The following is a 55,397-nucleotide window of genomic DNA, read 5'->3' as shown; positions in this document are numbered from 1 at the left end:
GTCCTGCAATGCCTGGATTGCCCTCGACTCCCTTCAGCGTCACGCCGGAGCCGAGCCGCTCCGGCAACATCCGGCCCGAGCGCAGATACTTGCCGACGACGTCCCACACCGGCGCGCCTTGCTGGCCGTTGACCGAAGCCCAGCCCGCGACCTTGTAGCGATGTCTGGCGCTGAGCACCTTGCCGCTGCCAAGCCTCAGCTCCGAGATGCGGCTGCCGATCGCGGCTGTCGGCGTGCAGGTGTAGCTGAGCCCGCCGACGCGCACCATGTCGCCGCCCTGCTGGTAATAGGGATCGGCGTTGAAGAGATTGTCGCAGACGTCTTCCAGCACGTCCTTGATCTGGGCTCCCGTCATTTCCTGCACATAGGTCTCGGGATAGGTGATCGCGGTTTCCGCGAGCAGATCCTCCATGGTCAGCGCCTGGCCGGGCAGCGCGGTGACGCCCCAGCGGAAGCCCGGCGACAGCGCGATCTCGGCGTCGAGCTCGGCACGCAGCGCCGTGCAGATCAATTCGTCGACGGGTCCGGAGAAATTGTCGCGGCGGTAGAGCAGGCGATCCGGCGTTGCGATCTTCTCCGACCAGTCGCTCACATGCGGCGCGCGCAGCCGGCCGATCAGCTCGGCCATGGCAGGGTCGGGCTTCAGCAGCTCGGAATAGACCGGCAGCAGATGATAGTGGATGTCGCTGACCTTGCCCTTGTCGAGTGCAAGATCGAGCACGGCCAGGAATTTCCCGTTGGAGCCGGCATTGGTGACGAGCGTCGTGCCGCCCGCATTCTTCACGGCAATCGGCTGCGGCACGGCATCATGGGTGTGGCCGCCGAGGATGACGTCGATGCCGGTGACCCGGCTTGCGAGCTTGAGGTCGACATCCATGCCGTTGTGCGACAGCAGGACGACGGCATCGACCTTGTCGGCGCCACGCAAGGCGTCGACATGCTTCTGCAATTCCTCCTCGCGGATGCCGAAGCTCCAGTCCGGTGTGAACCGTTTGGGATGTGCGATCGGAACGTAAGGGAAAGCCTGGCCGACGATCGCGATGCGATGCCCGCCGAGCTCCTTGATCATCGAGGGCTTGAACACGCGGCCCGTGGCCTTGTCGAAGGCGGGGGCGTCGTTGAACGCGGCTTCCTCGGTCAGGAACACGTTCTGCGCCAGGAATTCGCCCTTGAAGCGCTCGAGATTGTCGCGCAGCGCCTGCTCGCCATAGGTGAATTCCCAATGCCCGGTCATCGCCTCGATGCCGAGCAGATTGGCGACTTCGACCATGTCGCGGCCCTGCATCACGTTGGCAAGCCCGGTGCCCTGCCAGAGATCGCCGCCGTCGACGAGCAGCGAACGCTTCTCGCCGACATCGCTACGCAAGCGATCGATCAGCGTCTTCAGGTGGGCGAAGCCGCCGAGCTTGCCGAAGCGGCCTGCGGACTTCTCGAACTCTAAGCAGGTGAAGGCATAGGCATCGGCGCTGTCGGGCCGGATGCCGAACCGCTCCAGAAAGGCGCGGCCGACCAGATGTGGCGGCCGCCCCGCCATCTCGCCGATGCCGATATTGACGCTGGGCTCGCGGAAATAGACCGGATTGAGCTGCGCATGCGTGTCGGTGATGTGCAGGATCCGCGCATCGCCGAACCGCTCGAGGTCGTAGATGCTGGCGGCCTCAGTGCCGCGGGCCAGCCGCGGCAGGCCGAGCGTTGCTGCGGCAAGGCCCGCACTTTTCAGGAAATCGCGGCGGCGGATCGCCATCCAAAAATTCTCTGCGCCTCTCGTGATCGTCGGACTGTTCCACTCAGGAGCAGTCTAGCGGATTTCCATCGCCTTCCAGGCTTCTTTTTCGGACGTGGCCTGGAAGATCGACGCCTTCGCCAGCGCCTCGGCCTCCTTGGCTGCGGCAACCGCACGGTCGAAATCGCCGCCTTCGCCAGCCCTCTTCGCTGCTGTCAGCGCAGATACGGTCACGGTCCACTGATTGCGCATGCCGGCCGCCTCCTTGGAGGCGGCTTCGGCGGCGGCATACGCCGCCTTGTAGTCCGCCTCGTTTGCCGCGCGCGCGGATGGCGCAAGGCTCGAGACAAGCAGCATGGCGAGAGCAAGTGACCGCTTCATGGCCGTGCTCCCGGGCCCGAGATCGGCAGGCCGTTGGCGACGTAGGACAGGAAATATTCGACGTCGCGATATTCATCCGACTGCGGCTCCAGCGGAACCGCGCGGGTCTGGCTGTTGCAGGTGACGAAGCGGCGGCTGGTGGTGCCCATGCCGCTCCATTCGGAGCGGTAGATCGGCATCGCGTTGAGGATGCCGAGCGCCGGCGCCAGGGTCTCGGCGCGGATGCGCTCACCCGGGCTCTGCACATGGCAGCTCGCGCAGGAGAAATTCATCTGGCCGCGCCGCGTGTAGAAATAGCGCTTGCCGTTCTCGTACGCCGCCAGCGCACGGGGATCGTCGGGAATCTTGATGTCCATCGGCTTGCCGCGCGAGGTATAGGCCATGTAGGCGGTGAGCGAAGCCATCTCGTCCTTGACGTAGGAATAGGGCGCTTCGCCGTTGGCCTCGCGGCAGCGGTTGAGTGCGAGCTCGAGCGTGACGACCTTGCCTTCCTTCTCGTCGAAATAGGGATAGTTCTGGCGGATGCCGATGCCGCCGTTCGGGAAGCAGTCGGCGTAGCTCTTGCCGTTCTTGAACGGGGTCGAGAACATCTCCTTGCCGGCATCGAGCGCGAACTCGTAAGGCGGGAATTCCTCCTTCTCCCGCCACTGCCGCTTCATGTCCTCGTTCATGGAATAAGGACCGTTGACGAAATCCTCGTGCTTCACGTTCGGAAACTTCTGGAAGAAGAAGCTCTGGAACGCCTTGGCATCGGCGACGGGATCGACCTTGTCCGCTGCGACGACGCGCGTTGCGGCGAAAGCAAGCGCCGCGAGTGCGACGAAGGCTGAGCCGAGCAGAATCGCGGCGCGCTGTTTCATCACGCGATCTTCGCGGTGGTCGTATCCGACGCACCCTTGTTGTCGGTCCAGGAGATCTTGAGCTCGTCGCCCTTCCTGGCGCCCTTGAAGCTGAACTTGACGTAGGGGTCCTTGGAGACCGCAGTGCCCCAATTGGCGACGAAGACGTCCTTGCCGTTACATTCGAACTTCAGCTCCTGAATGAAGTGCGCCGGAATCGGCTCGCCCTTGGAATCCTTGACCAGGCCGGTGTCCATGGGGTGCTGGATCAGCGTCTGCACCTCGGTGATGTCGCCGTTGGTGGTGGCGCGTACGCGAATGCTGGATGCCATCTCAAACTCTTTTCGCTTAGCCGCCGCAGCCGCCGACGGTGACCTTGACCTCTTTGGTCGCGCTGTAGAGCTTGCCGTCGGCTTCCACGATCGCGGTCAGTTTGGTGGTCTTGGCCATCTTCAGCCGGTTGGCGACGGCGGGGATCGTGCCGTCGGGGATCTTGTAGCTTGCTGCGAGCGCGTTCGGGTTCTCGGCCACGAAGAACGAGATCGAGGTCACCTTGTCGAGCGACGTCGTCACCGAGATCGGCACCACGCCGCCGTTCTCGGCGATCTCCGGCGCGTCGAGCTTGATCTTGTCGGACGGCTCCGCGGTCCTGCCATAGAGTGCCTTGATCGCGTCCGCCTCGTTCTTCTGCTTGAACGCCTCTTCCGGATATTTGTCGTTGGCTGCGGCGCGCGCCGGAGCGGCGCCGAACGGCAGATTGCCGAGGCCGAGCAGCGCGACACTGGCTGCGCCCTGAAGGATCAGGCGCCGTGTCGGATGAAGGCCGGTGGTCGCGGTCATCTCAAGTCTCCTGGGCAGCCGGCCGTTACAGGGTCTGCAGGAAATCAACGATCGCGTTGATCTCCTGTTCGGTCAAAATCCTGTTCCGGCCGAACGGCGGCATCATGGTCTGCGGGTTGCGCTTGGTCTCGTCGAAGATGATCGCGACCAGCTCGTTGCGATCGGGGTATTTGGCCTTGAGGTCCTTCAGTTCCGGACCGATCGTTCCGGGCAGGTCGCCGCCTTCGATGACGTGGCAGGTCAGGCAATTGCCCTTGCCGCGGTCGAAGGCGAGCTTCCGGCCCTCGGTCACGGTGGACTGCGCTCCCGCCGGGGCCACAGCCGCGCCAGCGAGGAGGCCCAGCGCAACCAATAGGGCGGGCTTGCAAGGAAAGACGGTCAAGGCATCGTCCGGAGCGGTATGTCGGTGATCTCGTTTGCGGAATTGTTCAAAAGCACAAAGGGCATCGCCTGACAATCAAGACTATGCACGCAGCAAAATGGCGTTAATATCCTCCGCATTGCAACTGATGAGATCATTCGTTCATCAGATGGGCTGGGACTAGCAAATTATTCTCGGGGCGTTTTGGCCCTTAGCCGTATTTCCTGTTTCACATTTTTGGGGACGTCACTTGGCTGAATATGTCGTCGAGTTTGGCAGGGATGGCGGACGGGTCGAGCCGGATGGCCGGCTAGATGCGCCGGCCTTCCATCGCAATCACGAACCGATTTGGGCGGCGCTGGAAAAGCATCTCGCCGGTTGCACCGGCAGCGTGGTGGAACTCGGCAGTGGAACCGGCCAGCACGTGGTTCATTTCGCCCGCTACACACCCGAGCTGATCTGGTGGCCGAGCGACCTCAACCAGCGCCATCTCAAGAGCATCGAAGCCTGGCGCGTGCATGCGGGCCTGCCGAACATCCGTTCGCCCCTGCGGATCGATCTCACCGATCCCGACTGGTGCCCGGAGATGAAGACCGGGCAGGGGCCGACGAGTCTTGCCGCCGTGTTCTGCGCCAACGTCATTCACATCGCGCCCTGGGCCGTGGCCGAAGGCCTGTTCGCCGGCGCCTGCCGCTATTTGCGTCCCGACGGCAAGCTGTTCCTCTACGGCCCCTTCAAGCGCGACGGCAAGCACACTGCGCTCAGCAATGCGGTGTTCGACACCTCCTTGCGCGAAGGCAATCCCGAATGGGGCGTGCGCGACATCGGCGACGTCGAGAGTCTCGCGCGTGGCGCAGGCCTTCGCCTCGTCGATACCACCGAGATGCCCGCGAACAATCTCGCGCTGGTGTTTGCGAGGAGCTAGGAGGTCGTCATGCCCGGGCTTGTCCCGGGCATCCACGTTCTTCGGGTACCACGGCAAGGCGTGGATGGCCGGGTCAAGCCCGGCCATGACGATGTGGAGACGTCAGCGCATCCAACTCTAGCCTTCATCCTTCCACCCAATCCTCTCCTTCAGAAACCTGAAGCCGAGCACTTCGAAGCCGGCGCGCTCCTTGTTGTCCTTGCCGTAGCCGTGGCCGCCGGCGGCCGGCTCGTAGAACCAGGCCTCGTACCCCATCGCCTGGAGCTTTGCGGCCATCTTGCGGGCATGGCCGGGATGAACGCGGTCGTCGCGCCGCGTTGTCGCGATCAGGATCGGCGGATAGGCCTGGCCGGCCTTCACGTTGTGATAGGCCGAGTAGGTCTTCAGCCACTCCCACTCGTCGGGCTTGTCGGGATCGCCATATTCCGCGATCCAGCTCGCGCCCGCGAGCAGCTTCGTGTAGCGGCGCATGTCGATCAGCGGGATGGTGCAGAACAGCGCGCCGAAGCGTTCGGGGTAGCGCACCAGCATGTTGGTGATGAGGATGCCGCCGTTCGATCCGCCCTGCGCCGCGATGCGCTTCGGCTGCGTCACGCCGCGCCGCACGAGATCGGCAGCCACCGCCGCGAAATCGTCATGCGACAGTTTCTTGCCGGCAAGCCGTCCGGCATCGTGCCAGCGCGTGCCGAACTCGCCGCCGCCGCGCAAGTTTGCCTGCACCGTCGTGCCGCCGCGCTCCAGCCATAGCTTGCCGAGCGAGGCGTTGTAGTACGGCTTCACCGAATGTCCGAAGCCGCCATAGGCGCTCATATAGACCGGCGCATCGCCGGTCTCCCCGGCGGGCCCGGTCTGCACATAGGGAATACGCTCGCCGTCGATCGAGATCGCCTCGTGCTGGGTCACCACGAGACCTTCGGCGGTGAATGTCCTCGGCGCCTGCTTCAGCACGGTCGGGCTGGCAACGCCGCGCGCGATCAACAGCAGCGACGGCGGCGTGAGCGGGTCCTGCACATTGGCGAGCAGGTCGCCATTGCTTTCGGAGGGATGGCGATCGAGCGGCCAGACGTCGACGACGCCGATCTGCGGCAGGCCGCCAAGCGTCTCGCGGCTCCAGTCCGTCGCGGATGGCGTGCAGATCTCGAAGCGCGGCTTGAGCTCGTCGAGGATCGAGAGGACCAGCTTTCCGGCCGCCCAGAACAAACCCTGCAGCGCGCGCCGCGGTGCCGGCTCGAACAGCACCGCGAAATCGCGGCTGCCGGCAAGGAACGCCGAGAGCGAGATGCCGAGCACGGTATCGGTGGCATAGGTCCGGCCCTGGACCGTCCAGTCCTTGCGCAGCTTCATCGCGAACCAGTCGCCATGCGCCTGCATCCAGATCCCGGTCGGCAAATCGAGCTTCGTCGTCGTGCCCGCCGCATCGCGCAGCCAGATCGCGTGATTGAAGAAGTCGATCTGGTCGACGATCCAGACCCGCGGCGCCGCACCGGTGTGGTCGGCGCTGCCATAGATCATCATATGATCGGCCGCGGTCTCGATGATCATCTGCGCCTGATCGACAGGCTGGCCTCGCCGCCACAGGCGAACGGTTCGCGCATAGCCCGAGCTCGTCGCCATGCCCTCGCCATAGGCGCTCGACAGCAGCAGCGTGTCGGCATCGAGCCAGTCGACGCTGCCTTTTGCTTCCGGCAGCGTGAAGCCGTCCGCCACGAAGCCCTTCGTGGCGAGGTCGAACTCGCGAAGCGTGACGGCGTCGCTGCCGCCGCGCGACAGGCTCAGGATCGCACGCGAGCTTCCCGGCATCGTGGCGATCCCGCCGAGCAGCCAGTCCTCGCCTTCGCTCGCCGCGAGCTGGTCGATATCCAGCATGGTCTCCCACGCCGGATCGGCTTTGCGAAATTCCGCCAGCGTCGTGCGCCGCCACAGGCCGCGCGGGTTGCCGGCATCCTTCCAGAGGTTGTGGAGATCGTTGCCGCGCCGGCTGACGTAGGGAATGTTGTCCGGCCGGTCGTAGATCGCCGCGAGGATATCGCGGTCGCGCACGAAAGCCGCTCCGCCGAACGCGGCGAGCGTCAGGCTGTTCTGCCGCTCCACGAAATCGAGCGCCTGCGTGCCCTCGATCTCTTCCAGCCACAGCCAGGGATCGTCGTCGGGAGCGCTGAGCGTGGGCCTGTCGTCGACGGACATGAACGAAACTCCAAAAACTAGCGGCGGATAGGATTTGATCGAGCGCAAGCCGTCAAGGGCGCGGCCCGCTATCATCTGTCCGATTGCGTCAGAGGCATGGCCTGCGCCCGTTTGCGCCGGTTGCCCGCCTTCCCATGCCCCTCCATAGTGCCGCGAATCAAACGAGCCCTCGTGAGCCCTTGGGGCGGAAATGCCGATGCTGGACGTGACTGCAGCCAATGAGATCGCCGACGACGCCCGCGTGCGTGCCAATGTGGTGCGCCTTGCCGCTGCGCAGGCGCTCACCGGCGCCAACTCCGCGGTGATCTTCGCCACCGGCGCGATCGTCGGCGCCACGCTCGCGCCCGACATGTCGTTCGCGACCGTGCCGATCTCGATGTATGTGGTGGGCCTCGCTGCCGGTACGCTGCCGACCGGGGCGATCTCGCGCCGCTTCGGTCGCCGCGTGGCTTTCGTCATCGGCACGGGCCTCGGCACGCTCACCGGCCTGCTCGGCTCGGTCGCGATCCTGCAAGGCTCGTTCGCACTGTTCTGTGTCGCGACCTTCCTGGGCGGTCTCTACGGCGCCGTGGCGCAGTCCTATCGCTTCGCCGCCGCCGACGGCGCCAGCGCGGACTATCGCCCGAAGGCAGTGTCCTGGGTGATGGCGGGCGGCGTGTTCGCCGGCGTGCTCGGTCCACAGCTCGTGCAATGGACCATGGACGTCTGGCAGCCCTATCTGTTCGCCTTCAGCTTTCTGGTGCAGGCCGCGGTGGCGCTGGTCGCCATGGGCATCGTCGCCGGCGTCGACATGCCGAAGCCCGCGCCGGCCGATCTGCACGGCGGCCGGCCGCTGCTCACCATCGTGACCCAGCCGCGTTTCATCGCGGCGGCGCTGTGCGGCGCGATCTCATATCCCATGATGAATCTGGTGATGACCTCGGCACCGCTCGCCATGCAGATGTGCGGCCTCAGCGTGTCCGATTCCAATTTCGGCCTGCAATGGCACATCGTCGCGATGTACGGACCGAGCTTCTTCACGGGCACGCTGATCGCCCGCTTCGGTGCGCCGAAGATCGTGGCCGCCGGCCTGCTGCTGGAAGCCGGCGCCGCCGGTATTGGCCTCTCCGGCCTCACCGCCATGCATTTCTGGGCCACGCTGGTCGTGCTCGGGGTGGGCTGGAATTTCTCCTTCATCGGTGCCTCCGCGCTGGTGCTGGAGACGCACCGTCCGCAGGAGCGCAACAAGGTGCAGGCGTTCAACGATTTCCTGGTGTTCGGCATGATGGCGATCGGCTCGTTCTCCTCGGGCCAGTTGCTCGCCAATTACGGCTGGTCGGCGGTGAACCTGGTGGTGTTCCCGCCGGTGGTGCTGGGCCTTGTCGTGCTCTCGCTGGTGTCCTGGGCTCGCCGCCGCAGGGCGCGGCTGGATGCGGCCATGGGTGAGTTTCCTGACGGCGTGTGAATTGGCGGGAGGCTGTCAGCAGCGTTGATGCTTCGATCGCCGTCGAAGTGATTTTCTGGTGAGGGTTAGTTAGATGTCGTCATGGCCGGGCTTGTCCCGGCTGCTTCGGCCGCGCAGGCGGGACAGGCCCGAGCTGACGGAGTAGGCGGCAATGCTTGATAATCCCCAACAGCCCACGATCGACGAATCCACACTTCGCTACGAAGGCTGGCGCATCGTCGCGGTCTGCTTCCTGCTTGCCACCTTCGGCTGGGGTCTCGGCTTCTACGGCCAGAGTGTCTATGTCGCCGAGCTCCAGCGCGCGCGGGGCTGGCCGACCACGCTGATCTCCGCGGGGACGACGTTCTTCTATCTGTTTGGCGCGCTGCTCGTCGTCTTCGTCGGCGAAGCCGTGCGGAGATACGGCCCGCGCCTCTGCCTGATTGCGGGCACGCTGGCGATGGCGGCCGCCGCGGTCGCGATCGGCACGGTGCGCGAGCCCTGGCAGCTATATCTCGCCGATGCCGTGCTCGCCTTTGGCTGGGCCGGCACCAGTCTCGCCATGATCACCAACACGATCAGCTTGTGGTTCGACCGCAAGCGCGGCATGGCGATCAGCCTGGCGCTGAACGGCGCAAGCTTCGGCGGCATCGCCGGCGTGCCGCTGCTGGTGATGCTGATCGGCCAGATCGGCTTTGCCGGCGCGATGTATGCCGCTGCCGGCGCCATGCTGGTGCTGCTGCTGCCGGTGATCCTGCTTCTCGTCGGCCGCCCGCCCGACCTTCACGGCCGGCACGCAGCGGCGAAGGCCAAACCGCAATCCTCGACGCAGATCCGCGCATGGGCGCTGCGTGACGTCGGCTTCCTCACGGTGACGACCGCCTTCGCCCTGGTGCTGTTCGCCCAGGTCGGCTTCATCGTGCACCTGATCTCGTTCCTCGATCCCGTAATCGGTCGCGAGCGCGCGGCGGTCGCCGTCGCTGTGTTGACGGCGATGGCGGTGGTCGGCCGCGTGCTGTTCTCGATGGTGATCGACCGCCTCGATCAGCGCCTTGCGTCCGCGCTGTCGTTCCTCAGCCAGGCGGCCGCGCTTCTCGTCGTCATCAATCTGCACGATGACTATGTGCTGATCGCAGCCTGCGCGGTGTTCGGCTTCTCGGTCGGCAACCTCATCACCTTGCCGTCGCTGATCGTGCAGCAGGAATTCGATTCCGCCGCGTTCGGCGTGCTGATCAGCCTCAACACCGCGATCAACCAGGTGACCTACGCGTTCGGCCCGGGCGTCGTCGGCTTCCTGCGCGATTGGTCCGGCGGCTATGTGCTGCCGTTCTATCTCTGCATCGCGCTGGAGGTGGTGGCGGCGGCGCTGATCATGGTGCGGGGAAGGTCCCACAAAACTGCGTAGAGACGCGGCGGCGCCTCAACATGCTCCGTCATTGCGAGGAGCTCTTGCGACGAAGCAAATCCAGACTGTCTCCGCGGAAAGATTCTGGATTGCCTCGCTGCGCTCGCAATGACGTGGGGAGAGCGGGGCTTATCCCTCCCGCTGTTTCAGCAACGCCTCCACATCCAGCCGCTTGGTGAACATCGCCAGCTTCCCGTCCGGCCCGAACGGCCATTGCTCCCTCGGCTTGTCCCAGTACAGCTCAACGCCGTTCTGGTCGGGATCGCGCAAATACAGCGCCTCGCTGACGCCGTGATCGCTGGCGCCATCCAGCGTAATGCCGGCCGTGAGCACGCGGTGCAGCGCATCCGCCAGCGCGGGGCGCGTTGGATAGAGGATCGCGGTGTGAAACAGCCCGGTCGCATCAGGCGGCGGCGGCGAGCCGCCCTTGCTCTCCCAGGTGTTGAGCCCGATATGGTGGTGGTAGCCGCCGGCCGAGATGAAGGCCGCGCCCGAGCCCATGCGCTGCATCAGCTCGAAGCCGAGCACGCCGCAATAGAAGCCGAGCGCGCGATCGAGATCGGCGACCTTGAGATGGACGTGGCCGATCCTGGTGCCGGCGGCGACGGCGGGGCTTTGCGACATGGGAATGCTCCGTTGCTGAGCTCCACATAGGGCGGGGCTCGGGACAGCGCTATTGCTCATCTCGAAACCCATCGTTTCCCGATAAGAAGCTAGGCCAGCTCCGACACCTCGCCTTCCGGCAGGCCGAACTCGAACGTGTTGAGCGTCATCGACACCAGCGTGTAATAGCCGCAGAGCCCGATCACCTCCACGACGCCGCGTTCGCCGAGCAGTTTTACCGCGTCATCATAGAGCCCCTTCTCGACGCCGTGGCCTTCATGCAGCGACTTCGCGACGTCGTAGATCATCCTGCCCTTGGGATCGTCGAAGTCGGGCGTGCGGCGGTCGCGGATCGCGTCGATGATCTCGGGCTTCATGCCGCCCGCAAGTGCCAGGCGCTTATGCGCGTACCATTCGTAGTGCGCGGTCCAGTGCCGCGCCGTCACCAGGATCGCGATCTCCGAGAGCTTTGCCGGGAAGATCGTGTCGAAACGCAAGACCTCGCCGAGCCGCGTCGCGTGACGCGCCATCTCCGGACTGTTGAGCCAGGCCATCATCGGCGCCGGCGGCTTGCCGCGCTTGCCGGCAATCGATTCGTCGTAGGTCTGGCGCTGAATCTCGTTCATTTCGCCAGGCGAAAGAAGCTTCAGGCGCATTGTTGTTTCCTCTTTGTTTTCAAGGCTCGCCGCAGAGCGACTATAGCCGAATGCGAGTTGCGGAAGTGGTTGAATTCCGCGGGGGCTTGGCCCAGAGTCGTGCCCAACAAGTCGATTTTGATTGATGGAAACGACCATGAGCGATTCTGAGACAGCTGATCTCGAAACATTCCGCAACGAGACGCGCGCCTGGCTGGAAGCCAATTGCCCGCCGGAGATGCGCAAGCCCGCGACGTCGGATGCCGACGTGTTCTGGGGCGGGCGTAACGCAAAGTTCTCGTCCGAGCCGCAGCGTATCTGGTTCGAGCGGATGCGCGACAAGGGTTGGACCGTACCGGACTGGCCGAAGGAATATGGCGGCGGCGGCCTCAGCGCGGCCGAGCACAAGGTGCTGCGCGCCGAGATGGCGCGGATCGGCGCGCGGCCGCCGCTGTCGAGCTTCGGCATCTGGATGCTCGGGCCGGCGCTTTTGAAGTACGGCAACGACGCCCAGAAGAAGGAGCATTTGCCGAAGATCGCGGCGGGCGAGATCCGCTGGTGTCAGGGCTATTCCGAGCCGAATGCCGGCTCCGATCTCGCCTCGCTCCAGACCCGCGCCGAGAGCGACGGCGACGACTTCATCATCAACGGCCAGAAGATCTGGACGTCCTATGCCAATTACGCCGACTGGATCTTCTGCCTGGTGCGCACTGATCCCACTGCTAAGAAGCATGACGGCATCAGCTTCATCCTGTTCGACATGACCTCGAAGGGCGTCTCGACCAAGCCGATCCTTTTGATCTCCGGTTATTCGCCGTTCTGCGAGACCTTCTTCGACAATGTCCGCGTGCCGAAGTCGCACGTGGTCGGCACCATCAACCGTGGCTGGGACGTCGCAAAATATCTGCTCCAGCACGAGCGCGCGATGATCTCAGGGATGGGCGAGCGCGGCGTCGGCCGGCCCCTCGGCCAGATCGCGGCCGACTCCGTCGGCACCGATGGGCAAGGCAGGCTGGACGATGCCATGCTGCGCGGCCAGATCGCGCGCTTCGACGTCGATGAAGCTGCGCTCGCGGCCTGCGCCGAGCGCGCGGTCGATCTCGCCAAGGCCGGGCAGGCGCATCCGGCGTTCTCGTCGGCGATGAAATATTACGGCACCGAGCTCAACAAGCGCCGTCACGAAATCCTGATGTCGGCCGGCGGCGTCGATGCGCTGGAATGGGAGAGCGAGCGCTCCAGGCAGGGCGCGCGCCCGCGCGCCTGGCTGCGCACCAAGGCCAACTCGATCGAGGGCGGCACGTCCGAGGTCATGCTCGGCATCGTCGCCAAGCGCATCCTGGATCTGCCGGGGGCGTGAGGCACACTCTCACCACGCGTCATTCCGGGGCGCCGCGATAGCGGCGAGCCCGGAATCCATAATCGCCAGTCGGGAGTATGGATTCCGGGCCTGCGCCTGCAGCGCATCCCGGAATGACGAACCAAGATAGATTTCGAATCGGAAACACACACATGGCCCTCGTCCTCACCGAAGAACAATCGATGCTCCGCGACAGCGCCCGCGGGCTGATCAGCGACAAGGCGCCAGTGTCGCACCTGCGTCGCTTGCGCGACAGCAAGGACCCCACCGGCTTCTCCAAGGAGCTTTGGCATTCCTTTGCCGAGATGGGTTTTGCCGGCCTTCTGGTGCCGGAAGAGTTCGGCGGCAGCGGCCTCGGCCATGTCGAAGCCGGCGTCGTCATGGAGGAGATCGGCCGCACCCTGATGCCGTCGCCCTTCCTCGCCACCAGCGTGGTCGCAGCCTCGGCGCTGAATCGCGGCGGCAATTCCGCGCAGAAGTCGGAATATCTGTCGAAGATCGCGAGCGGCTCGCTGCTCGCAACGCTCGCAATCGACGAGGGCGCCAAGCACCGTCCGCTCCACACCAGCTTGCAGGCCGTGCGTGCCGGCAACGGCTTCAAGCTCAGCGGTGCCAAGGCGCTGGTGGTCGATGGTCACGTCGCCGATCTCCTGATCGTCGCGGCGCGCACCGCGGGCTCTGCCGGCGAACGCGAGGGGCTGACGCTGTTCCTGGTGAACGCTGCGGCGAAGGGCGTGGCGATCGAGCGCACCATCATGGTCGACGCGCACAATGCAGCGCGGATCGAATTTGCCAACGTCGAGGTCAACGCCGACAGCGTGCTCGGCGAGGTCGATCAGGCGGCCGGACTGCTCGATGGCGTGCTCGATATCGGCCGCGGCGCGGTCGCGGCCGAAATGGTCGGCCTCAGCGATGAGGTGTTTGGCCGCACCGTCGAATACCTGAAGAGCAGAAAGCAGTTCGGCAAGCTGATCGGCGAATTCCAGGCGCTGCAGCACCGCGCTGCCGAGCTCTATGTCGACATCGAGATCACCCGCGCCGCGGTGATGAAGGCGCTGCAGGCCCTGGATGCCGACGGCGCCAAAGCGGCCTCAGCCGTCGCAGTCGCCAAGGCCCGCGCCGGCACCACCGCCACGCGCGCGGTGCAGGAAGGCGTGCAGATGCATGGCGGCATGGGCATGACCGACCAGTTCGACATCGGCTTCTTCATGAAGCGCGCGCGGGTATGCGAGGAATTGTTCGGCGATGCGAACTATCACACCGAACAGCTGGCGAGGGCGCGGGGGTATTGAGGTCCATCCCCTCAGGGTGAGGAGAGAAAGCGTGGCGCGTAGCCCGGATGAGCGCAGCGACATCCGGGAATGCCGCGGGCGCCACCCCGCATATCGCTTCGCTCATGCGGGCTACGGGATCGAGCGAGTCGAAACCGCTTGCCCCAGACTGAAGGAGCGCGCTCCTCAGGATGAGGGGAGAAAACGTTACCTATCAGCCGGCATGGCCGGGCTCGTCCCGGCCATCCACGTTCTTGACCTACCTCAAAACCGTGGATGCCCGGGACAAGCCCGGGCATGACGATTGAGAGCGTGGCGCGAGCCTTGGCTCAAGCTCGCAATGACGGAGGTTAAACCGCCTACCGCATCGGTGGTGCGTACTGCACGCCTCCGGCATTCCACAGCTGGTTCATGCCGCGCGGGATCTTCAGCTTGGACTTCTCGCCGATGTTTCGGTCGTACATCTCGCCGTAATTGCCGACGTGGCGGATGATGCGCGCGGCCCAGTCCTTGGTGAGGCCGAGCTGCTCGCCGTAGCGGCCCTCGGTGCCGACGAGGCGCATCACTTCCGGCTTCTTCGACTTCAAGGCCTCGTCGATGTTCTCCGAGGTCACACCCAGCTCCTCGGCGTTGATCATGGCATACAGCGTCCACTTCACGATCATCATCCAGTCGTCGTCGCGCTGGCGCACGACGGGGGCGAGCGGCTCCTTGGAGATCATGTCCGGCAGGATCATGTGGTCACCGGGTTTCGAGAGGTTCAGCCGCAGCGCATAAAGCTGGGAGACGTCGGCCGAGAGCGTGTCGCACTTGCCGGTGTCGTAGGCCTTCACGACGTCGTCGAGCTTGTCGAACTTCACCTCTTCATACTTCATGTTGTTGACGCGGAAGTAATCGGCGACGTTGAGTGTGGTCGTGGTTCCGCTCTGCACGCAGACCTTGCTACCGGTCAGGTCCAGCGAGGTCTCCTTGTTGCGCGTGCGCGGCACCATGAAGCCGACGCCGTCGTAATAGGCCACGGCCGGGAAGTAGAGGTCGTAGTCGAGCTCGCGCGCCATGCTCCAGGTCGTGTTGCGCGAGAGGATGTCGACCTTGCGGCTCTGCAGCTCCTTGAAACGCTCATTGGCGTCGAGCGGAACGAATTTCGCCTTGCCCGGATCGTTGAAGATCGCTGCGGCGACCGCGCGGCAGAAATCGACGTCGAAGCCGGTCCAGTTGCCCTTGTCGTCGGGGATCGAGAAGCCCGGCAGGCCCCTGTTGACGCCGCACAGCACTTCGCCGCGGCGAACCGTGCGCTTCAAGGTGCGGGTGTCGTAGAATTCATAGATGATGGCCAGGACGGCGACCAGCACGGCGATGGCGAGCCCGATCAGCAGGCCGCCACGAAAAGTGCGCATCATGTTGCTCTCTCGAAAGTATCGGGAAAAGGAATTTGGAGGAGGGTTTGAGCATGATCCTGAGGATCATGCTCAAACCATAGCCCTTAGAGTTCAGGCTTCTGCCGAATGACGACCTTGGTCCCGACCGGGACGCGCTCGTAGAGATCGGCGACGTCGTTGTTGACGAGACGGAAGCAGCCGGAGGACACCTTGGTACCGATCGTGTCAGGACGGTTGGTGCCGTGGATGCGGTAGACCGTAGTCCCCAGATACATGGCGCGGGCGCCCAACGGATTGCCGGGGCCGCCGGCCATGAAGCGTGGCAGATAGGGCTGGCGCTGGATCATCTCCGGCGGCGGCGTCCAGTCCGGCCACTCCTTCTTGTTGGTGATGGTCACCAGCCCCTGCCACTGGAAACCGTCGCGGCCGACGCCGATGCCATAGCGGATCGCGCGCCCGCCGGGCTGCACCAGATAGAGGTGCCGTTCTGCGGTCGAGACGATGATCGTTCCCGGCGGCTCGGTGGTGCGGAAGTAGACCACCTGCTTCTGCCATTCCGGATCGAGCTGGTAGCCGTCATCGGCGATCAGGCCCGGCTCGTCCCCGCGGTCCGGCTGCTGGGCGAAGGCTTGCGGCGTGAACAGAATCAGGCCGATCGCAGCCACAAACATCCCGGTCAGGCGACGAAAATCCGTCATGTAAAGCTCTCCCCGCTGCCACAGCGCAAATCAATCAGGAACCATCAAACCTGAGGGGCAAGTTCATGGCAAGTTGATGGCGTGCCGCCCTGATATGTCACGAGAATGCTTTGGTTTTTTGACGGGGCCGGAGCAATGCCACGAACAGGGGATGGCGCGAAAAGCAGTGATTTGTCGTGGCTGGGCTCGATGCACTCCCTCGCTCGCTCGCGGGATCGAATTCAAAGGTGCCGTCATGCCCCGGGCTTGTCCCGGGCATCCACGTTTTTGGTGCCAAGTGCAGAGACGTGGATGGCCGGGACAGGCCCGGCCATGACGATGTGGAGGCCTCGAGGTCCCGATCGCCTGCACCGATATCAGATCTTGCTATTCTCCGCCGCAATCCCGAGCCGTCGGACGATCTCGGTGGCCACGGCGCGCGCCTCGGCTCGCGACCCGATGCGGGGGCTGCGAAACCGTCGCCCCGAGTGCAGCCGGATCACGACGATGCAGTGCTCGTCCTCGGACCGGCCGCGGCGCTCGACGGTGATCGTCTTCACGTCGCGCCCCTCGATATGGTCCGCGCGCAGGCTGCCATCGCCCCACAGGCGCTCGACGCGAATGTCCGACGGCCGGATGATCCAGAAGGCGCCCGTCAGAAGGTTGGCGTATCTGTGCACCGCGAATGCAGCGATCGCGCCGATCGGGAGCAGCATGAGGTCGACCGGGCCGGGCGGCAGGCCGCGCCAGAGCTTGTAGGCGTAGGGAACAGCGCACAATGCGACGGCGATCAACGCCACGATCCGGATGTCCCTTGCTGGAAACGGCTCGAGAGGATCGCCGAGACGCATCTCGGGATTGCTGGCATCGAGCGGATTGACCGGGGTCTCGACGTCGGGAACGCCGAACTGCATGGCGATCCGGGCCACCGTGTCACGGACATGGGTGACGTCGGAAATCGGCGGGGATGTCAGGCGCTCTCCGGAGGCCAGCGTGAAGGCCAGCTGGAACCGGGCTTTCACCCTCTTGCTGCCGGGAACCTGCAATCCGCTGATGTCGTCTTTCGGGACGACCCGCGTGCGGAGCTTTCCGAACGGACGCTGTTGCCCGATCAGGATCTCGTTCGACGTGATGATCCACACCACCGCTGGCGCCATCATGATGCCGACCACGAACCCCGCCCCCACGAGGAGCGCGACCAACGAGATGATGATTTCCAGGGTGTCGTGCGTGAACAGGCCGGGCGTGAAGCACAGCGCAACCGCGGCCGCAAAACCGGACATGACCAGCCGCTGCGCGATCGAGGCGCCTTCACGGAGGCGAATGTCGGTGCTGGTGGTCGCGTCGTCCATTGCGGGCGGCTGATTGCGTCGCCTGCGAAACTCCACGGACGGCTCCGTGGAGTCAAGCAACAAGGACGACAATTGGTACCCTGCCGCGCGATCGCCGCGCGGCATCAGCTGTCGACGTTCAGCAGCCTTGCCACCGTGCGGTCGATCTGTTCATAGCTGCCCTCGCCGGCGTGCTGGAACACGATTTTGCCGGTCTGGTCGATGATGTATTGCGCCGGCCAATATTGGTTGCGATAGGCGTTCCAGGTCTTGGAATCGTTGTCCTGCGCCACCGGATAGGTGATGCCGTGGCGCTTCAGTGCGGCCTGCACGTTGGCGACCGACCGCTCGAACGGGAATTCCGGCGTGTGCACGCCGACCACGACGAGGCCCCTGTCCTTGTACTTGGCGTAGAGGCTGGTGACGTGCGGCAGCGTGTTGACGCAGTTGACGCAGCCATAGGTCCAGAAGTCGACCAGCACGACCTTGCCGCGGAGGTCGGCGATGTTGAGCGGTTTTGAGTTGAACCAGTTGTTGATGCCGATGAAGTCGGGCGCGGTCTCGTGGGTCGCGGCAGCGACGCGGACGGGGCTTGCGCGGGAGACCTCGTCGCAGATGCCGGGGATGACCGCGCCGGTGACGGAGAAGCCGATCAGTGCGGCGGAAACGGCGATCAGTCTGAGAGTCATGGAAGCGTCCTCCGGGTGAAGTCTTCGACGATTAGAGGCCGATCTGGCCGGTGGGATAGAAGCCGGTGAGCCACGCCACGATCAGCGTGTCGTATTGGAAATACGCCGCGACCGCGAAGCCGATCACGACGACGCCAAAGCCCTGCTGCAGCCGCGGCGAGATGCGTGCGAGGCTGCGCACGCGCGTGGTTGCGGCCTGTCCGCCATAGGCGATCGCCAGCATCGGGATCGCCGCGCCGATGGCGTAGGCGACCAGCAGCGTGCCGGCCCAGGCAAGGTTCTTCGAGGTCGCGACCAGCGTCAGGATCGAGCCGAGCACGGGGCCCGCGCAGGGCGTCCAGACCAGGCCCAGCGTGGTGCCGAGCACGAGCCCGCCGAGCGCACCGTCGCGCTGCGCGCCGCTCGAGCTGCCGAGATCCAGCCAGCCATTGAGTCGTGCCGACAGCCACTCGAACGGCGCCGGCCACAGCATCAACAGGCCGAATCCGAGCAGCAGGATCGATGCGGCTTCGCGCAGCACGTTCGGGTCGAAATCGAGCGCCTGCGTGATCGCGCCGAGCAGCAGCGCGACTGCGGAGAACGAGACGACGAAGCCGAGCGCGATCATCGCCGGCCGCAGATGCCCCGCGCGCCCGATCGAGGCGCCGAGCAGGATCGGCAACATCGGCAGCGTGCAGGGTGCGGCGATGGTGAGGATGCCGGCAAGGAGAGCGAAGAGAAGTTCGAGCATGGCGCACTCGTGGAGGAGGTCACGAGGGCAGTTCGCGAGCAGGCGGGATGTCGTTACGCGGCGTCACGCCTTCGTGACGGGGCGGATTTCTGCAGAGGTCGTCATGCCCGGGCTTGTTCCCGGGCATCCACGTCTTTGGGCCGCGAGGAAGGCGTGGATGGCCGGGACAAGCCCGGCCATGACGATGCGGAGGCATGAGAGCACCCCAAATACAAAACGACCCGGAGGGGGGCATCCCGTCCGGGTCGCTGGAGGTCTTGGGAGGTTTAACGAAACCGTATGTGAGACTTTTAGGGAGGAAGTTTTTCCGCCCGATGTTGTGCTTCGTTTCAATTGTTTCGTCGCCGGTAACACTTCTGTGTCCGGGGACAGGGCCTGAACTGCGGTCCTATCCCATTGAATTGATTGGATTTAGGCGGCGAAACGATCGACGCCGGCGCCCTTAAGCAAATCGGCCAGCTGCTTGCGGGCATAGAACATCCGCGTCTTCACCGTGCTCTGGGGGATGCCGATGATCTGCCCGACCTCCTCCACCGACTTCTCGTGATAGTAGACGAGGTTGATGATCTCCCGATGCGCCGGCGACAGCTTCTGCACGCAGGCGCGCAGGATGGCGCTGGTGTCGCTGCGGTCGAGCGAGGTCTCCGGCGTGTCGGCACCATCAGGAATCTGGCGCACGTCCTCCTGGTCGATGTCCTCGAAGCGGCGCTGGCGCATCGCGGTCAGCGCCTTGAAGCGGGCGATCGAGAGCAGCCAGGTCGAGACCTGCGAGCGGCCCTGGAATTGGCCGGCGGTCCGCCACACGTCCAGGAACACCTGGCTGACGAGGTCTTCGGCCGCGGTGGCGTCGCGCACGATGCGCAGGATGAAGCGGTAAACCCGCACATTGTGCCGGCAATAAAGGATGTGCATGGACGTCCGGTTGCCGTCGGCAATGCTTTCGAGAAGCATGTCGTCCGAGGTCGCCTGAGCGGCAATGATGCTCTGGCTGGCTTGGGCGTTGAAGGCGATGACGTTCTGCATGGACTTGGCTCCCCGTAGCGCCGCAACCGAGCGGCGTTTCCTTGAGCCGAAGTGTTAATGAGCCAACGTTTCGGGACGTCTGCACGAAAAGAGGAAAATGGTTTCGTGCGACGCCATATTGTTTCGTCGCAACGGCAGCGACGAAACATTTGGGGCAAAAAGGCGTGGAATTTCAATGCACGGAAAATACGGGGGGTAGGAATTTGGGGCTGAGCGGAGGTGCCGGAACGTATTTCGGGCTGTTGCGTTCGTCCCCCCCTCGCCGTGATTCCGGGGTCGCCCTTCGGGCGCCCCGGAATGACGGCACGCCCCTAAGCCTTTTCGCCCGACGGAGAAAACAGATAGCCGCCGCCGCGGATGGTGCGGATCACGGCAGGCTTTGCCGGGTCGGGCTCGATCTTGCGGCGGATGCGCATGATGCGGAGATCGACGGCGCGATCGAAGGCCTCGGCGTCGCGCGCATTGGCCAATTCCAGCAGGCGCTCGCGCGACAGCACGCGCTTCGGATTCGCCGCGAACACCTTCAAGAGCCCGAACTCGGAGGCGGTCAGCGGATGCTCGTTGCCCTCGTCGTCGCGCAAGGCCTGGGCTTCGAGATCGAGCCATTTGGTGCCGAAGCGCACCAGCTGGTCCTTGTCGGATTTCGCCGCCGAAGCATCCGGTGCCGCTGCCTTGGCCGGCACGCTCCGCCGCAGCACCGAGCGGATGCGCGCCATCAGCTCGCGCAGCTCGCAGGGCTTAGCCACGTAATCGTCGGCGCCGAGCTCGAGTCCGACGACGCGATCGATCGGGCTCGCGGTCGCCGTGAGCATGATCACCGGAACGTTGATGCGGCTCTTGAGGTCGCGAATGATCGAGAGCCCGTCTTCCTCGGGCATGTTGAGATCGAGCACGACGAGATCGGGCATGCTGCCCTGGATCGCGGCGCGCAAGCTCTTGCCGCCGTCGCACAGCGTCACGGTGAAGCCGTGCATCTTGAGGTAGTCGCCGACCATCTCCCGGGCCGGGGCCTCGTCGTCGACGATCATGATGTGCTGGCTTTGGGTCATGGTCTCTACATCACGGCATTTCAGTCACGGGGAGGGTGATGGTGAAGGTCGATCCCTTGCCGGGGCCGTCGCTGTCGGCGGTTACCTCGCCGCCATGCATGTCGATGATACGCTTGACGATGGAGAGCCCAAGCCCCGTCGAGCTCTCGCCGGCAGTCGGTTTTGCCGACAGCCGCTGGAACCGCCCGAACAGGCGGCCGAGATCCTCCGGCGACAGGCCGGCGCCCTCGTCGCTGACACGGACGGTGGTGTCGCTGCCCTCATGGCTGACGGCCACGTCGATCCTGCCGCCGATCGGAGAGTATTTGATGGCGTTGCTGATGAGATTGTCGATCGCCTCGCGGATGCGGTCGGTGTCGCACATGGTGACGATGTTGGGCGGCGCGGCGACGCTGATCGTCTGCTGCTTGTTGACGGCGAGCGGCTGGTTGGCTTCGGCAACTTCCTTGGCCAGCGCGGCGATGTCGACCGGCTCGCGGCGGATGGTGATGTCGAAGGCATCGGCCATCGCATCCGAGATCAGGTGATCGACCATCGTGGTCAGGCGCTTGGTGGCGTCGCGGATGTGGTCGACCTGGGCGACCACGCCGCTTTCCGAGGCGCCGGTCGAGATCAGCTCCTTCAGCATCTCGGTGCGGCCGAGGATGACGCCGAGCGGATTCTTCAGGTCGTGCGCGACGGTGCCCAGGATCTCGTTCTTGAAGCCGTTGGCGCGCTGCAGCCGCAGCCATTGTGCCGAGAGCCGGCGGTTGGCCTGCATCAGCGCGCGGGTGCGCTGGGCGACGCGGTCTTCGAGCTGGGTGTTGGCGTCCTGGAGCTGCTGGTAGAGGATCACGTTGTCGAAGGCGATCGAGAGCCGGCTGGAGAATATCTCGACCAGCGAACGGTCGGTCTCCGACAGCTCGCGCTCGGCCTGGAGCAGCACCACGACCTCGCGGCCGCTTCCGGTGCGCAAATAGATCACGCTGCGGTGGTCGGCGAATTCGTTCTTGCGGCGCTGGAACGCGGCCTCCACCATCTCGCGCAGTTCGGGGTCGAGCGCCTTCGACGAGGTGGTGCCGATGAAGCGGCTGTAGCAGCCGCTGCCGGCGAGCACCGAGAGCTCGGGGTCGATGCCGCCATTGTCGCGCAGGACCAGGATGCCGGCGCAATCGACGTTGAGCAGCGAGGCGAGCTGGGTCAGCACGCCCTCGGCGAGCCGCTGCATCGACTTGAAGTCGTACAGCGTCGAGGCCGCGTCGATGATGATCTCCAGCCCGCGCCGCGTCTGCACCATGCGCTCGAGCTGCTGATAGGAGCGCAGCGCCGCGGTCAGGGAGGTGAACAGCTTGTCGGCGGTGAGCTCGGTCTTGGCCTTGTAGTCGTTGATGTCGTACTGCACGATCACGCGCCGCTCCGGCGCCTGGCCGGGCTGGCCGGTGCGCAGGATGATGCGCACGGTCTCGTTCTTGACCTCGTTGCGAATGAACTCGACCAGGTCGAGGCCGGCGACGTCGGTCTCCATGATGACATCGAGCAGCACGGCGGCGATGTCGCCGTGCTCGGCCATTAGCTTGCGGCCTTCCGCTGCGGAATAGGCCGAGAGGATCTCCAGGCTCTGGCCGTTGAGGCTGTAGTCGGACAGCGCGAAACGGGTGCCGTCATGCACGGCCGGATCGTCGTCGATGACGGCGATCTTCCATTTCCGGGCGTTGCTATCCTCCGACGCGGTACCGGTATCGTCGATCAGGTGGAGGACATCGTCCTGTTCGGCCATTGAGAAGATCCGTCACTGTCTGTGCTTTGCGCGCCGCCCTTGGCGACCCGGGGTATGATAATGCGAAAAGTGGTGCCTTGTCCCAGCTTGGATTCCAGCACCATGCGGCCGCCGAGCTGCTGGGTGACGAGGTTATAGACGATATGGAGGCCAAGTCCCGTACCGCCTTCATTGCGCCGGGTGGTAAAGAAAGGGTCAAAGGCCTGGCGCTGCACGTCGGGGGTCATGCCGGCCCCGTCATCGGCGAAGCTGATCTCGATGTCGTCGGTCCCGCGCGGCCGCGCCGAGATCGCGATCGTGCCGGCGCGCCCGTCGGCGAAGGCGTGGTTGGCGGCGTTGAGGAACAGGTTGGTCAGGATCTGGCCGTAGGAGCCGGGATAGCCGTCGAGCAGCAGCCCCTCGGGCACGTCGACCTGAAGCGTGATCGGCGAGCGCTTCAGCACCGGGCGCAGGCTGGCGATGATCTGGTCGGTGGCTTCGCTGAGCGAGAATTGCCGCCGCTCGGCATGCGAGCGGTCGACCGCAACCTGCTTGAACGACTGGATGAGCTCGCCGGCGCGCTGGAGGTTGGCGACGAGCTGCTGCGAGGCGTCGCGCGAGGACTGCACGAATTCCTCCAGCTGCGAGCGGCGCAAGCCGCCCTCGCCCTTGAGCTGGGCCTCGAAGATCTCGCTGCGCCGGGCCAGGCTCGACGCCACCGTCAGGCTGATGCCGATCGGATTGTTGACCTCGTGCGCGACGCCGGCGACCAGGCCGCCGAGGGCTGCCAGCCGTTCGGCATCGATCAAATTCTGCTGCGCGGCATTGAGCTCGAGCAGCGCACTCTCGGCTTTCTCCTTGGACGCGCGCAGCTCGTCCTCGGTCTTGCGCTTGGCGATCGCGTTCTCGCGGAACACTTCCACCGCGCGCGCCATGGCGCCGACCTCGTCGCGTGCCTTGGTGCCCTGCACCTCGCGGTCGAGGTCGCCGAGCGTGATCGCGCGCATCGCCGCCATGATCTGCTGCAGAGGCAGGCGGATCGACAGCGCGATCAGCACGCCGGCGGTGAGGATGATGCCGAGGAAGATGACCGCGATCGACAGCACCCGGCGGGAAATGTCGGCCAGCGTGCGGTCGAAGGTCTCCTGCGCCTTCTGCTCGCGCTGGCGCATCTTGGTCGAGAGGTCGTCGATGGCGCCGATCGCCTCGGCCTGGCTGGCGTCGATGGTGTTGCGGAGCAGCTCGGTGCGGCTCGCAAGCTGCTCGGAGAGCTTGGCAAAGCCCTCCCGCAGCGCCATGGTGCGGGCCGCAAGCCGCCGCAAGGCCATCTTCTGGAGATCGTTGTCGGCGAGATCGATCATGACCGGGATGGTCTTCTCGATCGTCTCGGTGCTGCGACGCGCGTCGTCGGCGGCGCCCGATGACTGCGACAGGTAGTAGGAATTGGCCGCCACCAGCATCGCGGTGAAGGCCTCGCGGGACTTGCCGAGCGAGGGCCAGATCAGCGCGTCGCGATGGCCGGTGGCGCCCTCGATGATGGAATAGAGGCCGGCCATGTCCCTGGCCGGGCCTTGCACCTGCTCCTCATAGGTCTTGGCGATCGTCGCCTGCACGCTGCGCAGCTCGCCGAAACCGTTGAGAAAGCGATCGGTGGTGCGCTCCAGCTCCTCGACCGAGCCCGACAGCATCGGGTCCTTGGCGGCGCGGTTGGTCAACGTGCCCAGCACCGCCTCGCGCAGCAGGAGGATCTCGGCGAACAGGTCCGGGCTCGGTTGGTTGATATAGCGGTGGATCAGGTTGTGGAGGCGCCCGGTCTCGCTTTCGAGCAGCGCCAGGATCCGGTCGGACTCGCGTACCTGGCGCACGTCGCCCCAGGCCGTGCCCAGCACCTGCGCGCCGTTCCAGATCATCGCCACCAGCACCACGACCACGGCGGAGTTCAGCGCGGCGATCGACAGGATGCGCCAGCGGATCGGCACCGCCCGCAGCACGCCGACCAGTCGCGCGCGCAGTTGCCCGATCGGGCCGGGCGGCCTGTCCACGTGCTCGCGATGTCCAAGCGCAGCCAACAGGCCTCACTCCACCTTGCGAATGCGTTCGATCAGCGCGGCCGCCGCGGGATCGCGTCCGGCCCTGGCGTGGATTGCAGCCACCGCTTCCTCGAACGGCTTGCGGTCGATGTCCTTGATGATGGTCACGCCCGCGTCCTGCGCCTTGCGCTGCGACTGTTCCTCGAGGTCGCGCCACTTCTCGCGCATGAACCGGCTGGAGCGCTGCGCGGCCTCCTTGAAGATGATCCGGTCGTCCGGCGACAGGCTCTGCCAGGCCTTCAGCGAAATCACCAGCACCTCCGGGCTCATCGTGTGCTCGGTGAGCGTGTAATGGCCGGCATGCTTGTAATGGTCCGTCGTCACGAAGGATGGCCAATTGTTCTCGGCACCGTCGATCAGGTGATTGGCAAGCCCGGTGAGCACCTGCCCGTAGGGCAATTCGACCGGTTCGGCGCCGAGCGCGCGCATCATCTGACTCATCAACTCCGACTGCTGCACCCGGATCCGCAATCCCTGCAGATCCGCGACGCTTCGGACCGGGCGGACGCCATTGTAGATCGACCGCGCGCCCGAATCGTAGAAGCAGAGCCCGACGAAGCCGTAGGGCTCGAAACTGTTCAGGATCTCGCTGCCGATCGGCCCGTCCAGCACCTTCTGCATGTGCTCGATGGACCGGAACAGGAACGGCATCGCGAGCACGTTCATCGCCGGGACGAAATTGCCGATCAGCGCTACGTTGGTCCGGTTGAGGTCGATCGCGCCGGCCCGGGTCTGCTCGATGGTCTCCTTTTCCTCGCCGAGTTGACGGGAGTGGAACACCTTGATCTCGTGCCGGCCACTGGAGCGCTCGGCGATCAGGACGCCCATGTAGCGCAGCGCCTGGACGGTGGGGTAATCCTCGGCCTGGGTGTCTGCGGCGCGAAACTCGCGTGCAACGGCGCCCGTCGTCCAGACGGCAAGCAGAAGCGCGACGAAGATCACCCCGGTCCGCGAGAGTTCGGCACGGCTCAGCACTGGCACACTCAACCCCTGTGGTGGAGTCTATGGCGGAAGGAAAAGGTTCAATGCAATCTAGAGCGTTTCCAAGCGAAGTAGATACCGGTTCGGGTAAAGAAAACGCGTCAAATTGAGAATTTAGAGCCCCGTTCCGATCGGAATGGGGCTCTGGCGGATGATCGAGGGGAGGCCATCCCGGCTGGGTCCGCGGGGCGATTGTGCGGCGCGGCTGCCGCTCATTCCCGATTGAAACCGCCAGTGCCGCGCCTTAAGCAGGGCAGCCGCCTTCCGCCGTGCGGCAAGGGAAGAGCCATCGTGATGCCAGCACTGCGCCTTTTGCAGCTCGTCGCCGCCTTTGCGGCTCTCTCATTGGCCGCTCCTGCCCATGCCGCCACCGACATTGCGTGGTGGCACGCCATGTCCGGCGAGCTCGGGCGGCAACTGCAAAAGCTCGCCTCCGACTTCAATGCCTCGCAGTCCGACTACCGGATCGTGCCTGTTTACAAGGGCAATTACACCGAGACGGTGACGGCGGCGATTTTCGCCTTCCGTTCGCGCAGCCAGCCCGCGATCGTCCAGGTCAACGAGGTCGCCACCGCTACCATGACCGCGGCCAAGGGCGCGATCTATCCGGTGTTCAGCCTGATGCGGGACCAGGGCGAGCCGTTCTCGCTGGGCGATTACCTGCCCGCGGTCTCCGGCTACTACACCGATGCGTCCGGCAATCTGTTGTCCTTCCCGTTCAATTCCTCGACCCCGATCCTCTATTACAACAAGACCATGTTCCGCGAGGCGGGCCTCGATCCGGAGGCGCCGCCGAAGACCTGGCCGGAATTGGGGGCGGCCGCGAAGCGCCTGCGCGACCGTGGTGCGGCCTGCGGCTTCACCACGTCCTGGCCGTCCTGGATCCATGTCGAGAATTTCTCCGCCTTCCACAATTTGTCCCTGGCGACGCGGGCGAACGGCTTTGCCGGGCTCGATGCCGAATTGACCATCAACAATCCGCTTCTCGTCAAGCACGTCGCCCAACTTGCAGAGTGGCAGAAGACCAGGCTGTTCGACTACAGCGGCCGCGGGCAATCAGCCGAGCCGCGCTTCCAGAAAGGCGAATGCGGCATCTTCATCGGCTCCTCGGCGACGCGCGCCGACATCAAGGCGAATTCGAAATTCGAGATCGGCTACGGCATGATGCCGTACTGGCCCGATGTGAAGGACGCACCGCAGAACTCGATCATTGGCGGCGCCACGCTCTGGGTGCTGCGTGACCGTCCCCGCGGGGAATACAAGGGCGTCGCGCGATTCTTCGCCTACCTGTCGCAACCTGCCGTGCAGGCTGCCTGGCACCAGAACACCGGCTATCTGCCTGTGACCCGCGCCGCCTTCGAGCTGACGCGGTCGCAAGGTTTCTACGAGCGCAATCCGGGCTCGGCGATCTCGTTCGAGGAGATCACGCTGCATCCGCCGACGGAGAACTCCAAGGGTATCCGGCTCGGCTCCTTCATCCTGATCCGCGGCGCCATCGAGGACGAGCTGGAGCACGCCTTTGCCGGCCAGAAGAGCGCGCAAGCCGCACTCGATTCCGCCGTCGAGCGCGGCAACAAGCTGCTGCGCCAGTTCGAGCGCGCAAGTCCAGAACGGTAGAAACGGGATAGAAGCTTGGTGTTGGCTGGAGCGCGAGACCTTTCCATAGCGTCATGGCCGGGCTTGTCCCGGCCATCCACGCCTTTCCACGGGGCACGAAGAACGTGGATGCCCGGGACAAGCCCGGGCATGACGAGCACAAACCTGCTGTGCGCGCGATGTCGATGAGACTCCCTCACCTCACCGATGCGGAAAGCTTTCGCGCCTTTCGCTCCGCGTCCTCGCAATGGGTTCCCGTCGCGCTCGACATCGCGCGCGGCCATGGCCTCGATGTCGGCTCGCCGCATGTGTTTCCGACCGGGACCAATCTCGTGATCGGGCTCGGCGACAGGCTGATCCTCAAGATCTTCCCGCCGCTGCTCCGCGCCCAATTCGTCTCCGAGCGCGCCTCGTTGATGCAGCTTGCCGGCCGCTTGCATGTGCCGATCCCCGGGATCGTTGCAGAAGGTGAGTGCGACGGCTGGCCCTATCTCGTCATCACGCGCCTTGCCGGCACGCTGGGCTCGGAGGTCTGGCCGTCCTTGCCGGAAGACCAGAAGGAGCGCGTGCTGCGTCAGATCGGCGAGACCATCGCCGCCGTGCAGCGCGTCCCTCTTGGAGAGCTCGCGCAGATCGAGCCGCGCTGGGACGCGTTCATGCGCGCCCAGATGCAGGGCTGCAAGGCGCGGCATACGCGTCTCGGCCTTGCGCCGAAATTCCTCGCCGGGCTCGACGATCTCCTCCGCGATGCCGCTCGGCTGATTCCGATGGACGCGCCGCCGGTGATCCTGATCGGCGAATACATACCGGAGAACTTTTTGCTTGCCTGCGATGACGGCCAATGGTCGCTCAAAGGCCTGTTCGACTTCGGCGACGTGCTCGCGGGATGGCGCGATTACGATTTGCTCGGCCCCAGCGCCTTCATGGCGGCGGGACGGCCGGGCAGGGTGAGGAGCCTGCTCGAAGGCTTTGGCTATACGAAGCTCGATTTCGCGCTCAAGCGTCGCCTGATGGCGCTCATGCTGCTGCACCGCGCCAGCGACCTCAACAGCCACATCTGCATCGAAGGCTGGCAGGAGAGGGCGGCGGACCTCGTGGAACTTCAGGAATTGATCTGGCCAGGGTGAGTACGCCACGCCCCTCCGTCATGCCGGGGCGCCGCGGAGCGGCGAGCCCGGAATCCATTGTCCCGCGCGTTGTTCTGCCGCTCGATGGATTCCGGACTCGATGCTACGCATCGCCCCGGAATGACGGCCGGTGGTGCCGCTGCAGCGGGGCCCCAGGATTTTGCCCGCCGCCTCCTGAATGGGCTGACTTCTTTTGTAGCCTAATTTTTAATCAATCGTCTCTCTTTGTATGCAATAGGGAGCGTGGCCGTTCTTCACGCGATTCAGTGCAAAGGAGAAAAACCATTTTGCAACAGTAGTTTAAGGCGGAGCTAACGCCCCCTTAACCCTTGGCACGAACCTTGCGAATCCGGTTCCAACCAAAACGTTGTGTTGGAGCAATTTCATGAAGCGCCGCGATTTCCTCAAATCCGTTTCCGGGTTGGCCGCGGGAGCGGCGCTTCCGGCCATGCCATCGGTAGTCTCCTCCGCCAAGGCCGATGCCCGCTCCGAGACGCTGCTGATCGTCTCGGAGGGCGGCCCGAACAATCTCGACATCCACGGCGTCGGCACCAACGTGCCCGGCTATGAGGTGTCCTGGAATTGCTACGACCGCCTGATCAGCCACGAGATGAAGAGCGGTCCCGGCGGCGTGCCCTATTACGACCGCGACAAGTTCAAGGGCGAACTCGCCGAGGACTTCAAGATCGACGACATGTCGGTCACCTTCAAGCTGAAGAAGAACGCCAAGTTCCACGACGGCGCGCCGGTCACCGCCAAGGACGTGAAGTGGTCGCTCGACCGCGCCGTCAGCGTCGGCGGCTTCCCGACCTTCCAGATGAGCGCGGGCTCGCTGACCAAGCCGGAGCAGTTCGTCGTGATCGACGACCACACCGTGCGCGTCGACTTCCTGAAGAAGGACAAGCTCACGATCCCGGATCTTGCCGTCATCGTGCCCTGCATCGTCAATTCCGAGCTGGTGAAGAAGAACGCCAGCGAGAAGGATCCCTGGGGTCTCGAATTCACCAAGCAGCAAACCGCGGGCTCCGGCGCCTACAAGGTGACGAAATGGACCGCCGGCACGGAAGTGGTGATGGAGCGCAACGACGCCTGGGTCGGCGGTCCCCTGCCGAAGATCAAGCGCGTGATCTGGCGCATGGTGCCGCAGGCCGGCAACCGCCGCGCGCTGCTCGAGCGTGGCGACGCCGACATCTCCTATGAGCTGCCGTTCAAGGACTTCCAGGAGATGAAAGCGAGCGGCAAGCTCAACGTCGTGTCGCTGCCGTTCTCCAACGGCATCCAATATATCGGCATGAACGTCACCAAGCCGCCGTTCGACAATCCGAAGGTGCGGCAGGCGATCGCCTATGCGATGCCATATCAGAAGATCATGGACGCCGTGCTGTTCGGCCTCGGCAACCCCATGTTCGGCGCGCCCAAGGATAAGCCGACCGAAGTCGCCTGGCCGCAGCCGCACAAGTTCAACACCGACATGGAGAAGGCGAAGGCGCTTCTGGCGGAAGCCGGCTACGCCAACGGCTTCGAGACCACGATCTCGTTCGATCTCAATTTTGCGGGCGTCAACGAGCCGCTCTGCATCCTGGTGCAGGAGAGCCTCGCCCAGCTCGGCATCAAGACCACCATCAACAAGGTACCCGGCGCCAACTGGCGCACCGAATTGAACAAGAAGGAGATGCCGCTCTTCACCAACGTGTTCTCGGGCTGGCTCGATTACCCCGAATACTTCTTCTACTGGTGCTATCACGGCAACAATTCCGTCTTCAACACCATGAGCTACAAGTCGGCGGAGATGGACAAGCTCATCGACGGCGCGCGCACCGCCGCAGCCACCGGCGACAAGGCCACCTATGATGCCGACGTGAAGGGCTTCGTCGATCTCGCCTTCAGCGACATCCCGCGCATCCCGCTGTACCAGCCCTTCGTCAACGTCGCGATGCAGAAGAACATCAGCGGCTACCAATACTGGTTCCACCGCCGCCTGGACTATCGCGCGATGGCGAAGGGGTGAGTCATGGGTGAGGTGAGCACGCTCTTCGGGCTCCCTCCCCCCTTGTGGGGGAGGGTTGGGGAGAGGGGCAGCCACGAACTCCGACCTATCGCGGAGCTACCCCCCTCCCTAACCCTTCCCCACAAGGGGGGAGGGAACGCGGCGGAGTGCGTGGCGAGCAGCGTGCGCAACACGCGCAGGAGCGCCCCATGCTGACCATGATCGGCAAGCGCCTGATGTTCGCGATTCCCTCGCTGATCGGCGTCGTCATCGTCACCTTCCTGCTGACGCGCGCGCTGCCCGGTGATCCCGCCGCGTACTTCGCCGGCCCTGCCGCAACGAAAGAAGCGGTCGAGCAGATCCGCAAGAAACTCGGCCTCGACAAGCCGCTGGTCGAGCAGTTCTTCCGCTACGCCAACGACCTCGCCCACGGCGATTTCGGCAACTCGCTGACGACGGGCCAGCCCGTGGCGGCGGAAATTCGCAACCGCCTGCCGGCCTCCGCCGAGCTGACACTGCTCGGCCTCTTCGTCTCGATCGCGATCGCCATTCCGCTCGGCGTGCTGGCGGCCACCCGGCCAGGATCATGGATCGACCATCTCTGCCGGGTCACGACGACGGCCGGCGTGTCGCTGCCGGTGTTCTTCACCGGCCTCGTGCTGGTCTATGTCCTCTATTTCCGGCTCGGCTGGTCGCCGGCTCCGCTCGGCCGCCTCGATGTGTTCTACAGCGCGCCGCCGACCGTGACCGGCTTCTACCTGATCGACACCCTGCTCGCGCGCGACGTCGAGGCGTTCCGCTCGGCGCTGAGCCAGCTCATTCTTCCCGCGACGACGCTCGCGATCTTCTCGCTGGCGCCGATCGCGCGCATGACGCGCGCCTCGATGCTGGCGGTGCTCGCCAGCGAGTTCGTCCGAACCGCGCGCGCCAGCGGCCTGTCGCCCGCAACCGTGATCGTCACCTACGCCTTCCGCAACGCGATGCTTCCGGTCATCACCACGCTCAGCATGGTGTTCTCGTTCCTGCTGGGCGCCAACGTGCTGGTCGAGAAAGTCTTCGCCTGGCCCGGCATCGGCTCCTACGCCGTGGAAGCGCTGATCTCGTCGGACTTCGCGCCGGTGCAGGGTTTCGTGCTGACCATGGCGGTCATGTACGTGCTGCTCAACCTCGTGATCGACATTTTGTATGGCGTGATCGATCCGCGCGTGCGGCTGGAAGGGTAGCCTATATGATCGTGTCGGATGCGAGTCATGCGAACGGTGCGCTCCCTCCCCCGCTTGCGGGGGAGGGTTGGGGAGAGGGTTTCTCCGCGGTCGAGAACCCCCAGAGGAGAAAGCCCTCACCCGCGCCGTCGGCGCGACCTCTCCCGCAAGCGGGAGAGGCAAACAGAGTTCGCAGCGCGTCAATTCATCCCAACGCGCAAACGCTCCAGGAGTGAGACCATGAGCTCCGTTGCGCCTGCAGTCGACCCCGTCGGTCCCGCGCGGACCTCGGGCCTCGTAGCGATCCTCGAACAGACCCGTTACGTGCTCGGCGAGAACAAGGTCACGGGCTTTGCCTTCGCCCTTCTGGTCCTGATCCTCGCCGCCGCGATCTTCGGCCCCTATGTGGTGCCCTACGATCCGCTCGCCTCCGACACCGCCGCAGCCTTGAAGCCGCCCTCGGCGGCGCACTGGTTCGGCACCGATCAGTTGGGGCGCGACATCTTCAGCCGCGTCATCGTCGCAACCCGGCTCGACGTCTTCATCGCGGTCGCCTCGGTGGCGCTGGTGTTCCTGATGGGCGGGCTCGCGGGCATCGCGGCCGGCTATTTCGGCGGCTGGACCGATCGCATCGTCGGCCGCATCGCGGACACCATCATGGCCTTCCCGCTGTTCGTGCTCGCCATGGGCATCGTCGCCGCGCTCGGCAACACCGTGCAGAACATCATCCTCGCAACTGCGATCGTGAACTTCCCGCTCTATGCCCGCGTCGCGCGCGCCGAAGCCAATGTCCGTCGCAATGCCGGCTTCGTGCAGGCCGCGCGCCTGTCGGGCAACGGCGAATTCCGCATCCTCCTGGTACACATTCTCCCGAACATCATGCCGATCATGATCGTGCAGATGTCGCTGACCATGGGCTACGCCATCCTGAACGCCGCGGGCCTCTCCTTCATCGGCCTCGGCGTCCGCCCGCCCACCGCCGAATGGGGCATCATGGTCGCGGAGGGCGCCGGCTTCATGGTCTCAGGCGAATGGTGGATCGCGCTATTCCCCGGCCTTGCCCTGATGATCGCCGTGTTCTGCTTCAACCTCCTCGGCGACGGCCTGCGCGACATCGTCGACCCCCAGCGGAGGACGTGATGATTGGTGACCAGTGCGGGATGAGCAACGCTCGCCTCGAATGTCAGGTGGGCGCAACTCTCTCGCTCCCTCCCCCCTTGTGGGGGAGGGGTGGGGAGGGGGGTAGCCCAGGAAAAAGTATCCATGGGGCGGATGTCGCGATGCTCGCATGCGGAGACGGTCCCCGTGTGGCACCCCCCTCCCTGACCCTCCCCCACAAGGGGGGAGGGAATGAGAGAGCAGTGCCTGTCTCACACGCAAAATTCTGGCCAAAATTCCTCAATGATTCCAGGTCCATATCTACTGTGCATGGGGTTGTTTTCGACCTTTTGACTGACGGGAGCCGCCCATGACCGCGCAGCCCCTGCTCGACGTCCAGGACCTCACCGTCGAATTCACCACCCGCCGCGGCATCGTGAAAGCGGTGCAGCACGTCAACATCTCCGTCGCCAAGGGCGAGACGCTCGCCATCGTCGGCGAGTCCGGCTCCGGCAAGTCGGTGACCTCCTACGCGGTGATGCGCATCCTCGACCGCGCCGGGCGGATCGCCGAGGGATCGGTGATGTTCTCCGGCATCGACGTGAAGGCCGCGACCGAGGACCAGATGCGCGACCTGCGCGGCCGCGAAGTCTCGATGATCTTCCAGAACCCGCGCGCGGCGCTGAACCCGATCCGGAAAGTCGGCGACCAGATCGAGGACGTGCTGCGCACCCATGTGCAGCAGGCCCAGGTGGCCGATCATGGCGAGAAAGCGATCGAGGCGCTGGAGCAGGTCAAGATCGCCCGCCCGCGCGAGCGCTACCACGCCTATCCCTTCGAGCTCTCGGGGGGCATGTGCCAGCGCGTCGTCATCGCCCTCGCGCTGGCCTGCAATCCGCAGCTCCTGATCGCGGACGAGCCGACCACCGGCCTCGACGTCACCACGCAGAAGGCGGTGATGGACCTGATCGTCGAGCTGACCAGGCGCCGCGCGATGTCGACCATCCTGATCACGCACGACCTGGGCCTGGCTGCCGCCTATTGCGACCGCGTCGTCGTGATGGAGAAGGGCCGGGTGGTCGAGACCGCGAAGGCCGCCGACATCTTCGCCAGCCCGCAGCACCCCTACACCAAGAAGCTGATGCGCGCGACGCCGCGGCTCGGCGTGTCCTTGCGAGACTTGCTGCCGGAGGAGGAGGGCGTAGCGGCGCAATCCCCATCCGTCATGGCCGGGCCTGACCCGGCCATCCATCACACTTCGAAAGACGCCTCTCCCTCGATGGACCCCCGGGTCAAGCCCGGGGGTGACGAGAGTACAAAGCCCCTCCTCCTCGTCGACAAGCTTGTGAAGGAGTATCCCCGCCAGGGCGCCACCGCCGTGCTCGGCAAGCTGTTCGGCCGCAAGCCGCCGGTCGAGCCGGACGTGTTCCGCGCCGTCGACGGCATCAGCTTCTCGATCGGCCATGGCGAGAGCGTCGGCCTCGTCGGCGAATCCGGCTGCGGCAAATCGACGACATCGATGATGGTGATGCGGCTGCTCGACCAGACCTCCGGACTGATCCAGTTCGAGGGAGAGGCGATCTCCGGCATCGCACCATCAGCCTTCGCCCGCCTGCCGCAGCGCAGCCGCATCCAGATGGTGTTCCAGGATCCCACCGACAGCCTCAACCCCCGCTTCACCGCCGTGCGTGCCATCGCCGACCCGATTCTGCAGCTCGGCGATGTCAAGGGGCGCGACGCGCTCCGCGCACGCTGCGAGGAACTGGCCACCATGGTCGGCCTGCCGCACAATCTGCTCGACCGCTTCCCGCATCAATTGTCCGGCGGCCAGAAGGCCCGCGTCGGCATCGCCCGCGCGATCGCCCTGCATCCCAAGCTCGTCATCCTGGACGAGCCGACGGCGGCGCTGGACGTCTCGGTGCAGGCCGTGGTGCTCAATCTGCTGCAGGACCTCAAGGCGCGGCTAGGTATGAGCTATCTGTTCGTCTCGCATGATTTGAATGTGGTGCGCTTGTTGTGCGATCGTGTCATTGTCATGCGGACGGGGCGAATCGTCGAGGAAGGCTCTTCCGAGAAGGTCTTGAGCGATCCGCAGGACGACTACACCAAGGAGCTGCTGACGGCGATCCCGCATCCGCCGTTGCAGGTACACTGAGAGTGCACTGACTGTTGAGAGCGTGATGGCCGAACCCCTGGACGACTATATCGACGCCGTATCGAAATCGCTGGCGCTGCCGGTCGAGGAGGCCTGGAGGCCGGCGGTGCGTGCCAACCTCGAAGTGTCGCTGCGCCTCGCCCGCCTCGTCGACGAATTCGCGCTGCCGGACGAGACCGAGCCGGCGCCCATCTTCACCGCCTGATGTTGCCATGACCACCAAGCCAGAGATGACGGCCTCCGAGATCGCGCGTGCGGTTGCAGGCGGCAGGATGTCCGCGCTCGATGCCACCGAAGCTGCATTCGCGCGCATCAAGCAGCACGACGGCGTCCTCAACGCCTTCACCGACGTCACCGCCGAGCGTGCGCGCGCAAAAGCACGCGCGATCGATGCCGATATCGCCGCCGGCAAGGAAGTCGGTCCGCTTGCGGGCGTTCCCTTCGCGGTGAAGAACCTGTTCGACGTTTCCGGCCTGCCGACCCGTGCAGGCTCGAAGATCAACCGCGATCGCGCGCCTGCGACGCGCGATGCGGCGCTGATCGAGCGCATGGAAGCCGCCGGCGCAGTTCTGGTCGGTGCGCTCAACATGGGCGAATACGCCTACGACTTCACCGGCGAGAACGTCCACGACGGCCCCTCGCGCAATCCGCATGACACCACGCGGATGACTGGCGGCTCTTCCGGCGGTTCCGGCAGCGCGGTCGGCGGAGCGCTGGTGCCGCTCGCGCTCGGCTCGGACACCAACGGCTCGATCCGCGTACCGTCCTCGTTCTGCGGCATCTTTGGCCTGAAGCCGACCTATGGCCGGCTGTCGCGCGCGCGCTCCTTCCCGTTCGTGGCGAGCCTCGATCATCTCGGCCCGTTCGCGCGCTCCGTCACCGATCTCGCGCTCGCCTATGACGTGATGCAGGGGCCGGATGCCGACGACAGCGCCTGCACCACGCGTGGGCTGGAACCGACGCTGCCGCTGCTCGCCAATCCGGTCTCGGATCTACGCATCGCCATTGCCGGCGGTCACTTCCAGAAGAACGTGTTTCCGGAAGCGGTCGAAGCCGTCAGCCGCGTTGCCAAGGCGCTTGGTGCGACGAAAGTCGTCGACGTGCCTGAAGCCTCGCGCGCCCGGGCCGCGGCCTATGTCATCACCACCACCGAAGGCGCTTCGCTGCATCTCGATCGCCTGCGCAAGCGCCCGAACGACTTTGATCCGGCCGTGCGCGATCGGCTGATCGCGGGCGCCATGGTGCCCGCGCCGCTGGTCGATCGCGCGCAGAAATTCCGCCGCTGGTATCGCGCCCAGCTTGCCCAGATCTTCAAATCGGTCGACGTGCTGCTGGCGCCGGCGACGCCCTGTACCGCGCCAAAGCTCGGCCAGGTGAATTTCAACCTCGATGGCGTCGAGCTGCCGGTGCGCGCCAATATCGGCATCCACACCCAGCCGATCTCGTTCATCGGCCTGCCGGTCGTCGCAGTGCCGGTGCCGCTCGAGCCGCTGCCGATCGGCGTGCAGATCATCTGTGCGCCCTGGCGCGAGGACATCGCGCTGCGCGTCGCGCACGCGTTGGAGAAGATGGGCGTCGCTGCTGCGCCCGCGCCAAGAGGATTCTGAGATGGAGATTGATCTCCCCGAGGTGATCGCGGAAGTCAAAGCCGCGTTCGATCGCTATGAGCAGGCCCTCGTCAGCAACGACGTCGCCGTGCTCGGCGAGCTCTTTCGCAACGATCCCCGCACGCTGCGCTACGGCATCGGCGAAAATCTCTATGGCTATGAGGCGATCTCCGGCTTTCGCGCCGCCCGCTCGCCGGTCGGGCTGAACCGGCGCACCGCAAGGACGGTGATCACCAGCTACGGCCGCGACACGGCCGTGGCCTCCACCCTGTTCTATCGCGACACGGCGCCCGGCAAGGTCGGCCGGCAGATGCAGACCTGGATTCGTTTCCCGGAGGGCTGGCGCGTCGTCGCGGCCCATGTCAGCATCATCGACGAGCCGAAAGAGACCGTATGACGCTTGATGATCTTCCGCGGGGAACATTGCCGGCCGAGCCGGTGGTGCCTCGCGTCGACCGGGCACTGCCATCGGTGCAGAAGGTCACGCGCGCCGAGGAGCTGCGTCTTCAGCTTGCCGACGAGATCGTGCGCGGAATGCTGGCGCCGGGCTCTCCGCTGGACGAGACCGACATCGCACGGCGCTTCAACGTCTCGCGCACGCCGGTGCGCGAGGCGCTGCGCCAGCTGGTGGCGAGCGGGCTGGTCGAGGCGCGGCCTCATCGCGGCGCGGTGGTGGCGCAGCCATCCGTCGAGCGGCTGAAAGGCATGTTCGAGGCGATGGCGGAGCTCGAGGCATTGTGCGCATGCCTTGCCGCCGAACGCATGTCGGCGGCCGAGCGTCACGGCCTGGAGGCGATCCACGAGGAGCTGCGGGTGCTGAGCTACACCGGCAATCCCGAGCGTTTCCACGAGGTCAACGAGCGCTTCCACAACGCGATCTATGCCGGTTCGCAGAACGGCTATATCGCCGAGATCACGCTCGCCACCCGCGTCCGCGTGCAGCCGTTCCGCCGCGCCCAGTTCCGCAATCTCGGCCGCCTCGCCAAGTCGCAAGCCGAGCATGACCGCGTCGTCGTCGCCATCATGCGCGGCGACAAGCAGGGCGCCGCCGCCGCGATGCGCGCGCATATCGAATTGGTGCGCGGGGAGTACGAGATCTACGCGGTTTCCGTGTAATTTCGTCATCTCGCGAGCTGGTTTGTGCGCTCACTGCGAGGTGAAGGAGCGGCATCTTCCGTCGGGAACCCGGCTCTACCACGACCGTTTCTCCCATCCATTCGATGAGGAGAAACACCATGGCGTCCTCCGAGAAAGATCCCCGGCACCACACCCAGAAGATGAAGCAGCGTCTCCAGGAGACGGTGGCGCATCTGCGCGAAGACATCCGCAAGGTCGACGAGCCGCAGCTCACCGCCATGTTCGAGACCTCGGCCGAGGGGCTGTCCGGCCTCGTCAAGGCGTTCGATGACTACGAGAAGAAGAACGAAGCCGCCTGGCGCAAATCGGCGTGAGATCGCAACTGCCGTCTACGCCGTCGCGGCTTCCGCCATGTAAGCGCGCCAGCCGCCATAGACGGTGATGTCGCGGGCGTCGCCCAGCACTTCCGGCTCGACGAGAAACCCCTTCACCGAGCGGCCGTCTGCAAGGCGCACCGTGCCGATCGCCATCGGTGCGGGAATGGCGTTGACGAACCTGCCGAAGGCAGACGGCGACAGCGACCAGATTTCCAGCTCGATGGCGGCGCCCTTGCCGGCTGCGACGCGCAGCATGCCGGGCTTTGGCGGCGTGGTCTCGAGCGCGTAGAGCCGGTAGTCGGGCGCGGTCCTGGTCGCCTCGATCAGGCGTCCGTTCAGCGCCGTCAATTCGCCGTTCAACGCCATGCCGGACAGATGCGCACCGACCACTGCAATCGGAATCTCGTCGCTGCTGGGGGTGGCAAGCGCTGCGAGTGGTGCTTGCGCCACACCCTTCGCGCCGACGGTCAGCTGGGTATCCGCATGGAAGACCCGGCCGATGCTGGCGAGCAGCGCATCACGTCCTGCGGGCGCGAGCAGCGTGATGCCGAACGGAACGCCGTCGCTGCGCATCGATGCGGGTATGGCGAGGCCGCAGAGGTCGAGCAGGTTGACGAAATTGGTGTAGGTGCCGAGACGGCTGTTGAGCTCGATCGGGTTGGCGAGCACCTGTGCGGTCGTGTAGGCCGTCGGCGCGGTCGGCAGCACCAGCGCGTCGATATTCGCAAACGTCCGCTCGGCGACCTTGCGCAGCCCTTGCAGGCGATAGAGCGCCGAGAAGGTCTCTGCCGCGGTCAGCCGCGCCCCGGCGACGGTGATCTCGCGCGTCACGGGGTGGATTGTGTCGGACGCGGAGGCGAGCAGGTCCTTGATCACGAGGTAGCGCTCGGCGACCCAGGGACCCTCATAGAGCAGCCGCGCCGTCTCATAGAACGGCTCGAGGTCGAACTCGACCAGCGTCGCGCCAAGCGCAGTCCATCGCTTCAATGCATCGCCGTAAGCGGCTTCCGCACTCTTGTCGCCGAAGAAAATCAGCTGCCCGTCGCGCGGCACACCCAGGCGCAAGCTTGCCGGCAACGGCGTGACCGCGCCAAGCGGCCGGTCGCGCGAGAACGGATCGGCCTGGTCTGGCCCCGCCATCACCGATAGCGCGAGGGCGGCGTCGTCCACCGTCAGTGCGAACACCGAGATGCAGTCGAGCGTGCGGCAGGCCGGCACGAGCCCCGCGGTCGAGATCATGCCGAGGCTCGGCTTCAGCCCGACGATGTTGTTGAGCATTGCCGGCACGCGGCCGGAGCCGGCGGTGTCGGTGCCGAGCGACAGCGGCACCAGCCCGGCGCCGACCGCGACCGCCGAGCCCGAGCTCGAGCCGCCGGGAATGAGATCCTCGCGGATTGAATTTTTGGGAATGCCGTACGGCGAACGGACGCCGACGAGGCCGGTTGCGAACTGGTCGAGATTGGTCTTGCCGATGATGATGGCGCCGGCGGCGCGCAGCCGCTCCACGGCGGTCGAATCGTGCGCCGGCGTGTACGAGAAGGCCGGACACGCGGCCGTGGTCGGAAAGCCCAGCGCGTCGATATTGTCCTTCACCGCGACCGGCACGCCATAGAGCGGCAGGCCGGCGGCGTCTTTCGTGGCGAGACGTTCGGCCTCCGCGATCGCGTCCTTCTCGTCGCGCAGGCTGATGAACACGGCGGGATCATTGTGGTCGCGGATGCGCTGGTAGGTCCGTGCGACCGTCTGCGCCGGCGTCAGCGTGCCCGCGCGATGCGCGGCCACAATCGCGGCGATCGTTTCAGGCTGCTCGGCCCCCATGGCGACTAAACTCCGGCAATTTGTCTTCGCCCGGAGTGAAGCAAGCGATGTGCCATTGTGTACATTATCCGGGCAGGACGATGGCTCCGGATACTATCGTAAGATCAGCAGGTTGGTGGATATTTCGGCAGGCGCGCGGGCGGTCGTGCCGCCGACCTCTGACGTGCATCTGCCCAAATAATGAGCAGCCGAGATCAGGTGAAGCCGGCGAGGATCCGGAGCAGGTGCGCCCGGTTCTCCTTGCCGATCTTCGCCTCGACGTGCCGCTCGTGCTCGGCCGCGAGCCGCTTGAACTTCGCCAGTGCGGTCTCGCCCTGCGCCGTGAGGTGCAAGGCATGGGAGCGCCGGTCCTCCCTGGACTTGATCCGCTTCACCAGCTTGCGCTGTTCGAGGCTGTCGAGCAGATGCACCAGCCGGGCGCGCTCGATGCCGAGGCGCTTTGCCACCGCCATCTGTGACAGACCCGGATTGGCGCCGATCACCGTCAGCACCGAATATTGCGTCGGCCGGATGTCGACCTCGCCGAGTGTCTTGATGAAGTCCTGAAAAATCCAGATCTGGAAGCGCCGCACCGCATAGCCGGCGTGGCCGACCAGTGCGTCGAGGCCGACGTCGACGGCGACATCGCGAGGTGCTGCGCCGTTGCCGGCGCGCTTGCGTGGGGAGGGGCGGCTCTCGGCCCGGGCTGCACTGGCGGTCACGTCGATGTCTCCTGTCGCGCAATCCTAACGCCTCGCGGCATCGAGAGAAAGATTGTTGTTGACGACAACAATTGTCATGCCCAACATTATGGCGAAGCAGCCCGGAACGAGGCTGCGGCCGATCCGATATCCGGGCGGAGGAGGAAACACATGACAGTCGCCCCAGATGGTGACGTTGCAGGCCTGTTCGCAACGCCGAGGACCGTCGCAGAGCAACGCGCCGACGGCAGCATCGTGCTGCGATCGCCCGATCCGCTGCGCGACTGCGCGCGTTGCGTCGGCGACTGGCTGGAGAAATGGGCGCGGCAAGCGCCGGATGCGATCTTCCTGGGCGAACGCGGCAATGTCGAAGCGCCCTGGACCACCGTCACCTATGCCCAGGCGCTGCGGAAGGTGCGCGCCGCCGCATCCTGGATCCTGGCGCGGGGGCTCTGCGCAGAGCGCCCGCTCGCGATCCTTTCCGACAACAGTATCGATCACGCGCTGCTCGCGCTTGCCGCCCAGCATGTGGGCGTGCCCTCGGCCGCGATTTCGCCCGCCTATTCGCTGATGTCGAGAGACTTCGACAAGCTCAAGAGCATGATTGCGCTGCTCGAGCCGGGCGCGATCTATGTCTCCGCGACCAAGCCATTCGCGGCAGCGCTGGCGGCTATCGAGCCGCTGCACCAAGCGCAGATCATCAGCGGCAATGCCGATGACGATGGCGCGCTCGCCTTCCGCACCGTTGCGGCGACACCCGAGACGCCCGACGTCGCAACAGCCTTTGCCGCGCTCACGCCGGACACGGTCGCGAAACTCCTGTTCACGTCAGGCTCGACCGGCACGCCCAAGGCGGTCATCAACACCCAGCGCATGCTGACCTCCAGTCAGCAAGCCAAGGCGCAGACCTGGACTTTTCTCGAAGAGAACCGCGGCAATCTCGTCATCCTCGACTGGCTGCCCTGGAGCCACACCTTCGGCGCCAACCACAATTTCAACCTCGTGCTGCGCAATGGCGGCTCGCTCTATATCGACAGCGGCAAGCCTGCCCCCGGTCTGTTCGCGACGTCGCTCGCCAATCTGAAGAGCGTCATGCCGACGGTCTATTTCAACGTGCCGCGCGGCTTCGACATGCTGATCGCGGCGCTGCGCAGCGACGAGGAACTGCGCCGCCGCTTCTTTGGCGAGGTGAAATTCGCCTTCTATGCCGGCGCCGCGCTGCCGCAGAATCTCTGGGATGCACTGGAGCAGCTTTCCATGGAGACCGTCGGCCGTGCGTTGCCGATGGTCTCGGCCTGGGGCTCGACGGAAACCTCACCGCTCGCCACCGACTGTCATTTCCTCGCCGAACGCTCCGGCAACATCGGTGTGCCCATTCCCGGCACCGAACTGAAACTCGTCACCTCCGGCGACAAGCTGGAGGTGAGGGTGCGCGGCCCCAACGTCACGCCCGGCTATTGGAAGGCGCCGGAGCTGACCAGGCAGGCGTTCGACGACGAGGGCTTCTACCTGATCGGCGACGCCGTGAAGCTTGCCGACGCCGAGCGGCCCGAGCGGGGGCTGTTCTTCGATGGCCGCGTCGCGGAAGATTTCAAGCTCAATTCCGGCACCTGGGTCAGTGTCGGCACGTTGCGCGTCGCCGGCATCGCCGCGCTGGCGCCGCTCGCGCAGGACATCGTCGTCACCGGTCATGGCGGCGACGAGGTGCGCTTCCTGGTGTTTCCGAATATCGCGGCCTGCCGCGCACATGCCGAACTGCCCGAGACGGCGGTTGTGAACGACGTGCTGGCGCATGAAAAGGTCAGGGCCGCGATCGCGCAGGGTCTGGCGAGGCTGAAACAGCAGGGCCCCAACTCCTCCGGCCACGCCACGCGCGCGCTGCTGCTCGCCGAGCCGCCATCGGTGGATGGCGGCGAGATTACTGACAAGGGCTACATCAACCAGCGCGCCGTGTTGACGCGCCGTGCCGATGCGGTGGCGCGGCTGAATGACGATACGTCGGGCGAGTGGATCGGCTGCGCCGGCTAGCGTGCTGTTACCGCGCGTACCCCTCTCGTGCCCTGGACGCAGCGCAGCGCGCAAGTGATGCGGCGCTGAGCCGGGGCCCATTCTTCACGCAGGTCGCTAGCCTGGGTCCCGGCTCTGCGCCGCGTCATTTCATGCGGCGTCGCGTCCGGGACGCGCGAACGAAATAGGCCAGCAACCCAGCAGCATTATCTTGCCGATTTTTTTGTTGCCTAGGCAACTAATTTGTGCGAACCGTTCCAGGCAAGGATGACGGCGGGCGAACCGCTGCGTCTGATCCTGGAGGAAACAATGCGCGGCAGAGATGGTGCCGTCGGCAAACGCCGGCGCATGCCTGGGCATGACGGAAGATGGTCCCTGTTGCCGGGCCTGTCAGTCCTCAGTGTTGCCGGTCACCGCGCCGAGATTTTCGTGCAGCCGGCGCAGCAGGTCGATCAGCACCTCGCGCTCGTCCTTGCTGAGGCAGGACAGCAGGCGCCGCTCTCGTTCGAACGCGGCGACGATCACCTTGTCGTGGGTGGCGCGGCCCCTCGTCGTCAGCGAGATCGAATGGGTGCGGCCGTCGTTCGGATCGGTGCGGATCGACACCAGCCCGCGCTTCTCCAGCCCCGTGAGCGTCCGGCTCACCGGGCCCTTGTCGAAGCCGATGACGTGGCAGATGCGCGAGGCCGGGATGCCGGGCTCGATCGCCAGCAGCGACATGATCCGCCATTCCGTGACGTTGACGCCGAACTGCTTCTGATAGAACGCGGTCGCGCTGTTCGAGAGCTTGTTGGCGATGAAGGTGATGAACGCCGGGACGTAACGGTCGAGATCGAGCGTCGGCCCCACATCCGTGGGCGCTGGCTTTTGGCGGACTCTGGTCGAAGACGGCGGCATATCGGGTTTCTGACTCGCGGCGGGTCCGCTGAACTAAGGGCATGCGCAGCCCTTTCACAAGATCAAAATGAGGGAGGTCTTCCATGACCGCATCCGGCTCCGCTGTACCGACGGGCTCTGCGGCTGTCCCGCATCTCGACGTCGATCCCTTCGACATGAAGTTCCTTGCCGACCCCTATCCCGCGCATGAGTTGCTGCGAGACGCGGGGCCCGTGGTCTATCTCGACAAGTGGAACGTTTATGGCGTGGCGCGCTATGCCGAGGTCCATGCCGTGCTGAACGATCCCGCGACCTTCTGCTCCAGCCGCGGCGTCGGCCTCTCCGATTTCAAGAAGGAGACGCCGTGGCGGCCGCCGAGCCTGATCCTCGAGGCCGATCCGCCCGCACACACCCGCACCCGTGCCGTGCTGTCAAAAGTGTTGTCGCCGACGGTGATGAAGCAGGTCCGTGATCGCTTTGCCGCGGCGGCGGACAAGCGTGTGGACGTGCTGCTGGACAAGCGCAGCTTCGATGCGATCACGGATCTTGCGGAAGCCTATCCGCTCTCGATCTTTCCCGATGCGCTCGGCCTGAAGCCGGAGGGGCGCGAGCATCTGATTCCCTATGCGGGTGTCGTGTTCAACGCCTTCGGTCCGCCCAACCAGTTGCGCCAGGAGGCGATCGAACGCTCGGCACCGCACCAGGCCTATGTCGCCGAGCAGTGCCAGCGCGAGAACCTGGCGCCGGGTGGCTTTGGGGCCTGCATTCATGCGCAGGTCGACGAAGGCGCTATCACCGCGACCGAAGCGCCGCTCCTGGTCCGCTCGCTGCTGTCGGCCGGTCTCGACACCACCGTGAACGGCATCGGCGCCGCGGTCTATTGTCTCGCGCGCTTCCCGGATCAATGGCAGCGCCTGCGCGAGGACCTCACGCTCGCGCGCGGCGCCTTCGAGGAAGCCGTGCGCTTCGAAAGTCCGGTGCAGACCTTCTTCCGCACCACCACGCGCGATGTCGAGCTCTCCGGCGCGCGGATCGGCGAGGGCGAGAAGGTGCTGATGTTCCTCGCCGCCGCCAATCGCGATCCTCGCCGCTGGGACAAGCCCGACAGCTACGACATCACCCGCCGCACCTCCGGCCATGTCGGCTTCGGCTCCGGCATCCACATGTGCGTCGGTCAGCTTGTCGCCCGCCTCGAAGGCGAGGTGATGCTGACGGCGCTGGCGCGTCGTATCGCCAAGATCGAGATCGCAGGCGAGCCGAAGCGCCGCTTCAACAACACGCTGCGCGGGCTCGACAGCCTGCCTGTCACCGTCACTCCGGCCTGACGAGGAGTCTCATGCCCGCCATCACCATCATCCATCCCGACGGGACATCCGACCGTGTCGAGACAAGCGACGGCGAGAGCGCCATGCAGGCCGCGACCCGCCACGGGCTCGACGGCATTCTGGCCGAATGCGGGGGCAACGCCATGTGTGCAACCTGCCACGTCTACGTCGATGATAGCTGGCTCGCGCGCCTGCCTGACATGGCGGATGACGAGGATGCGCTGCTCGACGGTACCGCGAGCGAGCGGCTGCCGAACAGCCGGCTGTCCTGCCAGATCAAGATCACGCCCGCACTCGATGGGCTCGTGCTGAGACTGCCCGAACGGCAGGTCTGATTTTTTCTCAAACGCGCCGGCATCGACCGGCGCGGCAATCGATCCAACAGGGGAGGGAATGATGAAACGTCTGAAGTGGACGCTCGCGCTGGCTGCGAGCCTGGCAACCGGCGCCGCAAGCGCCCAGATATCGGACAATGTCGTGCGCGTCGGCGTGCTCAACGACATCTCCGGCATCTTCCAGGACACCAACGGCATGGGCTCGGTCGAGGCCGCGCGCATGGCCGCGGAGGATTTCAACGGCGGCGGCAAGGGCATCAAGGTCGAGATCGTCTATGCCGACCACCAGAACAAGGCCGACGTCGGCAATGCCATCGCGCGCAAATGGCTCGATGTCGAAGGCATCGATGCCATCGTCGACGTGCCGAACTCGGCGGTCGGCCTCTCGATCAACGCGCTCTTGCGCGACAGCCGCATGACGTTCCTGGCATCCTCGACCGCAAGCTCGGATCTCACCGGCAAGGCCTGCTCGCCCAACACCATCCAATGGGTCAATGACGCCTGGGCAACCGGCAACACGACGGCGGCCGCGATGATGTCGCGCGGTGGCAAGGACTGGTATTTCCTGACGGTCGACTATGCCCTGGGCAAGGGCATCGAGGCGGAGGCGCAGAAATACATCGAAGGTCACGGCGGCAAGGTGCTCGGGTCCTCGAAGCATCCGCTCGGCACCTCCGATTTCGCGTCCTTCCTGTTGCAGGCGCAGAGCTCGAAGGCGCAGGTGATCGGACTTGCCAATGCCGGCGGCGACACCATCAATGCGGTGAAGCAGGCCGCGGAGTTCGGCATCCAGCAGAGCGGCCAGAAGCTCGTCGCGTTTCTGCTCTTCATCAACGACATCCACGGCATGGGCATCAAGGTCGCCCAGGGTCTCCAGCTCATGGAAGCCTTTTACTGGGACATGAACGACGACACCCGCGCGTTCGCAAAACGGTTTGCCGCGCGCCCAGGCATGAACGGCAAGATGCCGAGCGGCAATCAGGCCGGTGTTTACGCCTCCACGCTCGCCTATCTCAATGCGGTCGCAGCAACCGGCAGCGACAATGCCAGGAACGCCGTGCCCGAGATGAAGAAGTTCAGGGGCAAGGACAAGCTGTTCGGCGACACCACGATCCGCCAGGACGGCCGCGTCGTGCACCCCATGTACCTGTTCGAGGTGAAGAAGCCGGAGGAGTCGAAATATCCATATGACTACTACAAGCTGGTCTCGACGATTCCCGCCGAGCAGGCGTTCCGTCCGCTGACGGAAGGCGGATGTGAGCTGGTGAAGTAGAAAATGAATGGTCTCGTGCCCCGGACGCGGTGCAGCGCGAAGCGTTGCGCCGCAGAGCCGGGGCACACCGCTTCTGATCCCGGCTCTGCGTCGCGTCACACCGGACGATGCTTCGCATCGCCGGGACATGCCGCGCCGCGTCCGGGACGCGAGAACAGTCTCACCCCACGACCTTGCTGCTACCCTGCGTGATCAACCGCGCCGCGCGCTGATCGCGGGAGTAGATCCAGAGCCAGCTCAGCGCGACGCTGAGGCGGTGGCGCAGGCCGATCAGGAAGTAGATGTGGGCGATGCCCCAGATCCACCATGCGATAGCACCGCGCAGCTTGATGCGGCCGAAATCGATCACTGCCAGGCGCTTGCCGATCTGGGCGAGGCTGCCGGCATGCTTGTAGCGGAACGGGCCGGTCGCAGCGCCGCGCAGGCGTGCCTTGATGGTCTCGGCGACGTGGCGGCCCTGCTGCTTGGCGGCCGGTGCGATGCCGGGCACCGGCTTGCCGTTCCAGGCGTTGATGCTGACGGTGTCGCCGATCGCAAAGATCTCGGGATGGCCGGGAATGGTGAGGTCGGCTTCGACCTGCACGCGCCCGGCGCGGTCGCTGGGGGCGCCCAGCCATTCGGCCGCGGGCGAAGCGCGCACGCCGGCGGCCCAGATTCTGGTCTTCGCCTCGAGCAGCTTGCCGCCGAACACGACGCCCTCGCGATTGATCTCGGTGACGGCCTGGCCGAGCACGACCTCGACGCCGATCTTTTCCAGCGAGGCCTGGGCATAGGCCGAGAGGTCGTCGGGAAATCCTGCGAGCACGCGCGGGCCCGCCTCGATCAGCACGACGCGCGCCTTGTGCGTGTCGATGTTGCGGAAATCGCCGGGCAGGGTGTGATGCGCCATCTCGGCGATGGTGCCGGCGAGCTCGACGCCGGTCGGGCCGGCCCCGACGATGACGAAGGTCAGCCGCGCCGCGCGCCTCTCCGGATCGGTCTCGCGCTCGGCGCGCTCGAACGCCACCAGAATGTGCCGGCGCAGCGTGGTCGCATCCTCCAGCGTTTTCAGGCCGGGCGCGAACTGCTCCCATTCGTCGTGGCCGAAATAGGCGTGCCGCGCGCCGGTGGCGAGCACCAGCGTGTCGTAGGGCACCTCGCTGCCATCGTCGATCAGCACGCAGCGACGTGCCATGTCGACCCCGCTCACGGTGGCAAACAGCGTCGTCACCTCGCGGCGATCGCGCATGAGATGGCGAATTGGCCAGGCGATCTCGCTGGTCGCGAGTGAGGCGGTCGCGACCTGGTAGAGCAGCGGCTGGAACAGATGATGATTGCGACGGTCGATCAGGGTGATCTCGACCGGCGCGCCCGCAAGCCGGTAGGTCGCTTCCAGCCCGCCGAAGCCGGCGCCGACGATGACGACACGATGGGGATTTGCGGCCATGATGCACCCTCGAATCTCGCTGCTGCTCACCTTCATTTAAGTGCGGATTGGGCGCCGAGGTCCAATAGTCGTCATCAATCGCCACATAGGCCTGATGTATCGATCGGGCGCGAAAAAGCGCCGCAGCCCCGCCCGCCCTGGGCCGGCCTCGGCCGAAGCGAGCAGAATTATATTTCTTGCCATCGCCGATTGAGGCGAAATATGGTGCAGGGTGGACGCTGAGCCATTGGCGGCTCGACAGATTTTGCGTTCAATAGAGACAGGCTTGGAGCGGCGATCACCCCGTTTCCGGGACCGATAATAAGGAGGGAGTGGTTATGAGGACGGCATTTTGGCTGGCGGGCGCAGCGGCGCTGGTGCTGGCAAATCAGGCATTCGCCGGCGACACCATCAAGATCGGTTTCGTCTCGACCTTCAGCGGCCCGACCGCCGTGATCGGCAACGACATGCGCAATTCCTTCGAGCTCGCGCTCGATCATCTCGGACGCAAGATGGACGGCAAGCCGGTCGAGGTGATTTACGAGGATGACGGGCAGAAGCCCGACGTCGGCAAGCAGAAGACCGAGAAGCTGGTGCAATCCGACAAGGTCGACTTCATCGTCGGCTATATCTGGTCGAACGTGCTGCTGGCCTCGCTGAAGACCGCGGTGGATTCGCAGACCTTCCTTATCTCGGCCAATGCCGGCCCGTCGCAGCTCGCGGGCGAACTGTGCTCGCCCTACGTGTTCTCGACCTCCTGGCAGAACGACCAGACGCCGCAGGCCATGGGCCTCTACATGAACCAGAAGGGCGTCAAGAGCGTGTTCCTGATCGGGCCGAACTACGCGGCCGGCAAGGATATGCTCGCGGGCCTCAAGAGCACGTTCAAGGGCGAGGTCAAGGGCGAGGAGTACACGGTCTGGCCGAGCCAGCTCGACTTCTCCGCCGAGCTCTCCAAGGCGCGCGCCTCTGGCGCCGAGTCGATCTTCGTGTTCTACCCGGGCGCCGCCGGCGTGCAGTTCCTCAACCAATATGCCCAGGCCGGCCTGAAGAGCACGATGCCGCTCTACACCGCCTTCACCATCGACGAACTGTCGCTGCCGCTCCAGAAGGAGAACGCGCTCGGTGTTCCCGGCGCACAGGAATGGGTCAACGATCTCCCCAACGAGCAGAACAAGCGCTTCGTCGCCGACTACCGCAAGAAGTACCCCGGCCTGCGCCCGACCTATTACGGCGCGCAATCCTATGATGCCGCCCAGCTCATCAACAGCGCGGTGGTCGCGGTGAAGGGCGACACCAGCAAGAAGGACGCGATGAAGGCCGAGATGGAGAAGGCCAACTTCAAGTCGGTGCGCGGCGCGTTCAAGTTCGGCAATAACCACATCCCGGTGCAGAGCTTCTACCTTCAGGACGTGGTCAAGGATGCCGATGGCCAGCTCGCGCTGAAGACCGTCGCCACCATCGTCGAGAACAACCAGGATCGCTTCCACGACAAGTGCAAGATGAAGTGAGTCGATCGTAACCACGAGCAAGCTGCCCCTTCCTCACTTGTCTTGTGGGAGAGGGTGGCCGCTCAAGTGGTGAGATGAGGCTTTATCGCTGCAACGACAGAGGTGCCCACTCCCTCTCCCGCGCGCGGGAGAGGGTATTTCCGCTCTGGGACAATCCCCAAGAGGAAGAAGCCCTCACCCGGCACTTCGCGCCGACCTCTCCCGCAAAGCGGGAGAGGTGAAGGAGCCGCGGCAATCGATTCAACCTAAAGCCATTCCGCTTGGGCGGGCGAGACGGGTGAGGAGTTCTCTCCGCGCACATCGCCGCTAATGGCGTTCGCTGGTCGAACCCGCTCTCCAGCGTCGTCGCACGATCTGTTGCATCGGCGTCATTTTCTGCAACTGCGTTCTAGCTCGCCGGCCCTTCGGGCAATACGCTCTCGGCCAATTCCTCGCGCTCGCTTTGCAGCACCTCGCGCGCAAACTCGATGATCCTCTGCTTGTTTGCCGCTTCGCGGACGGCGAAAAACACGCGGTTCAATTCCAGGCCGAGCACGCTGTTGAGGGCGATGTTCTCGTCTTCCATCGTGGTTTTCCCTCTTCGTAGGTCACAGCTGTATCTTGAGGCCACCTCTTCCACAAGTAGATTAGCTCTTCGAGCAGACAGGCACCGGTAAACTACGGAGCAGCGAATTGAGGCCGTCGCCAAATACATGCTATACGCGAGCGTGAGGTCAGGAAACGCACTGATGTTCGCCGCAGATTATGGCCGGGAGGCGCTCGACTTCATCGAAGGCCTGGAGGTCTACCGCAAGGTACCAGAAGCCATGAATGCGCTTGAACTGGCCTTCGGTCGCTTCGGCTTCGAAACCATCATCGTGACGGGATTGCCGAATCCTGACCAGCGATTTGCACAGATGGTGCTGGCCAAGCGCTGGCCGGCGGCTTGGTTCAGCCTCTACACCGAGAACAATTACGATCGCTTCGATCCGGTGGTGCGGCTGTGTCGGCAATCGGTCAATCCGTTCGAGTGGTCGGAAGCGCCCTATGATGCCGAACTCGAACCGAACGCAGCCGAGGTGATGAATCGCGCCAGCGAGTTTCGCATGTCGCGCGGCTTCATCGTGCCGATCCACGGGCTGACCGGCTATGAGGCCGCAGTGTCGCTCGGCGGCGTCCATCTCGACCTCAATCCCCGCAGCAAGCCGGCACTGCACCTGATGGCGATGTATGGCTTCGACCACATCCGGCGTCTGCTCGAGCCGGCGCCGCATCCGTCGACGCGGCTCACCCCGCGCGAGCGGGAAGTGATCGCCTGGGCCTCGCAGGGGAAGTCGGCCTGGGAAATCGGCGAGATCCTGCACATCACGCAGCGCACCGCCGAAGAGCATCTTGCAACTGCCGCGCGAAGGCTTGGCGCCGTCAACCGGACGCATGCGGTGGCGCTGGCGATTCGGAACAAGATCATCAATCCCTGAGCGCCGTACTGGGAAATTTCCCAGTACCGAACCCGGCTGTTTTCACAGATTCTGTCTCCCATTGAGGATGAATGGGGGGCTTTCATGATTCACGCAATTTCAGTGGCGAATCGCCGCCTGTATGAAGACGTGATCGAGCAGCATTTCCGGCTGCGTCACGAGATCTTCGTCGAGGAGCGGCGTTGGGACACGCTGCGCAGGCCGGATGGCCGCGAGATCGATTCCTATGATGACGAGGACACCATCTATCTGCTGGCGCTGGAAGGGCGGCGCGTGGTCGGCGGTCACCGGCTTTACCCGACCACCAAGCCCTCGATGATGAGCGAGGTGTTCCCGCATCTGGCCTCGGTTCGCGGCTGCCCCGCGGATCCGCTGGTCTGGGAATGGTCGCGCTACTTCATCGTGCGTGATCGCCGCGACGGCGCGCTCAACCTGCAACTGATGGCGGCGGTGCAGGAGTTCTGTCTCGACCAGGGAATCGCGCAGGTCAGCGCGATCATGGAGACTTGGTGGTTGCCGCGCTTCCACGAGGCCGGCTTCGTCGTGACCCCGCTGGGTCTGCCGGCTCTGGTGGAGAACGCGTGGACCATGGCGGCGACCATCGACATTCGTCGCGAGACGCTCGATGTTTTGCATGACCGTATTGGCATGGCATCGGTCGTGCGTCAGGATGGGCCGCATCTGGACGCCGTCGCCCGTGCCAACCTCCGCGGCCTCGCCGCGCAACTAAAGAGCGCCTGAGATGTCGAACATGATGCGGGACAGCCAGATCATGGCGCAGATCAAGGACGAGAATCTGGGCTACATGTCCGACATGGCGCTCGAGCTGGCGCAGATGGCGGAGGACACCGGACTGACGACGCTCGCCTATCTGTTCCGGATGGCCGCGCTGGAGGCCTCGACGGCCCACAGCGCGCTCGCCGAACCGGACGACCTTCCCCGGCGGATGACGTCGCACTAGACCTAAACCCTTTCTTGCATTTCGACGAATTTTGCACCCTCTCTTCGGCCTGCCGGCGAGAGGGTGCTCGTTTGGGTGCGGCAGGTTGCCCCAGCCTGCACGGCAGCCTTCTTGCAGGGTCGATCTCGATCGCATGCATCGGCATGCAACAAAGTGCATGTTTGGTGTCGAATCGCTCTTGCCTCGGAACGATACTGCCATTACCCATTTTTCGGCCTTGAAGAGGCAGGGGGAGCTCTTTCACTGATGGCGACATTGTTCGAACATCGGCGCGAAGCTGTGTGCGCCTGAAAGAGTCTTGATGCTGCTCGTCGTCGAACAGTTCTTGAACGGATTGCAGTTTGGCCTGCTGCTGTTCCTGCTCGCCGCCGGCCTGACGCTGGTGTTCGGGATCATGGATCTCGTCAACCTCGCGCACGGCTCGCTCTATATGATGGGCGCCTATTTCGCCGCGACCTTTGCGGCCTGGACCGGCAGCTTCCTGCTCGGCGCGCTGATGGCGTTAGGGGCCACGCTGGTGCTCGGTATCGTCCTGGAGGTGACGGCGCTGCGGCATCTCTATGGCCGCGACCATCTCGACCATGTGCTCGCGACCTTCGGCCTGATCCTGTTCTTCAACGAAGCCGTGCGGCTGATCTGGGGGCCGGCCGGCCTTGCGCTCCCGCTGCCGGCCTGGCTCACCGTGCCGGTGCCGATCCTGCCCGGCATTCACTATCCCGCCTATCGTCTCGCCATCATCGTTGTGGCGCTGCTGGTCGCGCTCCTGCTCTATCTCGGCGTGATGCGCACCCGCATCGGCATGCTGATCCGGGCCGGCGCCTCCAATCGCGAGATGATCGGTGCGCTCGGCATCAACATCAAGCTGCTCTACACGTTGGTGTTCGGTTTGGGAGCCGCGCTCGCGGGCCTAGCCGGCCTGATGCAGGCGCCGATCCTCACCGTGCAGATCGGCATGGGCGAGAACATCCTGATCCTCGCCTTCGTCATCATCGTGATCGGCGGCATCGGCTCGATTCGCGGCGCGTTCCTCGCCGCGATCTTCGTCGGCATGATCGACACGCTCGGCCGCGCCTTCCTGCCGAACCTGTTGCGGCAGGTGCTGAGCGGCGCCGCTGCCTCCACCGCCGCGCCGGCGCTGTCGTCCATGCTGATCTACCTCCTGATGGCCATCGTGCTGGTGGTGCGGCCGGAGGGGCTGTTTCCGGCCAATCGTCGATGAAGGCTTTCACAGTGAGCAAGGCCGTCACGGCCCTTTTGCTGGCGGGCCTCGTGCTGCTGCCGCTCTATTCGCAGCTCTCCGGCAACATCTTCATCCTGACGCTGTTCACCCGCATCATCATCCTGGCGCTGGCGGCTGCGAGCCTCAACCTCATCATGGGTTTTGGCGGCATGATGAGCTTTGGTCACGCCGCCTATCTCGGCATCGGCGGCTACGCCGTAGGCATGCTCGCGCAGGAAGGCGTCGGAAGCGGCTTCATCCAGTTTCCGGTCGCGCTCGCGGCCTCCGCGACTTTCGCGCTCGTGATCGGCGCGCTTTCCTTGCGCACCCGTGGCGTCTACTTCATCATGATCACGCTTGCCTTCGCCCAGATGGCCTACTACGTCGCCTCGGGGCTGGCGCGTTACGGCGGCGACGACGGCCTCACCATCTACAAGCGCAGCGACTTCTCCGGCTTGATCGATCTCGGCAATCGGGTGCAGTTCTACTATCTCTGCCTTGCCTGCCTGTTCGGCGTCATCTTCCTGATCTGGCGCATCGTCAATTCGCGCTTCGGCCTCGTCTTGCAGGGCTTGCGTTCCAACGAGCAGCGCATGCAGGCGATCGGCTTTCCGGCCAAGCGCTACCAGCTGGTCTGCTTTGTCATCTCCGGCACCATGTGCGGCCTTGCCGGGGCGCTGCTCGCCAACAACACCGATTTCATCAGCCCGGCCGTGATGTACTGGACGCGTTCCGGCGACCTCATGGTGATGGTGATCCTGGGCGGCATGGGAACGCTGTTCGGCCCCGTCATGGGCGCCGTCGTGTTCCTGTTGCTCGAAGAGTTCCTGTCGCAGATCACCGAATATTGGGCCCTGATCATGGGCCCGCTGCTGCTGCTGATCGTCCTGTTCGGCCGCGGCGGCATCATGGGCGCGTTGGGGAGGGCTGGCCGTGGCTGAACCCTTGCTCCGCGTCGAAAAGCTGGTGCGTCGCTTCGGCGGCATCATCGCGACGGATCACGTCTCGCTCGACGTCGCGGCAGGCGAGCTGCACGCGATCATCGGCCCTAACGGTGCCGGCAAGACCACGCTGATCAGCCAGCTCACCGGGCATCTTTCCCCGCATTCCGGGAGCGTTTTACTCGGCGGCCGCGACATCACTTATCTGCCGGCCTACCGCCGCTGCGCGCTCGGGCTCGCGCGTTCGTTCCAGATCACCTCGCTGCTGCTCGATTTCACCGCCGCCGACAATGTCGCGCTGGCGGCGCAGGCGCATGCCGGAACGTCGTTCCGCTTCTTCGCCAACGCGCGCAAGGAGAAGGGCCTGCGCGATGCCGCCCATGCGGCGCTCGATCGCGTCGGTCTCGCCCATCGCGCCGACGTCGTGGTGAACAGGCTCAGCCATGGCGAGCGGCGCGAGCTCGAGCTGGCAGTCGCGCTCGCGAGCAAGCCGAAATTGCTGCTGCTGGATGAGCCGATGGCCGGCCTCGGCGTCACCGAATCCCAGCGCATGGTGAAGCTGCTCCAGGAGCTGCGCAAGGAAGTGTCGATCGTGCTGGTCGAGCACGACATGCCGGCGGTGTTCGCACTCGCCGATCGCATCTCGGTGCTGGTCTATGGCCGCGTCATCGCCTCCGGCGATCCGGCCGCGATCCGCCAGAACGAGGACGTCAAGCGCGCCTATCTCGGCGATCAGCATGTGGTGACGCATCATGGCTGATACGCTGCTCGACGTCGACGGCATCGAGACCTGCTACGGCCTGTCCCAGGTGCTGTTCGGCCTGTCGCTGTCGATCAAGCCGGGCGAGATGGTCTCGCTGATGGGCCGCAACGGCATGGGCAAGACCACCACCATCCGCTCGATCATGGGCTTGACGCCGGCACGCGCCGGCAGCATCCGTTTTGCGGGTGCCGAGATCAGGCAGCTTCCCTCGTACAGGATCGCGAAGCTCGGCGTCGGCCTGGTCCCCGAGGGACGCCAAATCTTCCCGAACCTCACCGTGCGCGAAAACCTGGTCGCGGCCGCTGCGGACCGCTTCGGTAGCAGCAATCCGTGGACGCTGGCGGCGATCTACGTGATGTTTCCGCGCCTCGCCGAGCGCGCCTCCAACATGGGCAACCAGCTCTCCGGCGGCGAGCAGCAGATGCTCGCCATCGGCCGCGCATTGATGACCAACCCGAAGCTTCTCATTCTGGACGAAGCAACCGAGGGCCTTGCGCCGCTGATCCGCGAAGAAATCTGGAGCTGCCTGTCGCTGCTCAAGAGCCGGGGACAGTCGATCCTGGTCGTCGACAAGAACGTCGACCATCTCGCCCGGATCTGCGACCGCCACTACATCATCGAGCGCGGCAAGACGGTGTGGAGCGGCACTTCCGACGAACTCATGGCCGAGCCGGATCTGCAGCACAAATATCTGGGAATCTAGCGCTTCCGCTGGCGAAGTGAGGAGCGGAATGCCAGTGCCTCACGTTCAGCGTCGTCCTGGCGAAGGCCAGGACCCATACCGCGTGATCCATCGGCTGCGGTCGGTATCAGTTCCGGGTGAAGAGTCTTCGCCAAACGTCCCCTTGGGTGCCAGACGTCCCCTTGGGGTAATGCGTCCCGGCCTTCGCCGGGATGACATCGGTCATCACCAATAGATCCCGTGGCGGTGCAGCTCGCGGATCACCCGCGCCTCCGTCGACGACTGCC

53 protein-coding genes (2 of these 53 only partly in view) are annotated in these 55,397 nt (G+C 64.9%); 28 read left to right on the top strand and 25 right to left on the bottom strand.

Annotated features, from left to right (window positions below):
* The 6 genes in view from soxB to soxX are tightly spaced (at most 54 nt apart) and all read right to left on the bottom strand, a layout consistent with a single transcriptional unit that may run on beyond the window.
* A protein-coding gene (gene soxB, locus ACSHT2_RS19060; RefSeq protein ID WP_440635749.1) for a thiosulfohydrolase SoxB crosses the window boundary here: on the bottom strand, positions 1–1,744 show its 5' portion. It extends 8 nt beyond the left edge of the window; 1,744 of the gene's 1,752 nt are visible here — the first part of the coding sequence; its start codon is at positions 1,742–1,744; its stop codon lies beyond the left edge, outside the window.
* 54 nt (positions 1,745–1,798) lie between these two features.
* Positions 1,799–2,104: a hypothetical protein gene (locus tag ACSHT2_RS19055; protein ID WP_440635747.1), complete on the bottom strand. Its 306-nt coding sequence runs from the start codon at positions 2,102–2,104 to the stop codon at positions 1,799–1,801.
* Complete coding sequence (soxA, locus tag ACSHT2_RS19050) at positions 2,101–2,964, bottom strand: sulfur oxidation c-type cytochrome SoxA (protein ID WP_440635745.1); 864 nt, start codon at positions 2,962–2,964, stop codon at positions 2,101–2,103. The genes ACSHT2_RS19055 and soxA overlap by 4 nt, the downstream gene beginning before the upstream one ends.
* Complete coding sequence (gene soxZ, locus ACSHT2_RS19045; RefSeq protein WP_440635744.1) at positions 2,964–3,275, bottom strand: thiosulfate oxidation carrier complex protein SoxZ; 312 nt, start codon at positions 3,273–3,275, stop codon at positions 2,964–2,966. Before soxZ ends, soxA begins: the two co-directional genes overlap by 1 nt.
* Positions 3,276–3,291: 16 nt before the next feature.
* On the bottom strand, positions 3,292–3,783 hold the full coding sequence (gene soxY / locus ACSHT2_RS19040) for a thiosulfate oxidation carrier protein SoxY (protein WP_440635743.1): 492 nt from the start codon (positions 3,781–3,783) through the stop codon (positions 3,292–3,294).
* A 25-nt stretch (positions 3,784–3,808) separates the two neighbouring features.
* Positions 3,809–4,165, bottom strand: coding sequence for a sulfur oxidation c-type cytochrome SoxX (gene soxX / locus ACSHT2_RS19035; RefSeq protein ID WP_440635741.1), 357 nt, complete (start codon positions 4,163–4,165; stop codon positions 3,809–3,811).
* Positions 4,166–4,394: 229 nt separating this feature from the next.
* Here soxX and ACSHT2_RS19030 point away from each other — a divergent pair, with 229 nt between their 5' ends.
* On the top strand, positions 4,395–5,069 hold the full coding sequence (locus ACSHT2_RS19030) for a DUF938 domain-containing protein (protein ID WP_440635740.1): 675 nt from the start codon (positions 4,395–4,397) through the stop codon (positions 5,067–5,069).
* A gap of 117 nt (positions 5,070–5,186) precedes the next feature.
* On the opposite strand, the gene ACSHT2_RS19025 is transcribed toward ACSHT2_RS19030, so the two are convergent.
* Positions 5,187–7,253, bottom strand: a complete 2,067-nt coding sequence (locus ACSHT2_RS19025) for a prolyl oligopeptidase family serine peptidase (RefSeq protein WP_440635738.1) — start codon at positions 7,251–7,253, stop codon at positions 5,187–5,189.
* Positions 7,254–7,449: 196 nt separating this feature from the next.
* On the opposite strand from ACSHT2_RS19025, the gene ACSHT2_RS19020 reads away from it, so the two are divergent.
* Both ACSHT2_RS19020 and ACSHT2_RS19015 read left to right on the top strand, forming a co-directional pair.
* The gene (locus ACSHT2_RS19020; protein WP_440635737.1) at positions 7,450–8,697 is read left to right on the top strand and encodes an MFS transporter; all 1,248 of its coding nucleotides are present in this window, start codon (positions 7,450–7,452) and stop codon (positions 8,695–8,697) included.
* A 151-nt stretch (positions 8,698–8,848) separates the two neighbouring features.
* On the top strand, positions 8,849–10,081 hold the full coding sequence (locus ACSHT2_RS19015) for an MFS transporter (RefSeq protein WP_440635735.1): 1,233 nt from the start codon (positions 8,849–8,851) through the stop codon (positions 10,079–10,081).
* A 129-nt stretch (positions 10,082–10,210) separates the two neighbouring features.
* On the opposite strand, the gene ACSHT2_RS19010 is transcribed toward ACSHT2_RS19015, so the two are convergent.
* Together ACSHT2_RS19010 and ACSHT2_RS19005 are read right to left on the bottom strand one after the other, a co-directional pair.
* Positions 10,211–10,705 (bottom strand): VOC family protein, encoded by a 495-nt coding sequence (locus ACSHT2_RS19010; RefSeq protein WP_440635734.1) that lies wholly within the window; start codon positions 10,703–10,705, stop codon positions 10,211–10,213.
* Between the two features lie 89 nt (positions 10,706–10,794).
* A complete protein-coding gene (locus ACSHT2_RS19005; protein WP_440635733.1) occupies positions 10,795–11,340 on the bottom strand; it encodes a carboxymuconolactone decarboxylase family protein in 546 nt (181 codons plus the stop codon).
* A gap of 136 nt (positions 11,341–11,476) precedes the next feature.
* On the opposite strand from ACSHT2_RS19005, the gene ACSHT2_RS19000 reads away from it, so the two are divergent.
* Both ACSHT2_RS19000 and ACSHT2_RS18995 read left to right on the top strand, forming a co-directional pair.
* The gene (locus ACSHT2_RS19000) at positions 11,477–12,676 is read left to right on the top strand and encodes an acyl-CoA dehydrogenase family protein (protein WP_440635731.1); all 1,200 of its coding nucleotides are present in this window, start codon (positions 11,477–11,479) and stop codon (positions 12,674–12,676) included.
* Between the two features lie 152 nt (positions 12,677–12,828).
* A complete protein-coding gene (locus ACSHT2_RS18995; RefSeq protein ID WP_440635729.1) occupies positions 12,829–13,968 on the top strand; it encodes an acyl-CoA dehydrogenase family protein in 1,140 nt (379 codons plus the stop codon).
* Positions 13,969–14,306: 338 nt separating this feature from the next.
* Here the strand turns inward: ACSHT2_RS18995 and ACSHT2_RS18990 are convergent, their stop codons facing one another.
* The 10 genes from ACSHT2_RS18990 to ACSHT2_RS18945 all read right to left on the bottom strand — a co-directional run bounded on the left by ACSHT2_RS18990 (position 14,307) and on the right by ACSHT2_RS18945 (position 25,631).
* On the bottom strand, positions 14,307–15,344 hold the full coding sequence (locus ACSHT2_RS18990) for an amino acid ABC transporter substrate-binding protein (RefSeq protein WP_440642876.1): 1,038 nt from the start codon (positions 15,342–15,344) through the stop codon (positions 14,307–14,309).
* A gap of 86 nt (positions 15,345–15,430) precedes the next feature.
* Positions 15,431–16,024, bottom strand: coding sequence for a L,D-transpeptidase (locus ACSHT2_RS18985; RefSeq protein WP_440635728.1), 594 nt, complete (start codon positions 16,022–16,024; stop codon positions 15,431–15,433).
* 356 nt (positions 16,025–16,380) lie between these two features.
* Positions 16,381–17,355 (bottom strand): hypothetical protein, encoded by a 975-nt coding sequence (locus ACSHT2_RS18980; protein WP_440635726.1) that lies wholly within the window; start codon positions 17,353–17,355, stop codon positions 16,381–16,383.
* 104 nt (positions 17,356–17,459) lie between these two features.
* Entirely contained in the window at positions 17,460–18,023 is a 564-nt protein-coding gene (locus tag ACSHT2_RS18975) for a thioredoxin family protein (RefSeq protein ID WP_440635724.1), read from the bottom strand.
* A 31-nt stretch (positions 18,024–18,054) separates the two neighbouring features.
* On the bottom strand, positions 18,055–18,753 hold the full coding sequence (locus ACSHT2_RS18970) for a cytochrome c biogenesis CcdA family protein (protein WP_440635722.1): 699 nt from the start codon (positions 18,751–18,753) through the stop codon (positions 18,055–18,057).
* 411 nt (positions 18,754–19,164) lie between these two features.
* Entirely contained in the window at positions 19,165–19,776 is a 612-nt protein-coding gene (locus ACSHT2_RS18965; protein WP_440635720.1) for a sigma-70 family RNA polymerase sigma factor, read from the bottom strand.
* Between the two features lie 311 nt (positions 19,777–20,087).
* A complete protein-coding gene (locus ACSHT2_RS18960; RefSeq protein WP_440635718.1) occupies positions 20,088–20,825 on the bottom strand; it encodes a response regulator in 738 nt (245 codons plus the stop codon).
* 10 nt (positions 20,826–20,835) lie between these two features.
* Positions 20,836–22,581 carry an ATP-binding response regulator gene (locus tag ACSHT2_RS18955; RefSeq protein WP_440635716.1) on the bottom strand — a complete coding sequence of 582 codons (1,746 nt, stop codon included), beginning with the start codon at positions 22,579–22,581 and terminating at the stop codon, positions 20,836–20,838.
* Positions 22,551–24,629 (bottom strand): ATP-binding protein, encoded by a 2,079-nt coding sequence (locus ACSHT2_RS18950; RefSeq protein ID WP_440635714.1) that lies wholly within the window; start codon positions 24,627–24,629, stop codon positions 22,551–22,553. Before ACSHT2_RS18950 ends, ACSHT2_RS18955 begins: the two co-directional genes overlap by 31 nt.
* Positions 24,630–24,635: 6 nt before the next feature.
* The gene (locus ACSHT2_RS18945) at positions 24,636–25,631 is read right to left on the bottom strand and encodes a TRAP transporter substrate-binding protein (RefSeq protein ID WP_440635713.1); all 996 of its coding nucleotides are present in this window, start codon (positions 25,629–25,631) and stop codon (positions 24,636–24,638) included.
* A gap of 294 nt (positions 25,632–25,925) precedes the next feature.
* On the opposite strand from ACSHT2_RS18945, the gene ugpB reads away from it, so the two are divergent.
* The 11 genes from ugpB (at position 25,926) to ACSHT2_RS18890 (ending at position 37,854) form a co-directional block, all read left to right on the top strand.
* Complete coding sequence (ugpB, locus tag ACSHT2_RS18940) at positions 25,926–27,248, top strand: sn-glycerol-3-phosphate ABC transporter substrate-binding protein UgpB (protein WP_440635711.1); 1,323 nt, start codon at positions 25,926–25,928, stop codon at positions 27,246–27,248.
* 158 nt (positions 27,249–27,406) lie between these two features.
* On the top strand, positions 27,407–28,354 hold the full coding sequence (locus tag ACSHT2_RS18935) for an aminoglycoside phosphotransferase family protein (protein WP_440635709.1): 948 nt from the start codon (positions 27,407–27,409) through the stop codon (positions 28,352–28,354).
* 385 nt (positions 28,355–28,739) lie between these two features.
* Entirely contained in the window at positions 28,740–30,362 is a 1,623-nt protein-coding gene (locus tag ACSHT2_RS18930) for an ABC transporter substrate-binding protein (protein ID WP_440635707.1), read from the top strand.
* A gap of 188 nt (positions 30,363–30,550) precedes the next feature.
* Positions 30,551–31,564: an ABC transporter permease gene (locus ACSHT2_RS18925; protein WP_440635706.1), complete on the top strand. Its 1,014-nt coding sequence runs from the start codon at positions 30,551–30,553 to the stop codon at positions 31,562–31,564.
* 219 nt (positions 31,565–31,783) lie between these two features.
* Positions 31,784–32,683 (top strand): ABC transporter permease, encoded by a 900-nt coding sequence (locus ACSHT2_RS18920; protein ID WP_440635704.1) that lies wholly within the window; start codon positions 31,784–31,786, stop codon positions 32,681–32,683.
* Positions 32,684–33,011: 328 nt separating this feature from the next.
* Positions 33,012–34,796, top strand: coding sequence for a dipeptide ABC transporter ATP-binding protein (locus ACSHT2_RS18915; RefSeq protein WP_440635703.1), 1,785 nt, complete (start codon positions 33,012–33,014; stop codon positions 34,794–34,796).
* A gap of 25 nt (positions 34,797–34,821) precedes the next feature.
* Complete coding sequence (locus tag ACSHT2_RS18910) at positions 34,822–35,001, top strand: DUF4089 domain-containing protein (protein ID WP_440635701.1); 180 nt, start codon at positions 34,822–34,824, stop codon at positions 34,999–35,001.
* A 7-nt stretch (positions 35,002–35,008) separates the two neighbouring features.
* Positions 35,009–36,403, top strand: coding sequence for an AtzE family amidohydrolase (locus tag ACSHT2_RS18905; RefSeq protein WP_440635699.1), 1,395 nt, complete (start codon positions 35,009–35,011; stop codon positions 36,401–36,403).
* 1 nt (position 36,404) lies between these two features.
* Entirely contained in the window at positions 36,405–36,800 is a 396-nt protein-coding gene (hpxZ, locus tag ACSHT2_RS18900) for an oxalurate catabolism protein HpxZ (protein WP_028182058.1), read from the top strand.
* Positions 36,797–37,519, top strand: coding sequence for a GntR family transcriptional regulator (locus tag ACSHT2_RS18895; protein WP_440635697.1), 723 nt, complete (start codon positions 36,797–36,799; stop codon positions 37,517–37,519). Before hpxZ ends, ACSHT2_RS18895 begins: the two co-directional genes overlap by 4 nt.
* Before the next feature lie 119 nt (positions 37,520–37,638).
* Positions 37,639–37,854, top strand: coding sequence for a hypothetical protein (locus tag ACSHT2_RS18890; RefSeq protein ID WP_440635696.1), 216 nt, complete (start codon positions 37,639–37,641; stop codon positions 37,852–37,854).
* A 15-nt stretch (positions 37,855–37,869) separates the two neighbouring features.
* Here the strand turns inward: ACSHT2_RS18890 and atzF are convergent, their stop codons facing one another.
* Entirely contained in the window at positions 37,870–39,675 is a 1,806-nt protein-coding gene (gene atzF, locus ACSHT2_RS18885; protein WP_440635694.1) for an allophanate hydrolase, read from the bottom strand.
* 194 nt (positions 39,676–39,869) lie between these two features.
* Positions 39,870–40,376 (bottom strand): MarR family winged helix-turn-helix transcriptional regulator, encoded by a 507-nt coding sequence (locus ACSHT2_RS18880; protein WP_440635692.1) that lies wholly within the window; start codon positions 40,374–40,376, stop codon positions 39,870–39,872.
* A gap of 150 nt (positions 40,377–40,526) precedes the next feature.
* On the opposite strand from ACSHT2_RS18880, the gene ACSHT2_RS18875 reads away from it, so the two are divergent.
* Positions 40,527–42,383, top strand: a complete 1,857-nt coding sequence (locus tag ACSHT2_RS18875) for a feruloyl-CoA synthase (protein ID WP_440635690.1) — start codon at positions 40,527–40,529, stop codon at positions 42,381–42,383.
* Positions 42,384–42,752: 369 nt separating this feature from the next.
* Here ACSHT2_RS18875 and ACSHT2_RS18870 read toward each other — a convergent pair whose 3' ends face one another.
* Positions 42,753–43,259 (bottom strand): MarR family winged helix-turn-helix transcriptional regulator, encoded by a 507-nt coding sequence (locus ACSHT2_RS18870; RefSeq protein ID WP_440635688.1) that lies wholly within the window; start codon positions 43,257–43,259, stop codon positions 42,753–42,755.
* An 83-nt stretch (positions 43,260–43,342) separates the two neighbouring features.
* Here ACSHT2_RS18870 and ACSHT2_RS18865 point away from each other — a divergent pair, with 83 nt between their 5' ends.
* The 3 genes from ACSHT2_RS18865 (at position 43,343) to ACSHT2_RS18855 (ending at position 46,171) form a co-directional block, all read left to right on the top strand.
* The gene (locus tag ACSHT2_RS18865) at positions 43,343–44,563 is read left to right on the top strand and encodes a cytochrome P450 (RefSeq protein WP_440635686.1); all 1,221 of its coding nucleotides are present in this window, start codon (positions 43,343–43,345) and stop codon (positions 44,561–44,563) included.
* Positions 44,564–44,574: 11 nt separating this feature from the next.
* A complete protein-coding gene (locus tag ACSHT2_RS18860) occupies positions 44,575–44,898 on the top strand; it encodes a 2Fe-2S iron-sulfur cluster-binding protein (RefSeq protein WP_440635684.1) in 324 nt (107 codons plus the stop codon).
* 61 nt (positions 44,899–44,959) lie between these two features.
* Positions 44,960–46,171, top strand: a complete 1,212-nt coding sequence (locus tag ACSHT2_RS18855; protein ID WP_440642875.1) for an ABC transporter substrate-binding protein — start codon at positions 44,960–44,962, stop codon at positions 46,169–46,171.
* A 160-nt stretch (positions 46,172–46,331) separates the two neighbouring features.
* Here ACSHT2_RS18855 and ACSHT2_RS18850 read toward each other — a convergent pair whose 3' ends face one another.
* Positions 46,332–47,597 carry an NAD(P)/FAD-dependent oxidoreductase gene (locus ACSHT2_RS18850; protein ID WP_440635682.1) on the bottom strand — a complete coding sequence of 422 codons (1,266 nt, stop codon included), beginning with the start codon at positions 47,595–47,597 and terminating at the stop codon, positions 46,332–46,334.
* A 317-nt stretch (positions 47,598–47,914) separates the two neighbouring features.
* Between ACSHT2_RS18850 and ACSHT2_RS18845 the strand changes: the two genes are divergently transcribed.
* The gene (locus ACSHT2_RS18845) at positions 47,915–49,087 is read left to right on the top strand and encodes an ABC transporter substrate-binding protein (protein ID WP_124163881.1); all 1,173 of its coding nucleotides are present in this window, start codon (positions 47,915–47,917) and stop codon (positions 49,085–49,087) included.
* 388 nt (positions 49,088–49,475) lie between these two features.
* Here the strand turns inward: ACSHT2_RS18845 and ACSHT2_RS18840 are convergent, their stop codons facing one another.
* Positions 49,476–49,652: a hypothetical protein gene (locus ACSHT2_RS18840; RefSeq protein ID WP_440635680.1), complete on the bottom strand. Its 177-nt coding sequence runs from the start codon at positions 49,650–49,652 to the stop codon at positions 49,476–49,478.
* Positions 49,653–49,815: 163 nt separating this feature from the next.
* Here ACSHT2_RS18840 and ACSHT2_RS18835 point away from each other — a divergent pair, with 163 nt between their 5' ends.
* The 7 genes from ACSHT2_RS18835 to ACSHT2_RS18805 all read left to right on the top strand — a co-directional run bounded on the left by ACSHT2_RS18835 (position 49,816) and on the right by ACSHT2_RS18805 (position 55,131).
* Positions 49,816–50,544: a helix-turn-helix transcriptional regulator gene (locus ACSHT2_RS18835; RefSeq protein ID WP_440635678.1), complete on the top strand. Its 729-nt coding sequence runs from the start codon at positions 49,816–49,818 to the stop codon at positions 50,542–50,544.
* Between the two features lie 84 nt (positions 50,545–50,628).
* Entirely contained in the window at positions 50,629–51,285 is a 657-nt protein-coding gene (locus tag ACSHT2_RS18830) for an acyl-homoserine-lactone synthase (RefSeq protein ID WP_440635676.1), read from the top strand.
* Position 51,286: 1 nt separating this feature from the next.
* Positions 51,287–51,505, top strand: coding sequence for a hypothetical protein (locus ACSHT2_RS18825; RefSeq protein ID WP_271527320.1), 219 nt, complete (start codon positions 51,287–51,289; stop codon positions 51,503–51,505).
* A 301-nt stretch (positions 51,506–51,806) separates the two neighbouring features.
* A complete protein-coding gene (locus tag ACSHT2_RS18820; protein ID WP_036042790.1) occupies positions 51,807–52,724 on the top strand; it encodes a branched-chain amino acid ABC transporter permease in 918 nt (305 codons plus the stop codon).
* The gene (locus ACSHT2_RS18815) at positions 52,721–53,665 is read left to right on the top strand and encodes a branched-chain amino acid ABC transporter permease (protein WP_440635674.1); all 945 of its coding nucleotides are present in this window, start codon (positions 52,721–52,723) and stop codon (positions 53,663–53,665) included. The genes ACSHT2_RS18820 and ACSHT2_RS18815 overlap by 4 nt, the downstream gene beginning before the upstream one ends.
* A complete protein-coding gene (locus ACSHT2_RS18810) occupies positions 53,658–54,425 on the top strand; it encodes an ABC transporter ATP-binding protein (protein WP_440635672.1) in 768 nt (255 codons plus the stop codon). Before ACSHT2_RS18815 ends, ACSHT2_RS18810 begins: the two co-directional genes overlap by 8 nt.
* The gene (locus ACSHT2_RS18805) at positions 54,418–55,131 is read left to right on the top strand and encodes an ABC transporter ATP-binding protein (protein WP_440635670.1); all 714 of its coding nucleotides are present in this window, start codon (positions 54,418–54,420) and stop codon (positions 55,129–55,131) included. The genes ACSHT2_RS18810 and ACSHT2_RS18805 overlap by 8 nt, the downstream gene beginning before the upstream one ends.
* A 204-nt stretch (positions 55,132–55,335) precedes the next feature.
* Here the strand turns inward: ACSHT2_RS18805 and ACSHT2_RS18800 are convergent, their stop codons facing one another.
* Positions 55,336–55,397, bottom strand: partial view of a hypothetical protein gene (locus tag ACSHT2_RS18800; RefSeq protein WP_440635669.1) — the final stretch only. It continues 328 nt past the right edge of the window; 62 of the gene's 390 nt are visible here — the last part of the coding sequence; its start codon lies beyond the right edge, outside the window — the gene reads right to left on this strand; its stop codon occupies positions 55,336–55,338.

The sequence above is a fragment of the Bradyrhizobium sp. PUT101 genome, from assembly GCF_052043945.1.
Taxonomy (GTDB): domain Bacteria; phylum Pseudomonadota; class Alphaproteobacteria; order Rhizobiales; family Xanthobacteraceae; genus Bradyrhizobium.
The sequence above is the reverse complement of the archived record's forward strand: the minus strand, read 5'-3'. Positions and strand labels throughout refer to the sequence as shown.

What these genes read in the sequence shown, in the direction of transcription:
- ACSHT2_RS18845 (WP_124163881.1), top strand. Translation starts at nt 47,915, where the DNA reads ATGAGGACGGCATTTTGGCTGGCGGGCGCAGCGGCGCTGGTGCTGGCA.
- ACSHT2_RS18850 (WP_440635682.1), bottom strand. Translation starts at nt 47,597, where the DNA reads ATGGCCGCAAATCCCCATCGTGTCGTCATCGTCGGCGCCGGCTTCGGC.
- ACSHT2_RS18825 (WP_271527320.1), top strand. Translation starts at nt 51,287, where the DNA reads ATGTCGAACATGATGCGGGACAGCCAGATCATGGCGCAGATCAAGGAC.
- atzF (WP_440635694.1), bottom strand. Translation starts at nt 39,675, where the DNA reads ATGGGGGCCGAGCAGCCTGAAACGATCGCCGCGATTGTGGCCGCGCAT.
- ACSHT2_RS18815 (WP_440635674.1), top strand. Translation starts at nt 52,721, where the DNA reads ATGAAGGCTTTCACAGTGAGCAAGGCCGTCACGGCCCTTTTGCTGGCG.
- ACSHT2_RS18925 (WP_440635706.1), top strand. Translation starts at nt 30,551, where the DNA reads ATGCTGACCATGATCGGCAAGCGCCTGATGTTCGCGATTCCCTCGCTG.
- ugpB (WP_440635711.1), top strand. Translation starts at nt 25,926, where the DNA reads ATGCCAGCACTGCGCCTTTTGCAGCTCGTCGCCGCCTTTGCGGCTCTC.
- ACSHT2_RS19020 (WP_440635737.1), top strand. Translation starts at nt 7,450, where the DNA reads ATGCTGGACGTGACTGCAGCCAATGAGATCGCCGACGACGCCCGCGTG.
- ACSHT2_RS18965 (WP_440635720.1), bottom strand. Translation starts at nt 19,776, where the DNA reads ATGCAGAACGTCATCGCCTTCAACGCCCAAGCCAGCCAGAGCATCATT.
- ACSHT2_RS19005 (WP_440635733.1), bottom strand. Translation starts at nt 11,340, where the DNA reads ATGCGCCTGAAGCTTCTTTCGCCTGGCGAAATGAACGAGATTCAGCGC.
- ACSHT2_RS18860 (WP_440635684.1), top strand. Translation starts at nt 44,575, where the DNA reads ATGCCCGCCATCACCATCATCCATCCCGACGGGACATCCGACCGTGTC.
- ACSHT2_RS18875 (WP_440635690.1), top strand. Translation starts at nt 40,527, where the DNA reads ATGACAGTCGCCCCAGATGGTGACGTTGCAGGCCTGTTCGCAACGCCG.
- soxY (WP_440635743.1), bottom strand. Translation starts at nt 3,783, where the DNA reads ATGACCGCGACCACCGGCCTTCATCCGACACGGCGCCTGATCCTTCAG.
- ACSHT2_RS18955 (WP_440635716.1), bottom strand. Translation starts at nt 22,581, where the DNA reads ATGGCCGAACAGGACGATGTCCTCCACCTGATCGACGATACCGGTACC.
- ACSHT2_RS19055 (WP_440635747.1), bottom strand. Translation starts at nt 2,104, where the DNA reads ATGAAGCGGTCACTTGCTCTCGCCATGCTGCTTGTCTCGAGCCTTGCG.
- ACSHT2_RS18930 (WP_440635707.1), top strand. Translation starts at nt 28,740, where the DNA reads ATGAAGCGCCGCGATTTCCTCAAATCCGTTTCCGGGTTGGCCGCGGGA.
- ACSHT2_RS18835 (WP_440635678.1), top strand. Translation starts at nt 49,816, where the DNA reads ATGTTCGCCGCAGATTATGGCCGGGAGGCGCTCGACTTCATCGAAGGC.
- hpxZ (WP_028182058.1), top strand. Translation starts at nt 36,405, where the DNA reads ATGGAGATTGATCTCCCCGAGGTGATCGCGGAAGTCAAAGCCGCGTTC.
- ACSHT2_RS18910 (WP_440635701.1), top strand. Translation starts at nt 34,822, where the DNA reads ATGGCCGAACCCCTGGACGACTATATCGACGCCGTATCGAAATCGCTG.
- ACSHT2_RS18990 (WP_440642876.1), bottom strand. Translation starts at nt 15,344, where the DNA reads ATGCGCACTTTTCGTGGCGGCCTGCTGATCGGGCTCGCCATCGCCGTG.
- soxA (WP_440635745.1), bottom strand. Translation starts at nt 2,964, where the DNA reads ATGAAACAGCGCGCCGCGATTCTGCTCGGCTCAGCCTTCGTCGCACTC.
- ACSHT2_RS19000 (WP_440635731.1), top strand. Translation starts at nt 11,477, where the DNA reads ATGAGCGATTCTGAGACAGCTGATCTCGAAACATTCCGCAACGAGACG.
- ACSHT2_RS18995 (WP_440635729.1), top strand. Translation starts at nt 12,829, where the DNA reads ATGGCCCTCGTCCTCACCGAAGAACAATCGATGCTCCGCGACAGCGCC.
- ACSHT2_RS18830 (WP_440635676.1), top strand. Translation starts at nt 50,629, where the DNA reads ATGATTCACGCAATTTCAGTGGCGAATCGCCGCCTGTATGAAGACGTG.
- ACSHT2_RS18980 (WP_440635726.1), bottom strand. Translation starts at nt 17,355, where the DNA reads ATGGACGACGCGACCACCAGCACCGACATTCGCCTCCGTGAAGGCGCC.
- ACSHT2_RS18915 (WP_440635703.1), top strand. Translation starts at nt 33,012, where the DNA reads ATGACCGCGCAGCCCCTGCTCGACGTCCAGGACCTCACCGTCGAATTC.
- ACSHT2_RS18970 (WP_440635722.1), bottom strand. Translation starts at nt 18,753, where the DNA reads ATGCTCGAACTTCTCTTCGCTCTCCTTGCCGGCATCCTCACCATCGCC.
- ACSHT2_RS18985 (WP_440635728.1), bottom strand. Translation starts at nt 16,024, where the DNA reads ATGACGGATTTTCGTCGCCTGACCGGGATGTTTGTGGCTGCGATCGGC.
- ACSHT2_RS18890 (WP_440635696.1), top strand. Translation starts at nt 37,639, where the DNA reads ATGGCGTCCTCCGAGAAAGATCCCCGGCACCACACCCAGAAGATGAAG.
- ACSHT2_RS18895 (WP_440635697.1), top strand. Translation starts at nt 36,797, where the DNA reads ATGACGCTTGATGATCTTCCGCGGGGAACATTGCCGGCCGAGCCGGTG.
- soxZ (WP_440635744.1), bottom strand. Translation starts at nt 3,275, where the DNA reads ATGGCATCCAGCATTCGCGTACGCGCCACCACCAACGGCGACATCACC.
- ACSHT2_RS19010 (WP_440635734.1), bottom strand. Translation starts at nt 10,705, where the DNA reads ATGTCGCAAAGCCCCGCCGTCGCCGCCGGCACCAGGATCGGCCACGTC.
- ACSHT2_RS19025 (WP_440635738.1), bottom strand. Translation starts at nt 7,253, where the DNA reads ATGTCCGTCGACGACAGGCCCACGCTCAGCGCTCCCGACGACGATCCC.
- ACSHT2_RS18935 (WP_440635709.1), top strand. Translation starts at nt 27,407, where the DNA reads ATGTCGATGAGACTCCCTCACCTCACCGATGCGGAAAGCTTTCGCGCC.
- ACSHT2_RS18865 (WP_440635686.1), top strand. Translation starts at nt 43,343, where the DNA reads ATGACCGCATCCGGCTCCGCTGTACCGACGGGCTCTGCGGCTGTCCCG.
- ACSHT2_RS18975 (WP_440635724.1), bottom strand. Translation starts at nt 18,023, where the DNA reads ATGACTCTCAGACTGATCGCCGTTTCCGCCGCACTGATCGGCTTCTCC.
- ACSHT2_RS19015 (WP_440635735.1), top strand. Translation starts at nt 8,849, where the DNA reads ATGCTTGATAATCCCCAACAGCCCACGATCGACGAATCCACACTTCGC.
- ACSHT2_RS18820 (WP_036042790.1), top strand. Translation starts at nt 51,807, where the DNA reads ATGCTGCTCGTCGTCGAACAGTTCTTGAACGGATTGCAGTTTGGCCTG.
- ACSHT2_RS18960 (WP_440635718.1), bottom strand. Translation starts at nt 20,825, where the DNA reads ATGACCCAAAGCCAGCACATCATGATCGTCGACGACGAGGCCCCGGCC.
- ACSHT2_RS18855 (WP_440642875.1), top strand. Translation starts at nt 44,960, where the DNA reads ATGAAACGTCTGAAGTGGACGCTCGCGCTGGCTGCGAGCCTGGCAACC.
- ACSHT2_RS18805 (WP_440635670.1), top strand. Translation starts at nt 54,418, where the DNA reads ATGGCTGATACGCTGCTCGACGTCGACGGCATCGAGACCTGCTACGGC.
- ACSHT2_RS18840 (WP_440635680.1), bottom strand. Translation starts at nt 49,652, where the DNA reads ATGGAAGACGAGAACATCGCCCTCAACAGCGTGCTCGGCCTGGAATTG.
- ACSHT2_RS18870 (WP_440635688.1), bottom strand. Translation starts at nt 43,259, where the DNA reads ATGCCGCCGTCTTCGACCAGAGTCCGCCAAAAGCCAGCGCCCACGGAT.
- ACSHT2_RS18920 (WP_440635704.1), top strand. Translation starts at nt 31,784, where the DNA reads ATGAGCTCCGTTGCGCCTGCAGTCGACCCCGTCGGTCCCGCGCGGACC.
- ACSHT2_RS18905 (WP_440635699.1), top strand. Translation starts at nt 35,009, where the DNA reads ATGACCACCAAGCCAGAGATGACGGCCTCCGAGATCGCGCGTGCGGTT.